The organism is Nonomuraea sp. NPDC049758 (assembly GCF_040674635.1).
Lineage (GTDB): Bacteria > Actinomycetota > Actinomycetes > Streptosporangiales > Streptosporangiaceae > Nonomuraea.
In genome coordinates this window covers 1-56933 of record NZ_JBFAMZ010000034.1, presented here as the reverse complement: position 1 = coordinate 56933, position 56933 = coordinate 1, and the positions used below count along the sequence as shown (strand labels likewise).

Genomic DNA, 56933 nt, shown 5'->3' with positions numbered 1-56933 from the left:
CGGCAAGTCCACGCTGGCCCGGTGCATCGCGGGCCTGCATCCCATCACCTCCGGCAGCGTGCGCTTCGACGGCGCCGACATCACGAACCTGCCGCGGCGCCGGATGCGGCCCTACCGGCGCGACATCCAGGTGATCTTCCAGGACCCGTACGGCTCGCTGAACCCGCGCCGGCGGGTCGGCTCGATCATCGCCGACCCGCTCGTCATCCATCGGGTGCAGAGCGGCCAGGAGCTGCGGCGGACCGTCCAGGAGCTGATGGAACGGGTCGGGCTCAACCCCGAGCACTACAACCGGTTCCCCGCCGAGTTCTCCGGCGGGCAGCGGCAGCGCATCGGGGTCGCGCGGGCGCTCGCGCTGCGGCCCCGGCTGATCATCTGCGACGAGCCGGTGTCGGCGCTCGACGTGTCCATCCAGGCCCAGATCCTCAACCTGCTCAAGGACCTCCAGGACGACTTCGGGCTGACGTACCTGTTCATCGCCCACGACCTGTCGGTGGTGCGGCACGTCAGCGACCGGATCGCGGTCATGTACCTGGGCAAGGTGGCCGAACTGGCCACCGCTGAGGAACTGCACGCCGTGCCCCGCCATCCGTACACGAACGCGCTGCTGTCGGCGACCGCCGTGGCCGACCCCGACGAGGCCGAACGGCGGCACCGCATCATCCTCACCGGCGACGTGCCCTCGCCGATCGACCCGCCCACCGGCTGCCGCTTCCATCCGCGGTGCCCGAAGGCGCGCGAACGCTGCTCGGCCGAGGAACCGCTGCTGGTGCCCCAGGAGCACCTGGTGGCCTGTCACTACCCCGTCGAGGCGGGCGAGGACCTGACCGCCGGGAGGACCGCATGACTCTCACGGAGATCCGTCCGGACGTCGTCACCGACCGCACGATCGCCGGACGCAGCCCCTGGCAGCTCGCCTGGGCGCGGATCAGGTCCGACCGGGTGGCCCTGATCTCGGGCATCGTCGTCGTGCTGCTGTGCCTGCTCGCGCTGGCCGCGCCGCTGATCTCGGCGTGGAACGGCCACGACCCCGACGAGCAGTTCCGCGACACCGGCATCACCGACCAGGGCCTGCCCGTCGGGCCCAACGGCGAGTTCTGGTTCGGCACCGACCGCCTCGGCCGCGACCTGTTCATCAGGGTCCTGTACGGCGCGCGCGTCTCGCTGCTCGTCGGCGTGGTCGCGACCGGCGTGGCGGCGCTGATCGGGGTCGTCATCGGGCTGCTGGCCGGGTACTACGGCGGCGTCATCGACACCATCCTGTCCCGGCTCATGGACGTGGTCCTGTCGTTCCCGTACCTGATCTTCGCGATCGCGGTGGTGTCCATCGCCGGGCCCTCGCTGACCGCGACGATCGGGGTGATCTCGTTCTACTCCTGGGCGGCGATCGCCCGCGTGGTGCGCGGCCAGACGTTGTCGCTCAAGGAACGCGAGTACGTGGAGGCGGCCCGGTCCATGGGGGCCGGCGACGCGCGGATCATGTTCGTGGACATCCTGCCGAACCTGCTGGCCCCCGTCATCGTCCTCACCACGCTGCTGGTGCCGGCCGCGATCGTGTTCGAGTCCACCTTGTCCTATCTGGGGCTCGGGATCGTTCCCCCTACCCCGTCGTGGGGGAACCTGCTGAGCGAGGCCCAGGGGTTCTACCGGGTGGCGTACTGGTATCTGGGCTTCCCGGCGGCCTCACTGCTGATCACGACGCTGGCGTTCAACCTGGTGGGCGACGGGATCAGGGACGCCATCGATCCCCGGATGGAACGGCTGTTCAGCCGCCGGCGACGGCGGAACCGGCGCGCGGCCTCCGCTCCGGCGTCCGCGCCCGCCGCCGGTGGGTCCGATGCCGGTGCTGGGGGGTCCGATGCCGATGCTTCGTGACCGGGGTGGGATGCCGGGGTTGCTTCAGGAGGTGGAGGGCTGATGTTGCGACGGTTCCTGCTGCGGCGGACCCTGCTCGGGGTGCTGGTGTTGTGGCTGGTCTCCCTGGGCACGTTTTTCCTGTTCTTCGTCGCCCCCGGCGACCCCGCCCGTACGCTGGCCGGCCGCCAGGCCACCCCCGAGCAGGTCGACCTGATCCGGCACAACCTCGGCCTCGACCGTCCCACCATCGTCCAGTACTTCGACTACCTGGGCCGGCTCCTGCACGGCGATCTGGGCCAGTCGTACTTCTCGGGCGAATCGGTGGGCAAGCTGCTCGCCCAGGACTTCCCGCCGACGTTCTCGCTGGTGCTCGGCGGCGCCGTCCTGTGGCTCTGCGTCGGCGTCGGCGCCGGCGTGCTCAGCGCCACCCGCGTACGCTCGTTCCTCGACCGCGCCCTGACCACGCTGGCCCTGGCCGGGGTCTCGATGCCGACGTTCGTCGTCGGCCTGCTGCTGCTGTATTTCTTCTTCTTCCAGCTCACCATGGCGGGCGCCCCGATCCTGCCGCCCGACTCCTACGTGCCCTTCTCCGAGAACCCCGGCGAATGGGCCCGGCACCTGATCCTGCCGTGGATCACGTTGGCCATGGTCCAGGCGGCCTCGTACGCCCGGCTCACCCGGGGGTCCATGCTGGACGTCCTGGGCGAGGACTACATCCGTACGGCCCGCGCCAAGGGCGTGCCCGAGGGCCGCGTCATCTACCGGCACGGCCTGCGCGCCGCGCTGACCCCCGTGGTGACCCAGCTCGGCGTGGACATCGGCACGCTGATCGGCGGTCTGGTGGTGACGGAGTCGGTCTTCGGGCTCGGCGGCATCGGGCAGGCGGTGGTTCAGGCGTTCATCAGCGGGGACCTGCCGGTGATCATGGGCGTCGTCATCCTGGCCACCACCGCCGTGGTGGTGGCGAACCTGATCGTGGACATCGCCTACGGGCTCCTGGACCCCCGGATCCGTCTGGCCTGACGATGCGAGCGACGCCTCCCGGCGGGCGCACCACGCGCGCCCGCCGACGCGCCGCCCTCGCAACCATCTCGCCCGTCAGGAGGCTTCGCATCGGCCTGATCTGCGCCTTTGGACGCTCCGCCCCTGCCCCGCGCTCCCAGCCTCCTCGGAAGGGGCTCGGAAGGGGCTCGGAAGGGGCTCGGAATGAGCGGGCCTGCTTGGGACCGGCGGGTGGCGTCCTCGGGATCAGCGGGCGAACTCGGTGGCGCGGGACTCGCGCACCACCGTGATCCGGATCTGCCCCGGGTACGTCAGCTCCTCCTCCACCTGCTTGGCCACGTCCCGGGCGATCACCTGCGCCTGGATGTCGTCGATCGCGTCCGGCTTGACCATGACCCGGATCTCCCGCCCGGCCTGCATGGCGAACACCTTCTCCACGCCCTCGTACGACTGCGCGATCTCCTCCAGCCGCTCCAGCCGCTTGACGTACGCCTCCAGCGACTCCCTGCGCGCCCCCGGACGGCTGCCGCTGATGGCGTCGGCCGCCTGCGTGAGCACCGCCTCGACCGTACGGACCTCGACCTCGTTGTGGTGCGCCTCGATGGCGTGCACCACGTCCTCCTGCTCGCCGTACCGGCGGGCGATCTCGGCGCCGATCAGCGCGTGACTGCCCTCGACCTCGTGCGTGAGAGCCTTGCCGATGTCGTGCAGCAGCGCGCACCGCTTCATGAGCTGCTGGTTCATCTTCAGCTCGGCCGCCATGATCCCGGCGATGTGCGCGGACTCGATGAGGTGCTTGAGCACGTTCTGACCGTAGGAGGTGCGGTACCGAAGCTGCCCGAGCAGCAGTGTCAGCTCGGGATGCATGTCCGTGATGCCCAGCTCGACCAGCGCGTCCTCGCCGGCCCGCGCGCAGAGGTCCTGGACCTCCTGGCGGCTGCGGTCGTGCGCCTCCTCGATGCGCTGCGGATGGATGCGCCCGTCCAGCACCAGCTTCTCCAGCGTGAGCCGCGCCGTTTCCCTGCGAACCGGGTCGAAACACGACAACAACACCGCCTCCGGCGTGTCATCGATGATCAGGTTCACGCCGGTGGTCGACTCGAACGCCCGGATGTTTCGTCCTTCACGCCCGATGATCCGGCCCTTCATCTCGTCACCGGGCAGATGCAGCACGCTGACGACCGACTCCGCCGTCTGCTCGGCCGCCACCCGCTGGACCGCCAGCGTCACGATCTTGGTGGCCCGCTTCTCGCCCTCCTTGCGCGCCTCACCCTCGATCTCCCTGATGATCAGCGCCGCCTCGCGCTTGGCCTGGTTCTCGATCTCCTTGACCAGCTCGGACTTGGCCTGCTCCCCCGTCAGCCCGGCGACCCGTTCCAGGATCACCCGCCGCTCGTCCTCGACCTGGAGCAGTTCCTCGCGCCGGTCGGCCAGCTCGACCTCGGTCTCGGCCAGCTTCCTGTCCCGCTCGGACTGCCGCCTGGCCTCCTCGTCGAGCCGCTGCTCGCGCTCGGCCAGCCTGGCCTCCCTGCGTTCGAGATCGGTCCGGAGCTCCTTGAGCTCGGACTTCAGGATCCGGCTCTCCTCCTCGACCTCCCGCCGCATCTGCGCGGCGCTCTCGACGGCGCTCTCCGACCTGCGCAGGATCTCCTCGGCGTCGCTCTCCGCCTTGGCGCGGATCTCTTTGGCCCGTTCCCGCGCCTCCTCAAGCTCCGCGTGTACGGCTTCCACCTGCTCAGGACTCGGCTCGGACTTCCGGGGCAAACCGCTGGAGGTACGGCGTATGACGACGAGCAGCGCCACGATCATCCCGAACGCGAGCACGAGCACCGCCACCATCAGCACCACGACAAGCGGCTGCATGCGCGCCCCGCCCTCCTCGCGTCGTCAACACCTCATAACGCGGACCCAAAACGGGAGGGGTCACGTGCGCGCCACGGAAAGCCCGGTCGGCGTCGTCTCCAGGGCCGATGTCAGGCCAAGGCGGACCGGGCATCGGCCCCCATAGCCGACACCTCGCCTGCCTCGATCAACCGAGCTCGTTCGTCCGTCGTTCACCGGTATGGCAATCCGCGCTGCGCGGAGTAACTCCTCACTGCCGTCGAGGTTATGCGTCGAACAGGTCACGAGCAAGCAAACGCGTCCTCAAGCGTGTCTTACGGGCCCGCATCTCCCCAATCAACCACATAACCCACGATCACCCCCATTTGTCCCCCACCCGCACCTCTCCAACCCCCATAGCCCAGACAAAGCCCACAATCCGCATCCAGCGATCCATCGGCCATGAAACCGTAGGCCTCCGACGGGCACCCCCAGCCCTACGTCCCCCGTCGCCCGCGAGAAACTCTTCGAACGCCCGACGCCCGGCTCGCCCGCCCCAACAGGAGCACACGGTGAATAACCTCATCGACAAGATCGCCTGGATCCACCTGGACAACAGCAAGATCCTCAGCACCCGCTCACGAGGCAAGAACGCCTACTACCTCCCCGGCGGCAAACGCGAGCCCGGCGAAACCGACCTCGACACCCTGATCCGCGAGATCGACGAGGAACTCTCCATCACCATCATCCCGGCCACCGCCACCCACCTGGGCACCTTCCACGCCCAGGCACACGGCCACGCCGACGGCGTCACCGTACGGATGACCTGCTACACCGCCGAGCACCACGGAGTCCCGACACCCGGCAACGAGATCGAAGAGATCACCTGGCTCACCTACGCCGACCGCGACCGCGTATCCCCCGTCGACCAACTCATCTTCGACCACCTCCACCAGACCAACCAGCTCCCCTGACCCCGCCCCCGCAATCCACGTGGGAAGCTCCGAATCCAACGATCAGACCCGCAAGCCTTTCGGCCCTCCCCAGCCCTTGATCGGGCAGGAGACCTCCAGGCCCTCCCCCGAGCCCCGAGCGCGAGAGGGCTCCGGACCTGGTGGCGGGTCAGGTGGAGGACCTTGGGGATCAGGAGAAGTCGTCCTCCAGGTCGATGCCCTCCTGTTCGAGAGCCTCCCGGATCACCCGGTACGCCAGCCCCGACGAATACCCCTTGCGCGCGAGCATGCCGGCCAGACGCCGCGTACGGGTCTGCGAATCGAGGGATCGGGTGGAGGCGAGCTTACGGTCCACCAGCCGTCGGGCCGTCTCGGCCTCCTGGTCGGAGTCCAGGCGCTCCACGGCTTCCTTCACGGTCTCGGTGTCCACACCTCGATGGCGCAACTCGGCCGCAAGCGCACGCTTCGCGAGGCCCCGACCGTGGTGCCGGGAATCGACCCATGCCTCCGCGAACGCCTCGTCATTGATCAGCCCGAGCTCGACAAACCGATCAAGCACCTTTCCGGCAGCCTCATCCGGTACGTCCCGCTTGCGAAGGGCCTCGGCGAGCTGCGCCCGCGTCTTGGGAGCCATGGTGAGCAGCCGAAGACAGATGGCCCGCGCAACGGACTCCGGATCCGCCGCGGGCGCCGCCGCAGCGGAACTGCCGACGTCCGGCCCATCAGGCAACGGCCCGCCACGCGATGACCCGCCACGCAGTGGCCCGCCACGCATTGGGCCGTCGTGCATTGGGCCGTCGTGCATTGGGCCGTCGTGCATTGGGCCGTCGTGCATTGGGCCGTCGTGCATTGGGCCGTCAGACGGCGACCCGTCGGACGGTGGGTCGCCACGGCCGGTCGCGCCTCTTCCGAAGCGTCCGCTCCCCCTGCCGCTCCCTCGTCCAGTGCTCCGGCCGCCTGTCCGGCGCCCCTTGCCTGAACGCTTCTTCCCACCCGCGTCCTGCTCATCGCCGAACCAGCTGCTTCCGGCCAGCACCTCAGAATGCCATTCATCGGCGCCGCGCTTCTCCTCGGAGGAAGCCTCACTCTCCGGGCTTCCGCCAACACCGCCGGGCTCGTACGGATCTTCCCGTTCCCGCAGGCGCTCCCCAGCGACACCATCGTCATCCTGACCACTCAGCTCAGCCGACCGCGCCCCGGAGCTTTCCTCATTCTCCTGATCTCCGTGCGCGCTCGTACGCCGCGGAGCAACGCCGGCAGCATCCTCGCCATCATGGCCACTCAGCTCATCCGAAGGGCTCCCAGAGAAACCCTCGCCGTCCCGAGCCCTCCGCCTGCTCGTACGCCGCCCAGCATCCCCGGCAGCGTCCTCACCGTCATGATCGCCCAGCTCGTCCAGGGAGCTTCCGGCGAATCCCTCGTCGATCTGGGCCTTCTTCTTACGCCCTCCGGAACTGCCCTTACGGGCCGGTTCGGTGCGGGCGTCTTCGGCAAGCAAGCTCGCAGCGGTGTCCGGGGCGGCAGGAGTCTTACGCTCGCCTGGCCAGACGAAGATCGGCGCGTCGGCGCCCTCGTCCGAGCGCCCTCGGGACGCCCGGCCGCTGGCCCGTCCGCCGGTCCGGCCACTGCCCCGCCCACCAGCTCGGCCACGATCTGACGGGCTGCCGTCGGGGGCGGCTTCGTCGTTCTGAGCGCTGGGGTCGGCCGAGTGGAGCCGGGCGGGAGTGGGCCGGTCAGCCGGATCGCCACGCTCAGCGCCCGGCCACGTCATGAACACCTCACTGCGCGGCTTGAGCCCGAAACCCGCTTCACCGCTCAGCGCAACATCGGCCTCACTGCCCGGCGTGACGCCAGTTCCTTCGCTCAGCCCAACACCGGCGTCACCTTCCGGCGCAACGCCCGCCCTTCTGCGCGGCCCAACGTCAGCCTCATGGCCCGGGGCGACGGGCGCTCCTTCACTGAGCCCGACCGCAGCCTTGTTGCTCAGGCTCCCGTCGGCTTCGCGAGTTGAGCCCGTATCTCTCTCGCCGGCCTGGGGGCGGGGGTCGCCCGGCCAGTGGAAGGTCGGCGCGGCCATCTCCCGGCCGGGGCCCCACGCCGGGGGCACGACAACGGCCTGCCCGCCCGTGCCCCAGCCCGACACACCCTCGCCGTCCACGTGCGCAGAGGCGACCACGTTGTCCACCTGCGCAGGGACGACCTCATCGTCCACGTGCGCAGAGACGACCACGTCGTCCGTATCGTCGCGAACCACCACGTCGTCCGTATCGTCGCGAACCACCACGTCGTCCGTATCGTCGCGAACCACCACGTCGTCCGCTTCGTGGCGAACGACCGCATCGTCCGCCTGATCATGGACGGACATGCCGTCCACGCCAGCGGCCCCAGCGGGATCAGCGGCGGCGGCCAGTCCGTCGTGGGCAGCCGGGTCATCTGCTCTGGTGTGGGCGGTCGGCGAGTGGTCGTCGTCGGGGGTGGTGGGGGGCTCGGAGGCGGCGGCTCGGAGGCGGGCGCGTTGTTCGTGCCATTCGTCTACCGACGGCCAGCCGTCCGCGGCCGACCGGGCCAGGTCGGCGCCGCGTGAGCCCCTGCCCGAGGCCGGACGGCCGGTAGCCCGGGTCACCGGCTCCGGGGTGGTGGCCCCGGACACCGACTCGGCCGGGGTGGCCCAGGTCGGCGGCTCGGGGGTGGTGGATGTGGGCGTTGGGTCGGAGGGGGTGGCCCGGGGGCCGCGGGGTCCGCGCTTTCTGCGCTCCCCCGAGGCGGGGAGGTCGGGCCATGCGCCCCAGTCCTGGGAACGGGGCGCCTGCGACGGATCCCTGTCACTCATGCGCCGACCGATCAGACGTCACCCGGCTTGGGGGTGGACTTCGAGCCACGGCCCGAGGGCGCGGCGGCGGGAGCCGGGACGGCGGCGGCGGGCTCGGCGGGCGTGTCGAGCTTCGGACCGACCCCGAGCTTGTCCTTGATCTTCTTCTCGATCTCGTTGGCCATGTCGGGGTGGTTCTTCAGGAAGTTGCGCGCGTTCTCCTTGCCCTGGCCCAACTGGTCGCCCTCGTAGGTGTACCAGGCGCCCGACTTGCGGACGAAGCCGTGCTCGACGCCCATGTCGATGAGGCCGCCCTCGCGGGAGATGCCCACGCCGTAGAGGATGTCGAAGTCGGCGACGCGGAAGGGCGGGGCCATCTTGTTCTTGACGACCTTGACCCGGGTGCGGTTGCCGACCGCCTCCGTGCCGTCCTTCAGGGTCTCGATGCGGCGGATGTCCATGCGGACGGAGGCGTAGAACTTGAGCGCCTTACCACCGGTCGTGGTCTCGGGGCTGCCGAACATGACGCCGATCTTCTCGCGGAGCTGGTTGATGAAGATCGCGGTGGTGCCGGTGCTGTTGAGCGCGCCGGCGACCTTGCGCAGGGCCTGGGACATGAGGCGGGCCTGGAGGCCGACGTGGCTGTCGCCCATCTCGCCCTCGATCTCGGCCTTGGGCACCAGGGCGGCCACCGAGTCGATGACGATGATGTCGACCGCGCCGGACCTGATCAGCATGTCGGCGATCTCGAGCGCCTGCTCACCGGTGTCGGGCTGGGAGACCAGCAGGGCGTCGGTGTCGACGCCCAGCTTCTTGGCGTATTCGGGGTCAAGGGCGTGTTCGGCGTCGATGAACGCCGCGATGCCGCCGGCCCGCTGGGCGTTGGCCACCGCGTGCAGGGCGACCGTGGTCTTGCCCGAGGACTCGGGGCCGTAGATCTCGACGATGCGCCCACGCGGGAGGCCGCCGATGCCGAGGGCCACGTCAAGGGAGATCGACCCGGTGGGGATCACCTCGATGGGGGCTCGGGCGTCGTCGCCCAGTCGCATGACGGAGCCCTTGCCGAACTGCCGCTCGATCTGAGCGAGCGCGGTCTCGAGGGCCTTCTCGCGGTCGTTGATAGCCATGGGAGCTCCCTCTGGAGGGTCGTGGTCCGATCAGTCGAGTGAAAGCTACGGCCTGCCACCGACATTTTCTGAGACGGTCGGGGAAGGCGTGGCCGGGTTCGGCAGGTTCATCGTAGCCGAACGGCTGTTCGATCACATCACGAACACGCTGCTGGGATGCATGCGACGTGTTCAGAGGAGGGCGAGGCCGATGCTCGGACGTCGCTCGCGTTCATGGTGGTTGCCGGCCGATTGGCCGTGGGGTCTGCCCGGGGGGTCGCGGCCGTGGGATCGGGCGCGGCGGGCGGAGGTGATGGGGTGCCCCCACACGGGCGGCTGCCTGGGTCCGGGTCCGACGAACGCCTGTCCCTCGCGGACGAGCGACATCTGACCCGTCCAGGAAAACGCGGCTCCGGCCCGTCCCAAAGAACACGGCTCTGGTCCGTCCCGGAGAACGCGGACCTGAGCCGTCCCGGAGGATGCGGGTCGCCGCGTGGGGAGACGTCACGGACGCTCTCCCCACCGGCGCGGGGAGCGCGGGCACCGGGGCCCGGGGGACACACGGGGCGCGGGAGGCGAGGGCGTTCGCGATCTCCCGCGCGGGTTGCCGCCGACGTGTTGTCATACGCCGTGAGCTGGGGAGACTCCCATGCAAGGGATTGGCTGGGAGGCGGCGAAGTGGCGAGTGGCTACACCGGGGAACGACGCACCCTTCTGGAGGCGCTCGCCGAGTTGCTGCCCCATCAGGGGCTGGTCAGCCGCATGGTCGGCGGCGACGATCCGGTGCTGTGGGTGTGGCATCCGCGCACGCGCCGCCAGACGATCATCTTCGCCACCCCCTCCAGCGGGGGCTGGACGTTGTTGTGGTCGCCGGGCGGCCAGGGCAGCGCGGACGACCTGGAGGCCACGGCGGACGCACTCCGCCGGACGCTGGGCTCGACGTAGCCCGGATGGGACGTCCCCGACCTGGGTTTTCAGCGCAGCCCGGGCGAGACGTCCTCCACCTGGCACACGGCCCGCCACACGGTCTTGGCGCTCTCGCCGTCGGCCAGCGCCTGGATGACGGTACGGCCGCCCAGCGGGGCGATCACGTAGTCGCGGGCCCACGACTCGGCATAGGTCTCGCCGAAATGGACGTTCATCCGTCTCCAGAACTCGGTCAGGCGCATGGACCAAGTATGGAATCGCGTCAGGTGTGGGTAAGACATCCGCATGCCAAAGACCCCCAAGTCTTCACCCCCGAAGACCGCCAGGACCAAGGCCAACAGGACGCGGCGCCGCCGGCTGTCACTCGCGATGCGGCAGGCCGTCCAGAAGGAGAAGGGACAGCGATCGGAGCGGCACGCGGGAATCAGGCAGGAGCCGCGTGCGGGCAGGCCGCGTACGCGCAGGGCGTCACGGCGCTGAGCCGGGACGAACCGTCACAGAACTCGCGCACCGTACATCTCACCGAGATGGTCGGCGAGCAGCTCCAGGCGGGCGCCGTCGGGGTCCTTGAAGTAAATGGAGGCGCCGCTCTCGATCTGGTGCGGCACGCCGGCCATCTCCAGCTTGCCACGCAGCCGTTCCCAGGTGGCGGGGTCGACGGAGATCGCCACGTGGTGCAACCCGCCGAGCACCTCCTGGTACGGGCCGAGGTCGAGCCCCGGGAAGTCGAAGAACGCGAGCAGGTTGCCGTTGCCGATGTCGAAGAAGAAGTGGCTCGAACCCTTGTAGTCGCGGTTCTCGATGATCTCCGTCAGCGGGAACTCCAGCAGTTCCTGGTAGAACTTGATGGTCCGTTCCACATCGGACGACAACATGGCCACGTGATGCAGGCCACGGGCGCTGCTCGACGGCCGGTGCGGTAAGGCGTACTGGCTTCTCAACTGTGCGCGTCGGGTCTCGACGGCGGCATAATCAATGGTCACGGTCGCTGTATGTCCGCCTTGACCCCCGCTCAATCACCCGGCGCCGCTCGAATGCGTTTTCTGTCGGTGGCGCGAGGCAGTATGTGCTGGTGAGCTCGCTAGACCACTTCACCCAGGTGACCAGGCAATGGTTCGCCGGCGCCTTCCAGGCGCCCACGGCGGCCCAGGAGGGCGCGTGGGAGTCGATCGCGCGCGGCGACAACACGCTGGTCGTCGCCCCCACGGGGTCGGGCAAGACGCTGGCGGCGTTCCTGTGGTCGCTCGACCGGCTCGCGGCGCGGGCGGCCGATCAGGCTCCGGGCGAAGGTGTGGCGAAGGGGCACAAGCCGGGCACGCGCGTGCTCTACGTGTCGCCGCTCAAGGCGCTGGCCGTCGACGTCGAGCGCAACCTGCGCGCGCCGCTGGCCGGGCTCAGGCAGACGGCGCGCCGGCTCGGGCTGCCGGTGCCGGAGATCTCGGTGGCGATCCGCTCCGGCGACACCCCGGCCGAGGAGCGCAGGCGGTTCGCCGCCAAGCCGTCCGACATCCTGATCACCACTCCCGAGTCGCTGTTCCTGCTGCTCACCAGTCAGGCGCGCGACGCCCTGCGCGACGTCGAGACGGTGATCGTCGACGAGGTGCACGCGGTCGCGGCCACCAAGCGCGGCGCCCATCTGGCGCTCAGCCTGGAGCGGCTCGACGCGCTGCTGGAGCGTCCGGCCCAGCGGGTGGGGCTGTCGGCGACCGTGCGGCCGGTGAGCGAGGTGGCGGCCTTCCTCGGCGGCACGCGTCCGGCGACGGTGGTGCAGCCGCCGTCCGACAAGCGCATCGAGATCGAGGTCGTCGTCCCGGTCGAGGACATGACGGAGGTGGCGGGCGCGCCCGATCCCGAGCAGGTCGAGCCGTCGTCCGGCCGGTCGATCTGGCCCCATGTGGAAGACCGCCTGTTCGACCTGATCGAGTCCCACAGCTCGACGATCGTGTTCGCCAACTCCAGGCGGCTGGCCGAGCGGCTGTGCACCCGGCTCAACGAGCTGGCCTACACGCGGCGGCAGGGGCCGGAGGCGATCGACCTGTCGATCTGGGAGACGCCGCCGGACGACCAGGAACCCCCGCCGTCCAGGCGCATGCCCGCCGAGACGATGGCGCAGGCGGGGGCGAGCAAGGGCGTGGTGAGCGAGATCGTCCGGGCCCACCACGGCTCGGTGTCGAAGGAGGAGCGGGCCCAGATCGAGGAGGCGCTCAAGTCGGGGCGGCTGCCCGCCGTGGTCGCCACCTCCAGCCTGGAGCTGGGCATCGACATGGGCGCGGTCGACCTGGTGGCGTGCGTGGAGGCCCCGCCGAGCGTGGCCAGCGGGCTGCAGCGCATCGGCCGGGCCGGCCACCAGGTGGGCGCGGTCTCCCGAGGGGTGATCTTCCCCAAGTACCGGGGCGACCTCGTCCAGACGGCCGTGGTGGCCGAGCGCATGCGCGGCGGGCAGATCGAGGAGCTGCGCTATCCGCGTAACCCGCTCGACGTGCTGGCCCAGCAGATCGTGGCCATGACCGCGCTCGACGAGTGGACCGTCGACGAGCTGGAGACCGTGGTCAAGCGGGCCGCCCCCTACGCCACCCTGCCGCGCAGCGCGCTGGAGGCGACACTCGACATGCTGGCCGGCCGCTACCCGAGCGAGGAGTTCGCCGAGCTGCGGCCGCGTATCGTCTGGGACCGCGTCACCGGCGCCCTCCAGGGGCGGCCCGGCGCGCAGCGGCTGGCCGTGACCAACGGCGGCACGATCCCCGACCGCGGCCTGTTCGGCGTGTTCCTGGTGGGTGAGAAGGCGTCCCGGGTGGGCGAGCTCGACGAGGAGATGGTCTACGAGTCGCGGGTGGGCGACGTGTTCGTGCTGGGCGCGACGTCGTGGCGGATCGAGGACATCACGGCCGACCGGGTGCTGGTCTCGCCCGCTCCCGGCCAGCCGGGGAAGCTGCCGTTCTGGCACGGCGACACGGCCGGGCGTCCGGCCGAGCTGGGCCGGGCGATCGGGCAGTTCCTGCGGGAGCAGGCCAAGCAGGGTTCCACCGACCGCATCAGGGAGGCGGGGCTCGACGAGTTCGCCGCCAGCAACCTGCTGGCCTACCTCGACGAGCAGCGCGAGGCCACGGGCTACGTGCCCGACGACCGTACCCTGCTGGTCGAGCGCTTCCACGACGAGCTGGGCGACTGGCGGGTGGTGATCCACTCCCCCTACGGCGCGCGGGTGCACGCGCCCTGGGCGCTGGCGATCAACCGGCGGCTGCGCGAGCGTTACGGCATCGACGTGCAGGCCGTGCACTCCGACGACGGCATCGTGCTGCGCATCCCCGACACGCTGGCCGAGCCTCCCACCGACGTGGCGGCGTTCGACGCCGAGGAGATCGAGCAGATCGTCACCGAGGAGCTGGGCGGGTCGGCGATGTTCGCCTCCCGGTTCAGGGAGTGCGCGGGGCGGGCGCTGCTGCTGCCGCGCCGCGTGCCGGGCCGGCGCAGCCCGCTGTGGCAGCAGCGCCAGCGGGCCGCCCATCTGCTGGGCGTGGCCTCCCAGTACGCCTCGTTCCCGATCGTGCTGGAGACGATGCGCGAGTGCCTCCAGGACGTGTTCGACGTACCGGGGCTGGTCCAGCTCATGCGCGACATCGCGGCCCGGCGGATCCGGGTGGTGGAGGTCGAGACGTCGCAGGCCTCGCCGTTCGCCGCGTCGCTGCTGTTCCACTACGTCGGCGCGTTCATGTACGAGGGCGACGCGCCGCTGGCCGAACGTCGCGCGCAGGCCCTGGCGCTGGACACCACGCTGCTGGCCGAGCTGCTCGGCCAGGCCGATCTGCGTGAGTTGCTCGACCCCGACGTGATCGTGAGCAGCGAGCGCGAGCTGGCCCGGCTCGACCGGCCGCTGCGCGACGCCGAGGACCTAGCCGACCTGCTGCGTTCGCACGGGCCGCTGCTGACGCCCGACGTGAGCGTGCGCGGCGGCGACCCGTCCTGGCTGGCGGAGCTCGAACGCGCGCGCCGGGCCATCCGTGTGCGCATCGCGGGCGAGGAGCAGTGGGCGGCCGTGGAGGACGCCGCCCGGCTGCGCGACGCGCTCGGCGTGCCGCCGCCCGTGGGGGTGCCGCACGTGTTCCTGGAGCCGGTGCCCGACCCGCTGGCCGACCTGGTGGCCCGGCACGCCCGCACCCGCGGGCCCTTCCACGCCGGCACCGCCGCCGCCAGGTTCGGGCTCGGCGCGGCCGTGGTGACCGACGCGCTGCGGCGGCTGGCCGCGTCGGGGCGCGTGGTGAACGGCGAGTTCCGGCCGGGCGGCCGGGGCGAGGAGTGGTGTGACGCCGGGGTGCTGCGGATGTTGCGCCGCAGGTCGCTGGCCCGGCTGCGCAAGGAGGTCGAGCCGGTCGCGCCCGAGACGCTCGCCCGCTTCCTGCCCGCCTGGCACGGCATCACCGGTTCGGGCACGTCGTCCGACGGCTCGCGGGCCGGGGCGGCCCGGGCCATGGACGCGCTGGTGCGGTCGGTCGAGCAGCTCCAGGGGGCCGCGGTGCCGGCGTCCGCGCTGGAGACGCTGGTGCTGCCCTCGCGGGTGCCCGGCTACCATCCGGCGCTGCTCGACGAGCTGACCTCGTCGGGCGAGGTGATGTGGGTGGGGCAGGGGTCGTTGCCCGGCGGCGACGGATGGGTGTCGCTCTACTTCGCCGACACCGCGCCGCTGCTGCTGCCCGACCCGGCCGAGATCACGATGACCCCGCTGCACGAGCGCGTGCTCGACCTGCTGGGCGGCGGGGGCGCGCTGTTCTTCCGGGGCATCTCCGACCAGCTCGGGGCCCAAGGCGGGGCGCTCGACGACGCGACGCTGGTCTCGGCGTTGTGGGATCTGGTGTGGTCGGGCCGGGTCTCCGGCGACACGCTCGCGCCGCTGCGGGCCACGCTGGGCACCGGGCGTCCCGCGCACCGGCCCGCCACGACGCGGCGGCGCCGGGCCGTGCTGCCGTCGAGGAGCGGGCCGCCGACCGTGGCCGGGCGATGGTGGCTGCTGCCCGGTCCGGCCGACGACGCGACGCAGCGGGCGCACGCGCAGGCCGAGGTGCTGCTCGAACGGCACGGCGTGGTGACGCGCGGGGCGGTGACCTCCGAACGGCTGCCCGGCGGGTTCACGCCTGTCTACCAGGTGCTTCGCGCCTATGAGGAGAGCGGGCGGTGCCGCCGGGGGTACTTCGTCGAGGGGCTGGGGGGCGCGCAGTTCGCGCTGGCGGGTGCGGTCGACCGGATGCGTGCCATGGCCCCGAGCGTCGCACCGACCGGGGGTGGGCCGGGCGAGGGCTTCGGTTCGCCGCCCGAGGTCCCCGCCTGGGAGACCGGCCGGCCCGGGGGCGGGGGGTTCGGTCTCCCAGGCGGGGGGTTCGGCGGTGGAGAGGGCGGCCGGAGCTCGCGGCCCGGAGGCGGCGGGTTCGGCCAGGGCGGCGAGGCCGGGATGCTCGGTCAAGGCGGCCGGGGCGGGTCCGGGCCGCGGGCGGTGGTGCTGGCCGCCGCCGACCCGGCCAGTCCGTACGGGGCCGCGCTGCCCTGGCCGCAACGTCCCGGCGACGTCGGGCACAAGCCGGGCAGGAAGGCGGGCGCGCTGGTCGTGCTCGTGGACGGTCACCTCGTCCTGTACGTGGAGCGGGGCGGCAAGACGTTGCTGTCGTTCGCCGACGACGACCGGCTGCAACCGGCGGTCGACGCGCTGGCCTTGGCCGTACGCGACGGGGCGCTCGGGAAGCTGACGGTGGAGCGGGCCGACGGCGCGTCCATCGTGGAATCGCCGCTGGCGGCCGCCCTGGAGGCGGCCGGGTTCCATCCGACTCCCCGGGGGCTGCGCCTGCGCGCCTGACCAGTCGGTGGTGGCGGGCGATCGGCCGCCCGCGGATTTGTATACGATGGGCGGCCATATGGCTGATGTGATGCGGGGCGCGGGGCGTGCGACGCTGCTGGGCGAGGTCACCGAGGAACTGCGTCGTCGCATCCTGTCCGGTGAGCTGGCGCAGGGAGAGCGGCTGGTCGAGGATCGGCTGGCTGCGCTGCTCGGCGTGTCGCGCAACCCCGTGCGCGAGTCCATCCGGGTGCTGGCCGCCGAGGGGTTCGTCGAGGTCGTCCCGCGGGTCGGCGCGAGGGTCGCGCGGCTGACGGCCGAGGAGGGCGAGGAGCTCTTCGACGTGCGCATGGCGGTCGAGGGCCTGGCCGCCCGGCTGGCGGCGCGCAAGCGCAGCCCCGAGGCCGTCGCGCGGCTGCGCCGGATCCTCGACGCGGCCGGGGAGGCCGTGGCGGCCGGGCGACCGGCTGAGGTGGCCGAGCTCAACACCGCCTTCCACCTGGCCGTGGGCGAGGCGGCGGGCAACTCCTACCTCAATTTGATGATGAAGCCGATGGTGCTGCGGGCGCAGTGGGTCTTCAGCCAGACCGCCGCCGCCCGGGGGCCGCACTCCTGGACGGAACACCTGAGCCTGTGCGAGGCCATCGCGGCGGGCGACGAGGACGAGGCCCAGGCCAGGGCGGTCGCGCACGTCGCCGCCGCCCGCCGGTCGTTCCTCGCGGCCGTGCCCCGTACGGCGAACCAGCCGATCGACTAGACAGGCGGCAACCGGTACCCCGCAGCACGGGTGAGGCGCGGAGATTGTATACAGTCTCCTGAATCGTCCCCCCCGGAGGAGAGACCGTTGTTCACCACCAGACCCGAGCTGACGGGCGACTTCGGCATGGTCGCCAGCACCCACTGGCTGGCCTCGGCGGCCGGGATGGGCGTACTGGAGCGCGGCGGCAACGCCTTCGACGCGGCGGTGACGGCCGGGTTCGTGCTCCAGGTCGCCGAACCGCACCTGAACGGCCCCGGCGGCGAGGTGCCGATCCTGCTGTGGAGCGAGGAGGAGCAGAAGGTCTCGGCGGTGTGCGGCCAGGGCGTGGCCCCCGCCGCCGCGACCGTCGAGCGCTTCGCCGCGATGGGGCTGGACGTCGTCCCCGGCACGGGTCTGCTGGCGGCGACGGTGCCGGGCGCGTTCGGCGGCTGGATGTTGCTGCTGGAGCGCTGGGGCACCTGGTCGCTGGCCGAGGTGCTGGCCCCGGCGATCCACTACGCCGAGCGCGGTGTGCCGGTGCTCGACCGGATCGCCGCCACGATCGGCACGGTCGAGGAGCTGTTCAGGCACGACTGGCCCACGTCGGCGGCCACCTGGCTGCCGGACGGCCGGGTGCCCGCGCCCGGTTCGAGGCTGGCCAACCCGGTGCTCGCGGCGACCTACCGCAGGCTGGTCGCCGAGGCCGAGGCCGCCTCGGCCACCCGCGAAGGTCAGCTCGCCGCCGCCCGGCATGCCTGGTACGAGGGTTTCGTCGCCGAGGCCGTCGCCGGTTTCAGCACCGGCACCGCCTGGCGGGACAGCTCGGGCGAGGTCCACGGCGGCCTGCTCACCGGGGACGACCTGGCCCGCTGGTCCGCCACGGTCGAGGAGCCGGTGAGCTTCGACTACCGCGGGCACACCGTGTACAAGACGGGACCTTGGGGGCAGGGGCCGGTCTTCCTGCAGCAGCTCGCCCTGCTGTCCGGGTTCGACCTCGACGCCACCGGCTTCCTGGACGCCGACTACGTGCACGTGGTCACCGAGGCGGCCAAGCTCGCCTTCGCCGACCGCGAAGCCTGGTACGGCGACGCGGACGTCCCCATGGCCGACCTGCTGAGCGCGGCGTACAACGAAGACCGGCGGCGGCTGATCGGGGCCGAGGCCAGCCTGGAACTGCGGCCGGGCGCGCCCGGCGGCCGGGAGCCGCGGCTGCCGGTCCTCCCGCCCGGCACGGCGGCCGTCTCCCCCGCGATTCCGGCGCCCGTTCGTCCGGGCATCGGCGAGCCGACGGTCGCCCGCCACGACGCGCCGCCGACCGGCCGCCCGCGCACTCTGACCGGCGCCGGTGAGCAGACGGTGACGCCGGACGGCGCGGTACGAGGCGACACCTGTCACGTGGACGTCGTGGACCGGTTCGGGAACATGGTCTCGGCCACGCCCAGCGGCGGCTGGTTGCAGAGCTCCCCCACGATCCCCGAGCTGGGTTTCTGCCTGGGCACCAGGGCGCAGATGTTCTGGCTGCAGGAGGGGCTGCCCGCGTCGCTGCGGCCCGGCGCGCGCCCGCGCACCACGCTGTCGCCGTCGTTCGCCACCAGGGACGGCAGGCCGTGGCTGGCGTTCGGCACGCCGGGCGGCGATCAGCAGGACCAGTGGAGTGTCAACTTCTTCCTGGCCGTCGTGCACGGGCGGCTGAACCTCCAGGAGGCGATCGAGGCGCCCATGTTCCATTCCGCGCACTTCCCCAGCTCGTTCTTCCCGCGTGGCTCGCGTCCCGGGGTGTTGCACGTCGAGGAGCGGCTCGCCCCGGGGGTGGTGGCGGAGCTGCGGCGGCGCGGGCACGAGGTCGAGGTCGAGGGTCCGTGGTCGCTCGGCAGGCTGAGCGCGGTGGCCCGCGACGGCGCCTTCCTGCGGGCCGCCGCCAACCCCCGCGGCGCCCAGGGCTACGCGGCGGGCCGATGACCAGCAACCGCACGTCCCGCCTGAACGCGAGGACGCCCCCCGACCGCACGCCCCGACCCAACGCGAGAACCACCACCGACCGCACGCCCCGACCCAACGCGGGGACCACCACCGAGCACGCGTCCCGGCCCAAGGCGGGGACCACCGCCGACCGCGCGTCGCGGCTGGGGGTGGGGTGGTGACGGTTGGGGAGCTGGTTTTTCTGGTGGGGGCCGGGTTGCTGGCGGGGGTGGTCAACGCGTTGGCCGGGGGCGGCACGCTGATCTCCTTCCCGGCGCTGGTGGCGTTCGGCTACCCGGGCGTCACCGCGTCGGTGACCAACGCGGTGGCCCTGTGGCCCGGCTACCTGGGCGGCGTCGTCGGCTACCGGGCCGAGCTGCGCGGGCAGCGGCGCAGGGTGACGGCGCTGTCGGCCGCCACCGTGGCGGGCTCCGTGGCGGGCTGTTCGCTGCTGCTGCTCACGCCGGGCCGGCTGTTCGACTCGCTGGTGCCGTGGCTGGTGACCTTCGCCAGCCTCGCGCTGCTGGCCCAGCCATGGCTCAAGAACCGCTTCGGCGGCGCGGCCGGGCAGCCTCCGAGCAGGCTGGTGTACGCCGGGGTGTTCCTGGGCGGCTGCTACGGCGCCTACTTCAACGGCGGGATGGGCGTGCTGCTGCTGGCCGTGCTCGGCATGTTCCTGCACGACGACCTGCACCGGGTCAACGCCGTACGGGCCGCGTTGTCGCTGGTCGTCAGTACGGTGTCGGTGGTGGCGTTCGCGCTGTTCGGCCCGGTGGAGTGGCAGGCCGTGGCGGTGGTGGCGCCGGCCAGCCTGGCGGGTGGCTTCCTCGGCACCCGCGTGGCCCGGCTCATGCCGCCGAACGTGCTGCGCGGCGTCGTCGTGACCTTCGGCCTCGGCGTGGCGGCGGTGCTCGCGCTGCGGTGAAGCTGCGTTGAACGGGCGGTTCAGGCGACGGTGGCCTCGATCAGGTCATCGACCACGTCGGTCAGGTCGTTGCCCCGGGCGTGCACGCGCCGCTGGCGCACCGCCCCGGAGCCCTTGCTCAGCAGCCGTTCCAGGCCCTCTTCGATGAAGGTCAGGTCGCCGGCCTCGGCCAGCGCGGCGCTCACGTGGCCGAACAGCCGGCGGGCCATCACCGTGGCGGGCACGAGCGTTCCGTGCCGCACGTCGAGGCTGTCGCCGACCAGGCCGTCCCGGGCGGCCCGCCAGTAGGCGGCCCGCAGCACCTCCGACGGGATCGGCAGCCCGCGGTCGCCGCGCGCCACCTCCCGCAACGCGGTCACGACCAGGGCCCGGATCAGGCCGATGATCGTCAGGCTGTCGCTCACGTCGAGCGGCACGTCGGCCACCCTGATCTCGACCGTCGGCAGCCTCGGCGACGGACGGGTGTCCCAGAAGACCGTCTTGGGGTCCATCAGCGCGCCCGACTCCGACAGCGCACGCAGCGCCAGTTCGTAGTCGCCGAACGTCGGGAAGTACGGCGGCGCCCCGGACACCGGCCACCGCCCCCAGCTGATCACCCGCCAGGACGCGTAGCCGGTGTCGCGGCCCACGAAGAACGGCGAGTTGGCGGCCAGCGCGATCAGCGTCGGCAGCCAGGGTCTGAGATGGTTGCCGACGTAGACGGCGATCTCCTCGTCCGGTACGTCGACGTGCACGTGCAGCGCGCAGATGCTGATCTCGTCCTGCAACGCCCGGTAGAGCTCCTTGCCCTGCTGATAGCGGTGGTCGTCGGTGAGCGGCGGCGGCATGACGTTGCCGAGCACCGGGATGCCGCTGGCCACGACCGCCAGGCCGCAGGACCGGGCCGCCTCGGACACCTCCTTCCGTGCTGCCCGGAGCTGGGAGCCCAGCTCACTGAGGTCGGCGGAGGGCGGCGTACGGGCCTCCACCTGGAAACGGGTGATCTCGTGGGCCACGTCGAGCATGTCCGTCGCGGCGGCCAGGACCTCGGCCGCCCGGGGGGACACGTGGCGGGTGCGGGGATCGACGACGAGGTATTCCTCTTCGATCCCGATCAACGGAACCATGCACACCTCGCTGGGGGAGTCCGAAGAGCCTCCGCCACAGGTTGTGCCCGTGCCGCTGCCGGGGGAAAACCTGGCTAGAAGGGGGCAGGACCGTACAGGGCGGCCGGGGCGCCGGTGGACATGGCCCAGTAGCGGTCGCCGTACGACCAGTGCCACCACTCGGTCGGGTAGTTGACCAGGCCCACGGGCTCCAGGGCGGCGGCCAGGATCTTGCGGTGGGCGCGGGCCTGCGCCGGGATGCCGGCGGCGGCCGTGTAGCAGGCGCCGCCGCTCTCCTCGGGGTTGTCGTTGACCTGGGTGCCCATGTCGTACTCGGTGCCGTCGGGGGCGCACAGGGTCAGGTCGACGGCGGCGCCGGCGGTGTGGGGGGCGACCTCGACAGGGGACACATAACGACTCGCCGCGATATAGGACTCGTCAGGCGTCATATCGGGATAAGTGGTGAGGAGCTCCGCGCGGTACCCCTCGAAGATGCGCCGCTGGGTGGCGATGGGCCGGTATCCCTCGACGATCAGCAGGTGGAAGCCGTCGGGCAGCGAGCTCTCGGCCCGCTCCAGCCGGTCGAGCAGCCCTGCCCGCAGGTGCGCGTACGCGCCGTCGGCGTCGGCCAGCCGCGTGTCGACCCGCAGCCGCCCGCGCACGTCGGCCAGCGGCTCACCGCACTCCTGGACGGGGACCGCCGAGACGCGCGGGTCGGAGATGAGGACTACGTCGGTGTCGAGCTGCCACATGGGCAGAAATTCTCACACAGTGTCGGAGAAAACCTGCTCCCGGGCCTGCTCCAGGGCCGCGACCATGGCCCCGCGCAGCACCGCGTTGCCGGTCACCCTGGTGGTCACCACGGTCGGCTGGCTCGGGCACACGCGGGCCACGGCCTCCTCGACCTTGGCCGCCAGCCGCTCGCCGCCGGCCCGGCCGACGTCGCCGCTGAGCACGATCAGCCCGGGGTCGAGCACGACGGCCACGGCCGCCGCCCCCACGGCCAGGCGGCCCGCCACCTCGTCCAGGTAGTCCTCGTCGCCGTTGCGGACCAGGTCGGGCACGGTGTAGCCGATCACGCCGTGCTCGCCGGCCAGGCCGCGCAGGGCGTCGTGGCCCACCAGGCGCTGGAACGAGCCCGACTGCGGCTGCGAGACGTCGGACGGCAGCGGCTCCCCCGGCACCGGCAGCCAGCCGATCTCGCCCGCGCCGCCGGTGATCCCCCGGTGCAGCCGGCCGCCGAGCATGACGCCGAGGCCCTGGCCGACGCCGGCCCAGATGACCACGAAGTCGTCGTGGCCGACGGCGGCGCCGTAGCGGCTCTCGGCCAGGGCGACCAGGTTGACGTCGTTCTCTATCGTCACCGAGCCGCCGAGGGTCTGGCGCAGGCTGGCCAGCACGCCGACGTGCCAGTCGGGCAGGTCGTAGGACCAGCGCACGTCGCCGCTGCGAGGATCGACGACGCCCCGGGTGCCGATGACGAAGGAGCGGAGCTGGGACAGCTCGACGCTGGCCGTGGCGCAGGCCCGCTGGACGGCCGAGTGGACCGCCTTCACCGGATCGCGGGCGTCGGACGGGTTGACCGTCACTTCGACAACGATTTTACCTGTGATGTCCGCCACACCGACAGTGAGGCTGTCGGGCAGCACCTCCAGCCCGGCGACGTACGCGCTCGACGGAACCACCGCGTACAGGGCGGCGTGCGGGCCCCGGCCGCCGGCGCGCTCGCCCGCCACCTCCACCAGGCCCCGTTCTTCGAGGCGAGCGAGCAGCTGACCTGCGGTTACCTTGGATAGCCCCGTTCGCTCCCCCAGTTCGGCGCGGGTCAGCGGACCGTCCGCGAGGAGGAGTTCAAGTGCCGAGCGGTCGTTCAACCTGCGCAGCAACCGGGGGATCCCCGGGCTTCGACTCATTACCGCACCCCTCTCGTCACGAATGGCTAACGAGCGTTTCTTTTAAGAAAGTTTCTTGTTAGTTTAACAGCGTCGTTCGGCATTTGACGATCAGCCTGGTGCGGACCGTAGGCCAGCACCCGGGAAGGGAGAACCCTGTGAGGATCGCGAAGATCACAGCCACTACGGTCACCACGGCCGCCCTGGCCCTGGGCCTGGCCGCCTGTGGGTCAAGCGAGGAGCCGAAGCCGTCGTCCAGCGCGGCCGCCCCCGCTTCCAGTGGCCCGAAGTTCGCGGGCAAGACGCTCAGCGTGTGGCGTCTGGGCGACAGCAACCCTGCCGCCGCCAAGTACATGGAAGAGCTCAACGCCGAGTTCAAGAAGCAGACCGGCGCCGACGTCAAGCTTGAGTGGATCCCGTGGCCGCAGGTGGCGGACAAGTTCGCCGCCGCCGCGACCGGCACCGGCCCGGACGTGACCGAGATCGGCAACGACCAGGTCCCGATGTGGCAGAGCCAGGACGCGCTCACCCCCATCACCGACATCGCGCGTGAGGGCGACCGGGCCCAGATCCCCGAGAACCTCTATGGCTACGAGACGGTCGACGGCGAGATCTACGGCATCCCGTGGGGCGCCGGCGCCCGCGCGGTGCTCTACCGCAAGGACTGGTTCGCCGACCTGAAGATCGAGGTTCCCAAGACCTGGGACGAGCTCGTCGCCGCGGCCAAGAAGATCCAGAAGGAGAAGGGCGCCGGCGTCGACGGCTTCGCCTTCAACGGCGGCTCCGACGCCAACCACCTGCTGGCCGCGTTCGCCTGGTCCGAGGGCGGCGAGTTCGCCGTCAAGGAGGGCGACAAGTGGGTCGGCAAGCTGACCGACCCCGGCTTCCAGAAGGGCTTCGAGACCTACACCGGTCTGGTCACCGGCGGCCTGTCCAGCAAGGCGAACCTGACGCTGAACACCGTCGACATCCGCAAGCGCTTCGCCAACAACAAGGTGGCGATGTACCTCACCGCCGGCTGGGACCTGCCCGGCATCGAGGAGGACTCGAAGGGCAAGCTGAAGGGCGACAAGCTCGGCTTCTTCCCGCTGCCCGCCAAGACCGGCGGCCTGGCCCCGTCCTTCTTCGGCGGCAACGACATCGCGCTGTGGGGCGGCACCAAGGAGGCCGACCTCGGCAAGGAGTACCTCAAGCTCGCCACCAGCAAGACCTGGGCCGACCGCTACGCCAAGGAAGGCGGCCTGCTGCCGGTCTACCCCGACACCCTGGCGGCGCTGAACGAGGACCCGGCGCAGGGCCCGTTCGCCCAGGCCTTCGCCAAGGCCAAGGCGTTCCCGGCCGACCCGAACTGGGCCGAGGCCGACGCCACCAAGGCCGTGCTGCAGAACGCGGCGCGCGCCGTCATCGAGGGCAAGAAGGACACCACCACGGCTCTCGCTGACGCCAACAAGGAACTCGAAGAGATCCTGAACCAGTAACGATGGCGAACACGACTACGGTCACCCGGGGCAGGGGCTCGTCCCCCGCCCCGGGGCGCCGCCGTAAGAAGGGCGGCGGGCCCGTCAAGGCCACCGGGATGCCCACGTGGAGCATCCCGTACGTGCTGCTCATCCCCGGTCTGCTGGTCATCGCGGGACTGCTGCTGTACCCGATGTTCCAGCTGGGCGTGATGGCCTTCCAGAAGGTCGGGCTCGCGCAGATCAGGGGGAGCAAGCCGGCCGAATGGGTGGGCCTGGACAACTTCGAGAAGGTCCTCTCCAACGACATCTTCTGGTCGGCTCTGCGCAACACCGTGGTGTTCGCCTTCGTCGCCGTCAGCCTCACGTTGATCGTGGGCACCGCGGTCGGCGTGCTGCTGAACAAGCTCGGCAAGAAGATGTCCCTGTTCGTGGTCATCGGGTGCATGTTCGCCTGGGCCGTGCCGCCGGTCGCGCAGGGCGTCATCTGGCGCTCGCTCTTCGACGCCGAGTCCGGCATCGTGAACTGGCTGCTCAACCTGCTGCCCGACTGGCTGGCCGCGCCGCCCGCCGGACAGCAGGACTGGACCGGCACCCCCTGGCTCAACGACACCTTCCCGCTCTACGTCGCGCTGATCGTGTGCGTGGTGTGGGCCGGGTTCCCGTTCATCGCGGTCTCGGTGCTGGCGGGGCTCAAGGGCATCCCGTCCGAGCTGTACGAGGCGGCCAAGGTCGACGGCTCGGGGGCGTGGCGGACGTTCAGGAAGATCACCCTGCCGCTGCTCAAGCCGGTCTTCGCCGTCCTGACGATCCTGTCGATCATCTGGGACTTCAAGGTCTTCAGCCAGCTCTACGTGCTGATGAACGGCCCGACCAACCGCGACGGTTTCAACCTGTCGATGTACGCGGTCGCGGAGGCGTTCAAGCCCCCGCAGAAGCTGGGCACGGGCGCGGCGATCTCCATCGTGCTGACGATCATCCTGCTCATCATCACCGTCGCGTACGTCCGGCAGATCGTGAAGCAGGAGGAGATGTGAACGCGCTGGCCCGCAAGAAGCTCGGGAAGATCCTCCTGAACACGGCCGGTGTGCTGGTCTTCCTCTACGCGGTCTTCCCCGTCTACTGGATGGTCTCCACCGGCTTCAAGGAGAACGACCAGATCTTCACGACGGAGTTCATCCCGTTCCCGACGCACTTCACCTTCGACCACTTCGCGCGGGTGCTGACCGAGGGCGTGGCGAACAACTCCATCTGGCTCTACATGCGCAACAGCGCGATCGTGGCGCTCGGCACCGTGCTCATCGGCTCGGTCTTCGCGCTGCTGTCGGCCACGGCCATCGCGCGCTTCCGCTTCAAGGGGCGTGGCACGTTCCTGGTCATCCTGCTGATCGTGCAGATGTTGCCGGCCGAGGGCCTGCTCATCCCGCTGTACATGATGGTCAAGCGGGTCGGCCTCGGTGACCAGCTCATCGGGCTGATCATCACCCAGGTCGCGCTGACGCTGCCGTTCGGCATCTGGATGTTGCGCACGTTCGTGGCCGCGGTGCCGCGGACGCTGGAGGAGGCGGCCTGGATCGACGGCGCGAGCCGCCTGACCACGTTCTGGAAGGTGCTGTTCCCGCTGGTCGCGCCGGGGTTGGTGGCCACGAGCATCTTCTCGTTCATCACCGCCTGGAACGATCTGGTGTTCGCCCTCTACCTGATGTCGGGTTCCGAGGGCTACACGATGCCGGTCGCCCTGCAGTACTTCTTCGGCCAGAAGGGCGTCGACTGGGGCGCGATCATGGCCGGTTCCACCCTGATGACCCTTCCGGTGGTCGTCTTCTTCCTGCTGGTACAACGCCGCATGGTCGCCGGTCTCACCGCCGGGGCCGTGAAGGGGTAACAGGCACTGATCCTCGTACGGCTCGGCTGGTCCGGGCCGTACCCGATCGTGCCGTCATTCAAGTGATGAGGAGCCATGAGTCAGAGTGATCGGGGGCTGCGTCGCCTCGCGGCCGGCACGCTGCTCGTCGCCTTCCAGGGCACCACGGCGCCCGACTGGGTGCTGCGTGAGCTGGACAACGGCCTGGGCGGCGTGACGCTCTTCGGGTTCAACGTCGCCGGTCCCGACCAGGTCAGGTCGCTCACCACGACGTTGCACGCCTCGGCCGAGCCCGTCATCTCGCTCGACGAGGAGGGCGGGGACGTCACCAGGCTGGCCTACCACGTCGGCAGCCCGTACCCGGGGAACGCGGCGCTGGGGGCGGTCGACGACGTGGACCTGACCTGCCGGGTCTACGCGGCGATCGGGTCCGAGCTGGCCGCGTGCGGCATCAACCTGGACCTCGCGCCGAGCGCGGACGTCAACACCGAGGCCGACAACCCGGTGATCGGGACCAGGTCCTTCGGCGCCGACCCGGCGCTGGTGGCCAGGCACACGGTCGCGGCGGTCAACGGGCTGCAGTCGGTGAACGTGGCCGCCTGCGTCAAGCACTTCCCCGGCCACGGCGCCACCCGGGTGGACTCCCACCTGGCCGTGCCCGTCGTGGACGTCGGCCTGGACGTGCTGCGCGCCCGCGAGCTCGCGCCGTTCCGGGCGGCCATCGAGGCCGGCGCCAAGACCGTGATGACCGCCCACGTGGCGGTTCCGGTGGTGACCGGGGACACTCCGGCCACCCTGTCACCCGCCGCGCTGACCGGGCTCCTCAGGGGCGAGCTCGGCTACGACGGCGTGGTGATCACGGACGCGCTGGACATGCACGCGATCACCAAGAGCGTCGGCCTGGCCAACGGCGCCGTGCTCACGCTCGCGGCCGGGGCGGACCTGATCTGCCTCGGCCCGATCCCCGGCGAGGACGACGTCCAGCGGGTCATCGGGGAGATCGTGGCCGCGGTGACCGAGGGCCGCCTGCCGGCCGCCAGGCTGGAGGAGGCGGCCGACCGCGTGGGGGCGCTGCGGGCCTGGTTCGGCACGCCCGAGGTGATCGCGGCCGAGCAGAACGGGGTCGGCCTGCACGCCGCCCGCCGCGCCGTGCAGCTGACCGGCGAGACGGAACCCCTGGTGGAACCCCTGGTGATCGAGGTGGACACCCCGCCCACGATCGCCGTGGGGAACGTGCCATGGGGTGTGGGCCCGTGGCTGCCGGACGCCGAGATCGTCCGCGTCGAGCCCGCGGCCGCCGACGTCCCCGCCCTGCTGACCAAGGCCGCGAACCGGTCGCTGGTCATCGTGGTGAAGGACGCCCACCGCTACCAGGCGAGCCAGGAACTGGTCTCCGCCCTGGTGGCGGCCCGCCAGGACGCGACGGTGATCGAGATGGGCCTGCCCGTCTGGCGGCCCGACAGCGCCGCCTACATCGCCACGTACGGGGCGGCCAGGGCCAACGCCCAGGCCGCCGTGGAACTGATCACCGCCTGAGGCGAACGGCCCAGGCCCGCCGGATCAGGGCGTGAGGAGCTCTTCGCGCGCCTGGTCCAGGGCGGCCAGCACCGCGCCGCGCAGCACCGGGTTGGCGTGGGCGACCGCCGTGGTGACCACCTGCGGCCGCACCGGGCAGATCCGCGCCACGGCCTCCTCCACCCTGGAGGTCAGCGCGGATCCCCCGGCGTGGCCCACCTCCCCGGCCAGCACGACCAGCCCCGGGTCGAGGATCACGCAGACCGCCGCCACGCCCAGCGCCAGCCGGTGGGCGATCTCGTCGAGCATCGGCTCACCGCGGGACCCGGCCGCCACCGCGACCTCGACGCACTCGCCGGCGCTCTCGGCCGTGAAACCGTAGCCGCGGGCCAGCTCGGCCACCGCCTCGGCGCTCACCAGCGACTGCAGGCCGCCCGCCAGCGACGGCAGCCGGCCCGGCTTGGTGCGGATGTCCTCCGGCAGCGGCACGCCGGGCACCGGCAGGTAGCCGATCTCCCCCGCGCTGCCCGAACGCCCCCGGTGGAGCTTGCCGCCCAGCATGACGGCCATGCCGAGGCCCCGGCTCGCCCACACCAGCACGAAGTCGTCGACGCCCTTGGCCGCGCCGTCGGCGTACTCGGCGATGGCGGCCAGGTTCACGTCGTTCTCGATCGTCACCTCGCGCCGCAGGTCGCCGGCGAGCGCCTCGTGGATGCCCTCGTGCCAGCCCGGCAGGTCGAAGGAGAAGCGCACGTCGCCGCTGCGCGGATCGACCACGCCCGGGGTGCCGATCACCACGCCGCGCAGCTTGGCCAGGCTGACCTTCGCGCTGCGGCACGCCTTGACGATCGCGCCGTGCACGGCGGCCACCGGGTCGTCGTGGCCGCCGGGATCGACGGTGACCTCGGCGATGGTGCGGCCGTGGATGTCGGCGACGGCGGTGGAGATGAGCTCGGGCCCGACCTCCAGACCGGCCACGTACGCGCTGGAGGGGATGACCGAGTAGAGCGCCGCGTTCGGCCCCCTGCCACCCGCCTGCGCGCCCACCACCTCGACCAGGCCGCGCTCCTCCAGCCGCGCGAGCGTCTGGGAGGCGGTGACCTTGGACAGACCGGTCAGGTCGCCGATCTGCCCCCTCGTCATGGGGCCGGTGGCCAGCAACAGCTCCAGCGCGGCCCGATCGTTGATCTCCCGGAGAAGTCTGGGCACACCAGGACGACGCTCCACGCTGATTCCCACCGTCAATTCGAAAAGGTTGTTGGAAGTTTAGCGTCCCAGCTCTTGCATATCATCGGAGCCGAACACGAGGATGCCTCATGACAATCCCCCGCGGCCCGGCGATCATGCTCGCGCTGGGCCTCGTGCTGCTGCTGGACGTGTTGAGAGTCTTCCTCCCGTCGTTGATCACCCTGTTCGGCCGGGCGGGCGAGACGCCGCCGGAGCTGATGGGCCTCTACGCCGCCGCCTGGTTCATCCTGCCTTTCCTGGCGCTGTTAGCCAAGCCGCGCCACGCTCTGCTCGGCGGCGCCGCGGCGCTGGTCCTCACCAGGATCCTGCTGCAGGCGGGCGTGAGCCAGCTCTACGTCGCCTCCGCCGGCGTCACCGCGGGCCTGGTCTTCCTGTACGGCTGCGCCCACACCGTCCCGCGCCGGGCGGTCCCCGTCGGCGTCATGGGCGGACTGAGCCTGTCGCTGATCGTCCACCTGCTGCTGGACGGCGTGGACCTGGTCTGGCGCGACGGCCTGGTCCCGTGGCCGGCGGTGCTCTGCGTCTGCGCCGCCTTCCTGAGCCTCCTCCGCCCGCCGGCCGCCGAGGTGGACCTCGCGCCCGCGCTGACGTGGTTCCTGCTCGGCCCGGCGATGCTGCTGACCGGCGTCGCCGCCACCGGCTGGGCCAAGCCCGAGGACGGGCCGCCCGCTCTGTGGCAGGTCATCATGGGCACCGGCCTGATCGTCCTCGTTCTGGTGGCCGCCGGGGTGCGGGCCGTCAGGCCGCCGTCCTCTCCCGTCTTCGACCTCGGCGCCGGGGTCCTCCTGGTGCTCTGCGCGGTGACCTTCCTGTTCGAGTCGTTCACGTCGGCCGGCGCGCTGCTCATCCTCTGGCTCGCCTTCCTGCTCGCCGGGACCGTCCGGCCGGACCGTCCTGGCGGGCGGCGTCCCGGGGTGGCCGTGCTCGGGGGCGGGCTGGTCTTCTTCGTCGGGCTGTTCGTCTACTACGCGGCCTACGACATGAACCTCGGCTTCCCCAACGGCCTGATCCTCATCGCGGTGGCCGTGCTGGTGGCGGTCCTCACCGTCGTCAAGGCGCTCGCCGGGGGCTCGTCCGCCGTCCAGGAGCGCGCCCCGGGGGGATGGCTGCCGCTGGCGGTCGCCGTCCTGCTGGTGGGGCTCGTCACGCTCGGGACGCCGTCCGCGCCGCCCGTACGGGCCAAGCAGGGCGACACCTTCACCCTGATCGCCTACAACATCCGCATGGGCTACGGCCTGGACGGCCGTCTGTCGCTCGACAGGATCGGGGCATGGGCCGCCGCACAGAAGCCCGACGTCGTGCTGCTCAGCGAGGTGGACCGCGGCTGGCTGCTCAACGGCGGCCACGACGACCTGGCCAGGATCGCCCGCCGCCTCGGCATGCGCTACCACTTCGCGCCCGCCGCCGACCAGGTGTGGGGCGACGCGCTGCTCACCAACCTCCCGGTCAAGCAGGTGCACTCCCACCCGCTGGACGCCCACGACTACCCGACGGGGGCGCAGGCCCAGGCGGTCGTCCTGGAGGTCGGCGGCAGGGAGGTGGGCATCGTCAACACCCATCTGCAGGCTCCCGAGGGCCAGGCGCCCGAGGTCGCCGCCATCGCCCGCGCCCTGGCCGCCGGCCGGGACGCCGACGAGGCCGGGCACCGCGCAGCCGGAGCCGGGGAGCAGGTGAGGCGGCCGGTGATCCTGGCGGGCGACCTCAACACCCGGCCCACCGATCCGGCCATGGAGGTGCTGAAGGCGGCCGGTCTGAGCGACCCGCTGACCGCGTTCGGGGACCCGCCGACCTCGCCCGCCGACGCCCCCAAGGAGCGCATCGACCACGTGCTGCTCACCAAGGGATTGACCGCGATTTCTGCGCAGGCGCCGCGGTTGCCGTATTCGGATCACCTGCCCGTTCTGACGACCTTGCGCCTAACCAGTGTTGACCAGGAGGGATAATCGAGAACATGCGCCTTTCCGCTCGTGTCGACTACGCCCTCCGTGCCGCCGCTGAACTCGCCGCAGCCGGCGCGGGTCCGACTACCGTGGGTGAGCTCGCCAAGGAACAGGACATGCCTCCCAAATACCTGGAGAACATCCTGCTCCAGATGCGCCGCGCCGGCCTGGTGCGCGGCCAGCGGGGTCCCGAGGGCGGCTACGTGCTGGCCCGGCCCGCCGCGAACATCTCGCTCGCCGACGTGATCAGGGCCGTCGACGGGCCGCTGGCCAACGTGCGGGGCGAGCGTCCCGAACACGTCGGCTACCGGGGTCCGGCCGAGTCGTTGCAGCAGGTGTGGATCGCGTTGCGCGCCACCGAGCGGGCCATCCTGGAGGAGGTCACGCTCGAACAGGTCGCCACGGGCAGCCTTCCCGAGCGCGTCCGCCAGCTCGCCGCCGACCCCGCCGCCTGGGACTGACGACCACCGGCCGGGCCCGGCGGCGGGCGCCCTCGGGCCCACGGCCGCCGTCCCGGCCGGAAGGCGGGTACCTAGACTGGAGGGATGCCCGAGGGAGACGCCGTCCACCGCACCGCGGCACGCCTGCGCGGCGCGCTCGACGGCCGCGTGCTGACCAGGTCGGACTTCCGCGTCCCACGGCACGCCACCGCGGACCTGAGGGGCCGTACGGTGCTCACCACCGTCTCCAGGGGCAAACATCTGCTGACCCGGGTCGAGGGCGGCCTGACGGTGCACACCCACCTGCGCATGGACGGAAGCTGGCGGGTCATGCCCGCGGGCCGGCGCACGGCCGGCGGCGACCAGGTGCGGCTGATCCTGGCCAACGAGGAGTGGCAGGCGGTGGGGATCAAGCTCGGCATGGTCGACCTGGTCACGACCGCCGACGAGCAGCGCCTGGTGGGGCACCTGGGGCCGGACCTGCTGGGCGCCGACTGGGATCCGGGCGAGGCCGTGCGAAGGCTACGAGCGGCACCGGACAGGACAATCGGCGAAGCGCTGCTCGATCAGCGCAACCTGGCGGGGATCGGCACGATCTATCGCGCCGAGACCCTGTTCCTGCGCGGGATCTGGCCGTGGCGGAAGGTCGGGGAGATCGAGGATCTCGAAGGGCTCGTCACGCTGGCCCACCGGCTGTTGGAGGCCAACAAGGTGCATGGCGGCACGGTGACGACAGGTGATCGCCGCCCGGCGAACCAGACCTGGGTCTACGACAGGGCAGGGAGACCGTGTCGCCGATGCGGCACGCGCATCAGCCGCGGGGAGATGGGGGCACAGCCACAGGAAAGGCTGATCCTGTGGTGTGGTGGCTGCCAGCCGCGTTAGGCCGCCACCATGTCCTTGACCTCGGGGAACACGGTGTCGCCGATCGAACCGGGAACCGTCTCGGCAAGGGGCAGGCGCTCGTGCTCGGGCATGTCCGCCAGAACAGGCGCAGCCTGGAGCTCCGCCAGCGCGAACTGGTCGGAAACCTCACGCAACACCTGCGAGAGCGGCACACCGAGGGCACCGCAAATGGACGCGAGCAGCTCGGACGAGGCTTCCTTCTGGCCACGCTCGACCTCGGAAAGATAACCGAGCGAGACACGCGCCAGCGTGGACACCTCGCGTAGCGTGCGCCCCTGACGCACCCGCAACCGCCTCAGCACGTCACCGAGCAGCTGACGCAGCAGAATCATCTGTCGCTCCCTCCCCGGCGTGGATGTCTTCACCACGCCCCGCGCGATCGGATCGTGCCGCACATTGGTCTTCTTGGCTTCGTACATACTCCTCGCCGTCATCATGGGGCGTCGCCTCCCCGGGTCTGCCGCTCGTGCCTGGTCGCGCGACTCATCAGGCCCGCCTGCCGGGCGCTCGGTGCTTGCAGTTGGCTCACGGACCTCACTCACAGCTCCACCGTACCCGTATCCACCGACACCGCGTCAGACCGTGCTTCGCATGTTCGCTCGGGACGTAACACGGTAATCATCCGGAATGTTCCCCTTTGTTGGCCTTCAGCACACCTGCGAGGAGATCGACTGCCTCGTGCACCGTCCTTACCCGGATACGTTCACGCGACCCCTCAAGGCTCAACGCACGCACCAGGTTCTCCCCGCCTGGGCCGTGGACCGCGGCGTACACCAGGCCCACGGGCTTTCCGTCCTGTGGTTCGGGGCCGGCCACACCCGTCACGGCCAGCCCGTATGCCGCCCCGCACACCCGGGCCACCCCTTCGGCCATCGCCGCGGCCACCTCGGGATGCACGGCCCCCTCGCGGCTCAGCAGCTCCCCGGGCACGCCCAGCAGATCGTGCTTGAGATCGGTGGCGTAGGAGATCACCCCGCCCCGGAACGCCTTGGACGCCCCCGAGACCGACGTGAACGCGGCCCCGATGAGCCCGCCGGTCAGTGACTCGGCCACCGCCACGGTGGCGTCCTGCCGCACCAGCAGGGCCAGAACCTCGGCCACGTCCGCCATCGCTCAGATCACTCCCCACGCGCCCGTCTGGCCACCTGGCGCAGCTTGACCGCCCGTACGAGATAGTCGACGCCCGTCGCGACGGTCACGACGAGGGCCGCGCCCATCACCACCCATCGCAGCGGGTCGGGCACCCCCGGCAGGATGTAGAGCACGATCGCGGCGATCTGCAGCACGGTCTTGACCTTGCCGCCGTAGCTGGCCGGGATGACCGCGTGCCGCAACAGAACCAGCCGGAGCAGGGTGATGCCCAGCTCGCGGCCCAGGATCACGATCGTGACCCACCACGGCAGCTCGTCGAGGATCGACAGGCACACCAGCGCCGCCCCGGTGAGCGCCTTGTCGGCGATCGGGTCGGCGATCTTGCCGAAATCGGTGATCAGCCCGTAGCGGCGGGCCAGCTCGCCGTCGAGATGGTCGGTGATCGAGGCGACCCCGAACACCCCCAGGGCGGCCAGCCGCCAGCCGGTGCCGGGCAGGAACAGGCATGCGACGAAGAAGGGGACGAGCGCCAACCGGAGGACCGTGAGGACGTTGGCGATGTTCCACGGGCTCACCACGCGGCGCTCGTCCCTGGTCATGGACTGGCCTTGATGCGCGCGATCAGGTCAACCCCCTCGGCGTCGACCACGACTGCGCGCACGATCTGTCCCTTGACCAGGCCGATGCCCTGCACCGTCACCGAGCCGTCGACCTCCGGGCCCTGGTGGGCGGCCCGGCCCTCGTAGCCGCCGTCTCCCAGGTCGTCGTCGATGAGCACGTCGACCTCGGTGCCGATGCGCTCCTCCGCGCGCTGGGCGGTCAGTTCCTCCGCCAGCTCGGTGAGCACGCGCACACGCTCGTCGATGACCTCCTGGTCGAGCTTGCCCGGCAGGCCGGCCGCCTCCGTGCCGTCTTCGTCGGAGTAGCCGAACACGCCGATCACGTCGAGCCTGGCCTGCTCCAGGAAGCCGACCAGCTCGCCGAACTCCTCCTCGGTCTCGCCCGGGAAGCCCACGATGAAGTTGGAGCGCACGCCCGCCTCGGGAGCGCCCTTGCGCACGCTCTCCAGGAGGCCGAGGAACCGCTCGGGGTCGCCGAAGCGGCGCATCCGGCGCAGGACGCCGCCGCTGGCGTGCTGGAAGGACAGGTCGAAGTAGTCGGCCACGCCCTCGGTGGCGGTGATGACGTCGATCAGCCCCGGCCGCAGCTCGGCGGGCTGCAGGTAGCTGACCCGCACCCGGTCGATGCCCGGCACGGCGGCGAGCTGCGGCAGCAGCTTCTCCAGCGCCCGCAGGTCGCCCAGATCCTTGCCGTAGGAGGTGGAGTTCTCCGAGACCAGGACGAGCTCGCGCACGCCGCGATGAGCCAGCCAGTCGGCCTCGGCGAGCAGTTCGTCGGGGTTGCGCGAGACGTAGGCCCCGCGGAAGGCCGGGATGGCGCAGAACGTGCAGCGCCGGTCGCAGCCGGAGGCCAGCTTGAGCGAGGCGACCGGGCTCTCGTCGAGGCGCTTGCGCAGCACGCGCGGGCCGCTGGCGGGCGCGAGCCCGTCGGGCAGCTCCCCGTGGCCCGGGATGCCGGTCTTGGGCGCGCTGCCGCGCTCGACCGGCGAGATGGGCAGCAGGGTGCGGCGGTCGCGCGGCGTGTGCGGCTTGAGCGGACGCCCGGCCAGCACGTCGTCGAGCCGGCCGCCGATCTCGGTGTAGTCGTCGAAGGAGATGACGGCGCTCGCCTCGGGCAGTGCCTCGGCCAGCTCGTTGCCGTAGCGCTCGGCCATGCAACCCGCGGCCACCACCTTCGCCCCGGAGTCGGCGGCGGCGAGCAGCGTGTCGATGGAGTCTTTCTTGGCCGAGTCAATGAAGCCACACGTGTTGACGACGACGACGTCGGGGTCGTCGTCGCCCAGCTGCCAGCCGGCAGCCTCTAGTCGCGCGGCCAGCTCCTCGGAGTCGACCTCGTTGCGCGCGCAGCCCAGGGTGATCAGCGATGCGGTTCGGCGGGATGACATGGTGAACACTACGGTATCGGGAGTTGGCCACCACCTGATGCACGGCCTCCCCGCCGGACTACCTCGGAGGCGACGCGTCGAGGCCGAACGAGCGGGTCACCATCTCGCCCCGGCCTCCGAGTTTGTCCACCTTCTTGCCGTTGACCTGCAAGGACACCGCTCCGGCGTCACCGAGGAGCAGGCTGACCTTCTCGGCGGCCCGCCAGGTCGAGCTGTCTCCGGCCTTCAACATCCCGGCGAAGAGCATCCGGCCCTGACCGTCGCGCACGTTCACGTACGACGTACGCCTGGCCTCGATCTTCAGGGTGACCATGCCTTTGCCCGCTTTGCCCTTGCCCGCCGCGGCCCTGGGCCCCTCGGTGATGGGCGTGTTCGGCGGCACGCTGGGCTTGGGCGTGATGGCGTGCACGTCGGCGGTGCGCACCTGGTCGCTCGCGCCGCCGAGCACGCGCACCGTGCCGAACACCACCACGACGGCCAGCGCCACGCCGAGCGCCATCGTCCAGTTGGGCCCCCGGCGTTCGCGCAGGGCGAGCGTGCGGTCGGCCTGGAACACGGCGGCGGCGCGGACGGGCTGCGGCGCCCCGCCGTGTTGCTGGTCGAACAGGTGGACCGTGGCCTCGGGATCGAGCCCGACGACCTTGGCTATGGCCTTGACGTGACCGCGGGCATAGAACCCGCCCCCGCACTGTTCGTAGTCTTCCTGCTCGATCCGGTTGATGATCGTTTCTCTGATCCGGGTCGCCGCGCTGACCTGCGCGACCGTCATTCCCGCCGCCTGCCTGGCCGCTGCCAGCATGGCCCCGATGCTCTGTTCCTGCACAGCGAACGCCTCCCCACCACGACAGTGCGTAGTGGTTCATATTCAATCAGTTATCGCCGTGGACCCGTGCATTGGGGTCATTCGCCACGCAGGTCGGCCAGCAGGCCGGGCAGATCGTCCGGTTTCACCAGCACTTCTCGGGCCTTGGAGCCTTCGCTGGGGCCCACCACGTTGCGGCTCTCCAGCAGGTCCATCAGCCGTCCGGCCTTGGCGAAGCCGACGCGCAGCTTGCGCTGCAACATCGAGGTCGAGCCGAACTGGGTGGTCACGATCAGCTCGGCGGCCTGGATCAGCAGATCGAGGTCGTCGCCGATCTCCTCGTCGATCTCCCGCTTGACCGGCGCGGCGGCCACGTCGTCGCGGTACTCGACCTGCATCTGCTCCTTGCAGTGCGTGACGATCTCGGCGATCTCCTTCTCCGAGACGTACGCGTTCTGGATCCGGATGGGCTTGCTCGCGCCCATCGGCAGGAACAGCGCGTCACCCTGGCCGACCAGCTTGTCGGCGCCCGGCTGGTCGAGGATGACCCGCGAGTCGGTCAGCGACGACACCGCGAAGGCCAGCCTGGACGGCACGTTGGCCTTGATCAGGCCGGTGACGACGTCGACCGAGGGCCGCTGGGTGGCGATCACCAGGTGGATGCCGGCCGCGCGGGCGAGCTGCGTGATGCGCACGATCGAGTCCTCGACGTCGCGCGGGGCCACCATCATGAGGTCGGCCAGCTCGTCCACGATCACCAGCAGGTACGGGTAGGGCTGGTAGACCCGCTCGCTGCCCGGCGGCGGCACGAGCTTGCCCGCGCGCACGGCCTTGTTGAACTCGTCGACGTGCCGGAACCCGCTGGCGGCCAGGTCGTCGTAGCGGCGGTCCATCTCGCCCACGACCCATTCCAGGGCCTCCGCGGCCTTCTTCGGGTTGGTGATGATGGGCGTGATGAGGTGCGGGATGCCCTCGTAGACGCTGAGCTCGACGCGCTTGGGGTCGACCAGCACCATGCGCACCTCGTCGGGGGTGGAGCGCATGAGGATGCTGGTGATGAGGCCGTTGACGCAGACCGACTTGCCGGCGCCGGTCGCGCCCGCGATGAGCAGGTGGGGCATCTTGGCGAGGTTCGCGACGATGGTCCGTCCCTCGACGTCCTTGCCCAGGCCCACGATCATCGGGTGGTGGTCGGCCTGGGCCACCTGGGAGCGCAGCACGTCGCCGAGCGCGACCAGGTCCTTGTCGGCGTTGGGGATCTCGACGCCGATCGCCGACTTGCCGGGGATCGGGGACAGGATCCGGACGTCGGCCGACTTGACGGCATAGGCGATGTTCTTGGTGAGGGCGGTGACCTTCTCCACCTTGACCGCCGGCCCCAGCTCGATCTCGTAGCGGGTGACCGTCGGGCCGCGGGTGAAGCCGATCACCTGCGCGTCGATGGAGAACTGCTCCAGCACGCTGGTCAGCGCGTTGACCACGGTCGTGTTGGCCTTGGTCTGCGGCTTGGGCGCGGTGCCCGGCTTGAGGAACTGCAGGTCGGGCAGGCTGTACGGCCCCGCCTGCGGCGACAGCACGAGCTGCTCGACCTTGCGCGGCGCGGGCGTGGGCTCCGGCGGCTCCGGCCTGCGCTCGGGCACGGACGGCTCCTCGTCCGTGGGCCCGTCGACGAGCCCCGGCACGATCTCCGGCGAGTGGTCGGCCAGCTTGTCCTTCTCGGCGATGACCGGCGTGTCGTACGGCTTGACCGTCTCGGCCCCCTCGACCTCCGCCTTCTTGGCCCGCGGCCGGCGCTTGGCGGGCTCGCGCGGCGCGAGCGGCTCGGCGTGCCGCTCGAACAACATGTGCCGCAGCTCCGACAGCCGCTCGGGGATGCGGTGGACGGGCGTGGCGGTGATCACCAGCACGCCGAACCCGGACAGGAGCAGCAGCAGCGGGATCGTGATCCAGGACGGCAGGATGCTCATCGGCGGCGCCGACACGATGAACCCGATCATGCCGCCGGCGGCCGACACCTTGTCCATGCCCTGCCCCTGGCCCGCCGGGTAGGGGGTGTCGTTGGCCACGTGGATGACGCCGAGCACGCCGACCATGAGCGCGCTCCACCCGATGACCATGCGGCCGGTGTCGGCGTTCTGGTCGGGGTGGCGCAGGTAGCGCCAGGCCAGCAGGCCGAACAGCAGCGGCAGCGCCCAGGCCAGCGAGCCGAACACGGCGTGCACGACGGTGTTCACGACGCCGGAGACCGTGCCCTCGGGGTTGCGCCAGGTCATCGAGGCCAGCACGATCGCGCCGGCCAGCACCGACAGGCCCACGCCGTCGCGCCGGTGCGCCGGGTCGAGCTCGCGGGCGTTCTTGCCGAGCGCCCGGGCGGTGCTGCCGATGCCGTTGGCGAGCAGCATCCACAGCCCGACGATCAGCTTGCCGATCATCGTGAAGACCCAGCTGATCGGGTCGGGATGGGTCACGGAGGACTTGCGACCGGAGCTCGCGGCCTTCGCCCTCGGTCGCCCCGCCGCCGTGGCCGGCCGCTTCGCGGGGGTCGATCGAGGCGAGGTCGACCGCTTCGCCGGCCCCTTCGATGCGCTTTTCGGCGTACGGGTGGCCATGATGCCAAAGGTACGTCGGAGACGGCGTCGCACGCGCGGAGACGCGCCGTGCGCCCGAAATGTCCTACTGTATTCATATAGATGGCTGATCACGGTCAGTGGCGTCGCGCATCGTCCGCGGTCATGACGTAGACGCTGATCCATCTGGCCGACGTCCATGCCATGCCCGAGGGGCCGCTGCACGGCTCGGCGGCCCGGTGAGCGCCCTGCGGGCCGCGCCGGCCGCCGTCCTGGCCTCAGGGACGGACGTCGCCGCCGCCGTCCTGTCGGGGGACCTGGCCGCGTACCGGCTGCCGGCGGAGGCGGCCGGGGAGGCCGCGCGGGCGCTCGGCGCGGTCGTCGTGACGGCCATGGGCAACCACGACGAGCGCGCGGCCTTCCGCGCGGGCTGCACCACCCGCCGATCCCCAGCGTGCTGCCCCTCATGGACGGCATCGGCCTGCGCGAGCCGGAACGGCTGGCCCGCGCCCTGGCGGGGACGGACGTGCGGCTCGTGCCGCTGTCGGCCGCGCCGCCGGTCTACGAGCTGGACACCGAGGTCCTGCTCAGTCATATCGGGTGACGAACGAGATCATGTCGCCGCGGCAGCGCCGCTCGACGTGACACAGGGGCTGCCCGTCGTGCGTGAGCAGCCCCTCCCGCACCAGCACCGCCTCGCCCGCCTCCATCTCCAGCATGCTCTGGTCGTGCAGGTCGGCGGGCTCGGCCGAGATGGCGTGCCAGGCGTAGCGGTAGGCGTGCCCGCCGGCCTCCAGCGAGGCGAGCACGCCCGCCCTGGCGTCGAGGCGCAGCCCGGCCAGCTCGGGGGCCAGGCGGTAGCGGCTGAGCACGCAGGGCCGCTCGGCGTTGCGGAGCAGGGTGGTGATCTCGTGCACGACACCGCCGGGCAGCCGCAGGTGGCCGGCGGCCACCGGATGCGCCGTCTCCGCGCGCTCCACGACCCGCTCGCCGCCGCCGAACACGCCCGCCATGCCCGCGATGTCCGAAGGGCGGTACCGGCGCGTCTCGGGGTCGACGGAGACCTCGATCCGGCGCGGCGCCCGCCTGACGAAGCTCCCGAGCCCCTGCCGGGTCTCGACCAGGCCGGCCTTGCGCAGCTCCACCATCGCCTGACGGGCGGTCAGCCGGTGGACCCCGTAGCGCTCGGCCAGCGCGTCCTCGGTCGGCAGGCGCTCGCCCGGCGCCAGCTCGCCCGACTCGATGGACCTGCCGAGGACTTGGGCGATCTCCCGGTAGCGGGCTTGTCGTGGCACGTGAACACCTTAAAGGTGCCGCAGGGTTCATCCTCCGGCCACATGCGGGCCGCCTTTCCGCAGACCGCCCACTCATATATGACCCATGGCCCTCCCGAACCTCCGGGACGCCGCCACCGCGACCTCCCTGCGTCCCGGCGTGCTCTACCGCTCGACGCAGCCGCACACCCTCGCCCCCGAGGACGCCCGGCTGGTCGCCGGCCTCCGGCTCATCGCCGACCTGCGCGGCGGCGACGGCGTGTACTACGCGGTGGACCTCGGCATGGTGACGCAGGTGCTGCCCGACGAGCGCGAGGCCGGGCGCTTCCTGGGCGCGGTCGTGGCGGCCGCCGCGGCGCCGTTGGCCGGCCTGTTGCGGGACGTGCGTCAGCCGGGAGCACCTTCTTCACAACCGGAGGTATCAACGGCACCCATCTGACACTCTGACTGTGACCGAACTGCCACAACGAGTGATGTTCTAGGACGCACAGTGGACACGACCAGAGTGTCGAGCACAGCCTTCGACGGCACTCCGCACGCCCCGGCGCACGCGCGCCGCTTCATCCGCCAGGTGCTCGGCGAGTGGCGCCTCAGCCACCTGACGGAGGACGCGGTGCTGCTGACCAGCGAGCTCGTCACCAACGCCGTGCTGCACGCGGGCACCGGCATCGAACTGACCTGCCGCCTCGACGTCGCGGCGAGCCCGGCCAGGCTGGAGATCGAGGTCGACGACCACCGGCCCGGCAGGACGGTCCCGACCCCCGAGGCCATGTCCACCGACCCCGCGCGCACGTCCGGGCGCGGGCTGGCGCTGGCCGCCATGCTGGCCGACGCGTGGGGCGTCACCTACACCAGGACCGCCAAACGGGTGTGGGTCCGGATGGAGCTGACCGACGGGCCCGACCACCAGGAGGTCATGGTCGGCACGCCGGGCCTGGCGCCCGCCACCGTGGCCGCGCCCATCGAGGGGCTGCACGTCGGGGTGCTGCTCGCCGACGGCGACGGGACCGTGCAGTCGTGGAACTCCGAGGCCGAGCACCTGCTGGGCTGGACGTCCGAGCAGGCCGTCGGCAGGCCGCTGGCCGACCTGGTGGCCTGGCGCGGCCACGGCCCGTACGCCATGTCCCTGACCGGCACCCTGTCCCTGGGCCGCTGGCGGGGCGAGGCGCGCATGCGCCACCGCGACGGCCGGCTGATCCCCGTCTACGTCTCCCACGTGCGCAGCCGCGGCGGGCCGGAGGACCGGCGGTCGATCTGGATGATGGTGGCCGGCGACCACCGCTACGTGCTGACGCCGCCGGCCGCGCCGCTGCGCAGAGAGGCCGGGCGGCGGATCAAGGACCTGCTCGACCGGGACATGCCGTTCGCGGAGCTGCTGGACACCATCGCGCGGATCGTCCAGACCAGCAGCGGCGGTGACGCGGCGTACGTGCTGCTGGCCGCCGAGGGCGGCGACCGGTTCGGCGTGGCGGCGGGCGCGGGCGCGACGGCGGGGCTGGTCGGCGTGCTGGCCGCAGGCGTGTTCGGCCCCGACGGCAGGACGCCGTCGATGATCGACGACCTGCTGGCCGGCGACGTCGAGCTGGCCCAGCAGCTGCGGGCCAGGTCGCTGGCGTGCGCGCCGATGAGCGTGGGCGGCGAGGTGACCGGCTACATCGTGGTGACCGCGGCCCAGCCGGGCCGCTTCGACCAGGAGCTCACGGTCAGCCTGCAGCACATCGCCGACCAGGTGGCCGTGCCGGTGCAGCGCGAGCGGCTGGCCGAGCGCGAGCGCGCCCACCGGGGCCGGCTGTCGTTCCTGGCCGAGGCGGGCGAGCTGCTGGCCGGGGTGCACGACGAGGAGCTGATCGCCGCGCTGACCGCGCAGCTCGTCGTGCCCAAGATCGCGACGTGGGCGGCGGTCTACCTGACCGACCTGGCGGGCATGACCAGGCTCGCGCACGTCTGGCACAGCGAGGAGCGCTACAACGCCACCCTGCGCAGGTCGCTGCCGGCGATCCCGCGCACCGCGCTCAACGAGGTGAGCTGGCCGGTCGGCCCCGAGACGGTGTTGTCGTTCCCGCTGCTCACGCAGGGCAGGTCGCACGGCGCGCTGGTGATCGGCCGCGCCGAGCCGACCCTGCCGCTGGAGCTGGCCGACCTGCTGGCCGACCTGTGCCGGCTGGTCGCGCTCAACCTGCACACCGCCATGCTGTACGCCCGCCAGGCGACCACCTCCCGGGTGTTGCAGCGCAGCCTGCTGCCCATGCGCGTGGCCCCCATGCCTGGTCTGGAGTCGGCGGTCGTCTACGAGCCGGCCGAGGAGGGCGCCGACGTGGGCGGCGACTTCTACGACCTGTTCACCGTCTCCGACCACTGGTGCTTCGCCCTCGGCGACGTGTGCGGCAGCGGCCCCGAGGCGGCCGCGGTGACCGGCCTGGCCCGGCACGCCGTCCGGTTGCTGGCCAAGGAGCACTACACGGTGGCCGACATCCTCGACCGGCTCAACCAGGCCCTGCTGGAGGAGGGCGACGACGGCCGTTTCCTGAGCCTGCTGTGCGGGGAGCTGATCCCGCTGCCCCAGGGCGGCGCGCTGTGCACGATCGCGTCCGCCGGGCACCCGCCGCCGCTGCTGCTGCGCGCCGACGGCGCGGTCGACACGGTGGCCGCGCCGCAACTGCTGCTCGGCGTCGAGGCCGGCGCCAGGTTCTACGTCGAGACGTTCGAGCTGGCGCCGGAGGAGGTGCTGCTGTGCGTCACCGACGGCGTGACCGAGCGGCGCGACGGCGACCGGCTGCTCGACGACGACGACGGCCTGTCGGCGCTGCTGTCCACCTGCCGCGGACTGAGCGCCCACGCGGTGGCCGAACGCGTGCGGCACGCGGTCGAGACGTTCGCCCAGGAGCCGTCACACGACGACGTGGCGCTGCTGGTCATCAAGGCCGCGACGGAGCTGCGCGGGGTCAGGCCGTGAAGCGGTAGGTGGTCGAGGAGGTGTGGCGCTCGCCGGGCCGCAGCACGGTGGAGGGGAAGTGCGGCTGGTTCGGCGAGTCGGGGAAGTGCTGGGTCTCCAGGCACAACCCGGCGAAGGGCCCGTACGGCGTGGCCACCCCGTCGAGCATGCCGCCCGTGTAGAACTGCACGCCCGGCTCGGTGGTGGTCACCCGCATGGTCAGGCCGCCCGCGCTGACCTCGATGTCGCCGTCGAGCACGTAGCAGTGGTCGTAGGCGCCGCCCATCCGCTCGCCCACCGCGTGCGGCTCGGTGAAGTCGAAGGGGGTGCCCTTGACCGGCGCGAGCTCCCCGGTGGGGATCTTGCCGTCGTCCACCGGGAGGTAGTGGGCGGCGTCCAGCCTGACCAGGTGGCCGAGCACGTCGCCGCCGCCGGTCAGGTTGAAGTAGGAGTGGTTGGTGAGGTTGAGCACGGTCGGCGCGTCGGTCTCGGCGGTGTAGTCGAGGCGGAGGGCGTCGTCCTCCAGGGTGTAGGTGACCGCGGCGGTGAGCGTGCCGGGGTAGCCCTGGTCGCCGTCGGGGCTGGTCAGTTCGAGGGTGACGGAGGCGGGGGTGCGAGCGGTGATCGTCCAGACCTTGCCGTCGAAGCCCTCGGTGCCGCCGTGCAGGCTGTTGGGGCCGTTGTTGACCGGCAGGCGGTGCTCGCGGCCGTCGAGGGTGAAGCGGCCGCCGGCGATGCGGTTGCCGTAGCGGCCGACCACGGCGCCGAAGTAGCGGCTGCGGGTGCGGTAGTCCTCCAGCGTGTCCAGGCCGAGCACGACGTCGAGGCCGGAGACCGCCAGCGAGCGCAGGACGGCGCCGTAGGTCAGCACCTCGGCGCGCAGCCGTCCGGACGACAGCTCCACGCGCTCGACGGTCTCCCCCGACGGCAGCGTTCCGAAGATCATGAGTTGGCCCTTCCCGTGGACTCGCGGACGATGAGGTCGGTGTCCAGGTTGATCACCGCGCCCTCGCCCTCTGACTGCAGCAGCAGATCGACCGCCATCCGGCCGGCCACCGCGGCGGGCATCGCCACCGTGGTGAGCTTGGGCCGGCCGAGCCGCCCCGGCAGGATGTCGTCGAACCCGATCACGCTGATCCGGCCCGGCACCTCGACGTCCATCGCGGTGAGCCCTTCGATGAGGCCCAGCGCGACGAGGTCGTTGTAGGCCAGCACGCCGGTCGCCCCGCAGGCGGCCACCTCCGGCGCCACCGCCAGGCCGCCGGACTCGGTGGGCTGGTTGGGGCCGAAGAACAGCAGGTCGAGGCCCGGCATCTCGGCCGCGGCGGCCTGCATCTCGTTGCTGGTCCACGAGCCGGGCGGGCCGGACAGCAGGGCGATCCTGCGGTGGCCGAGCCCGGCCAGGTGCTCCAGCGCGAGCCTGGCGCCCTTGCCGACGTCCATCAGCACCGCGGGCATGCCCTTGATCCGCCGGTTGACCAGCACGAACGGCACGTCCTCCGCCAGGCGTTCGATCATCCGGTTGGACAGCCGGGGGCTGCACAGCAGCACGCCGTCCACCTGCTTGGCGAACGTGCGGATCAGCTCCTCCTCGACCCGCGGATCCTCGTCGGTGTCGGCCACGAAGACGTGGTAGTCGCGCCCCCGCGCCTGCGCCTGCGCGGCCTTGATCAGCGGCGGGAAGAAGGGGTTGGCGATGTCGGCGACGATGAGGCCGAGGTTGAACGTGCGGCCGGTCGTCAGCGCCCTGGCCGCCCTGTTGGGCCGGTAGCCGAGGTCGTCGGCGGCGGCCAGCACCCGGTTCCGCGTGGCAGGATTGACCAGGTGCGGCGCCGAGAACGTGCGCGAGACGGTCGACACGTGCACGCCGCAGGCGCGGGCGACGTCTTTGATCGTCACCGTCATGGCCGTCCTCCTTGCAAACGGTTGCCAGAGCCAAGCCTTGACCTTCGGCGGTCCCGGCGTCAAGGTTTCTGCAACCGTTTGCCTACCAGGAGCCGCCGAGTTCGTTGAGCGTGAACATCCCGCCGGCGCGGTCGTGCACCGGGTCCGACAGGTCGGGTTCGCCCTGTTCGGCGACGAGGGCGGCGGCCTGGGGCTCGGAGTCGTCGCGGGGCTCGTAGCCGAGGCGGCGGGCCTCCTCCAGCGACCACCACCGGCGGGCGTTGCCGGAGACGCCCCAGACGACGTGGTAGCCGGGCGCGACCAGCGCGGCCTCCACCAGACGGGCGAGATCGCCCGGCGAGATCCAGGTGGCCAGGCCGCGGGTGTCGGCCGAGCCCTCGTTGCAGGTGCCGAGCCTGATCACGGTCACGTTCATGCCGAACCGGTCGTGGTACAGGCTGCCCAGGGCCTCCATGACGACCTTGCTGACGCCGTAGAAGGTGTCGGGCCGCGGGAAGGCGTAGTCGGGCAGGTCGGAGCCGTCCCGCGGCCTGGTGTGGAAGCCGGCCGCGTGGTGGCTGCCCATGAGCGCCAGGTGCCGCACGCCCTCGTTCCTGGCGGCCTCCATGAGGACCTGGGTGCCGTTGACGTTGGCGTGCACGATGTCCTCCCACGGGTGCTCGCGGCTCTGGCCGCCCAGGTGGAGGACGGCGTCCACGCCCTTCATGGCCTCGGCCATGGCCGCGCGGTCGGCCAGGTCGGCGCCCGCCCATTCCTCGCCCGGGCCCGGCTCGACGGGCCGGAGGTCGCAGAGCCGCAGCGTACGGCCTGGACGGGCGAGCCGCGGACGGAGCAGCGTGCCGACTTTTCCCGCGGCGCCGGTCATCAGAATGCGCATGCCAACCGTTGTACACAATTCTGATTCAAATTCACATACTTGAATATTGACCGCCTTGCCCCGCGATAGTTACCTTCACAGGAACAAGTTCATACACACGACACGTGTCCACGTATGTGAACGGGAGGCGGTCTGATGTCACGCCGTTTGCTGAGGGCCGCGCTCGCCGCGGCCCTGGCCGCAACGCTGACGGGCTGCGGTTCCGGGGGATCGAGCAGGAACGACACGCTGGAGATCTGGATCAGGCAACCGCCCGACTCCGATTCCGCGAAGACGGCGGTGAAACTCGCCGACGCCTTCACCAAGACCGCCGGGGTCAGGACCAAAGTCGTCGCGCTCTTCGACGACTTCGAGACGAAACTCAACCAGCAGGCCGCCCAGAAGGCGCTTCCCGACATCGTCATCAACGACACCGCCCAACTCGGCAACATGCATGCGCAGGGCTGGCTGCAGGAGGTCGACAAGGGCCGGCTGGCCGGCGGCGACCAGCTCTCGGACCTGGCCTGGAAGGCGGCCACCGGCTCCGACGGCAAGTTCTACGGCGCGCCCTTCTCCGCACAGGCCTTCGCCCTGATCGTGCGCAAGGACTGGCGGGAGAAGGTCGGCATGCGACCGCCGGCGACCTGGGCCGACCTGGCCGCGCTGGCCCGCGCCTTCACCGAGAAGGACCCGGACGGCGACGGGCAGCGGAACACCGCGGGCTTCGTGATCCCGGCCGGCACCAAACGCGGCTACGCCTCCTGGTACGCCTCCTCCCTCGTCTACGCCAACGGCGGCGACTTCGTGAAGCCCACCGGACCCGGCAAGTTCGCCGCGATGACGGACGACCCCAGGACCGTCGAGGCCGTCCAGTTCCTCCAGGACCAGTTCTGCAAGAGCAAGACGGTCAATCCGGGCGCGGTGAGCAACGACACCACCGTCACGCACGAGGTGTTCGAGAAGGGGCAGGGCGGCATCTACCTGGTCGGGCCGTACGTGCTGGCCCGGTTCGTCAAGAGCGTCGGGACAGACAGGATCGAGGTGCTGCCGGTGCCCAAGGGCCCGTCCGGCGGCCCCGGCACCCTCGGCGAGGGCGAGAACGTTTACCTCATGGTCGGCTCGGACCTGGCCGACGCCCAGAAGAAGTTCGCCGAGTTCGCGATCTCCCCCGAAGGCCAGCGGATCGGCATGAACAAGGACGCCAACGGCGCCATCGTCCGCCTGCCCGTGAACAAGGGCGTCGACCTGGCCACCGAACGGCAGGACCCGCGCTGGAAGGTGTTCCAGGAGTCCTACGAGCACGCCGTCTACGCGCCGCCGGTGCCCAACTGGGCGCCCATCCGGCAGGACTCGGCCGACGTCATCAACACCGTGTGGGCCGACTGCGGCGCCGACGTCAAGGCCAGGATGGCCGAGCTGACCGCCAGGCTCAACCAGGAACTGCAGAGCCAGAAAGCGTCATGACCGCGACCGCCACGGGGACGCCGGCCACGACGGCCGCCCCGCGCCGCCGCGCCGGGCGGCCGCGGCGGCGCGGGACGCTGGTCGCCTGGCTGTTCCTGGCGCCCGCCCTGCTGCTGTTCCTCTACTTCAAGTTCATCCCGATGGCCCTCGGCCTGTGGAAGAGCTTCAACAAGGTCCAGTACGCCTCCGACGAATGGGTCGGCCTCGGCAACTACCGCACGATCATCGCGGACGACGCGTTCGTCTCGGCCGCCTGGCACAGTCTCGTGCTGGCGCTCGGCACCACGGTCGGCTCGCTCCTGCTCGGGCTCGTGCTCGCGCTGCTCATCGAGGGGCCCGCCCGCTACCTGTGGTTCGTCAGGACCGCGGCCTTCCTCCCGGTCGTCACCACGATGGCGGCGGTCGCCGAGGTGTGGCGGATCATGTTCCATCCGGGCGACACCGGCCTGCTCAACGTCGTCATCGGCTGGGCAGGCGTCGATCCGCAGCCGTGGCTGGGCAGCGAGGACTCCTCGCTCTGGTCGATCATGATGATGAGCGTCTGGCGCGGGACGCCGTACGACATGATGATCTTCCTGGCCGGCCTGGTAGGCGTGGACCGCAGCCTGTACGAGGCCGCCGCCGTCGACGGCGCCGCCACCCGGCACCGGCTGCGGCACATCACGTTGCCGGCGTTGCGGCCGGTGTTCTGGATCCTGTTCACGCTGGCCGCCATCCGCGGGCTGCGGGTGTTCGTCGAGGTCTACGTCCTGACCAACGGCGGCCCCAACGGCTCGTCGGAGGTGCTGATGACGCTGATCTACAAGCTCGGCTTCCAGAAGAACGAGCTGGGGGTGGCCGCCGCGGGCGGGATCGTGCTCTTCCTGGCCACGCTGGCGCTCACCCTCGTCGTGCAGACGCTGCGCAGGAGGCAGGCGACATGAGGTTCGACAGCGCCCTGGGCCTGGAGGCGCGCAAGGGGCCGGCGGCCACCGCCGGGAAGGTCGTGCTCTACTCGGCGATGGTCCTGGTGTTCACCGGGCCGCTGGTGGGGCTGCTGGTCAGCGCGTTCAGCAGGACGCTCGACCCGACGTCCTTCTCGTTGTGGCCGGATGACCTCACGCTGGAGAACTTCGTCCAGGCCGGGGAGAAGAACGTCTACCTGTACCTGGTCAACTCCTTCGTCGTCGTGGGGTTCGGGCTGCTGCTGCAACTGCTGGTGAGCGTGTTCGCGGCGTACTCGCTGGCGCGCAAGCGGTTCCGCGGCATGACCGTCGTGATGCTGCTCATGCTGGCCACGATGATGCTGCCCGAGGAGATCATCGCGATCCCGCTGTCGCTCGTCCTCGCCGACCTGCCCGTCCTGCACCTCAACCTGATCGGCACGTACGCCGGGATGATCCTGCCCGTCGGCGCCTGGGGCTTCTCGATCCTGGTCATGACGGAGTTCATGAAGGAGGTGCCGGTCGAGCTGGAGGAGGCGGCCCGCATCGACGGCGCGGGCGAGCTGCGCGTCTTCGCGACGATCATCGTGCCGCTGTGCCGTCCGGCGCTCGGCGTGATCGGCGTCTTCGGCTTCACCATGATCTGGGACCAGTACCTGCTGCCGCTGATCGTCTCGACGGACTCCAGCACCTGGACCCTGCCCATCGCCCTGCGCTCGCTCCGCTCCGACGAGGAGGTCGGCATCGGCGTGCTGCTCGCGGCCTCGCTGCTGGCGCTGCTGCCGTCGATCATCGCGTTCCTGGCGTTCCAGCGGCAGTTCATGCGGGGCCTGACAAGTGGCGCGATCAAGGGTTGATGTCCATGTATCTGGACGGGATCCCATATCCTGACACCCTGAAGCCGCCGCCGAGATGGGACGAGTATGGAGCCACAGCTGGTCAAGTCCGCCGAGCGGACCGTACGCATCCTGGAGACCCTGGCGGAGTCCGCCGCCCCCATGACGCTGTCGGAGCTCCAGCGGCGCACCGGCTTCCCGCGCAGCAGCCTCCATGCCCTCATGCGCACCCTCGTCGAGCTCAACTGGGTCGAGACCGACACGACCAGGTCGGCGTTCGGCATCGGGCCGCACGCCCTGCTGACCGGCACCGCCTACCTCGACAAGGACCCGGCCCTGCGCTTCGCCCAGGAGACCCTGGAGGACCTGCGCGACGAGATCGGCCAGACCGTGCACTTCGCCCGCAGAGACGAGGCCCACGTCCTCTACCTGGCCACCCGCGAGTCGCGCGAGGCCGGTCACGTGATCCCCAGGGTGGGCCGGCGGCTGCCCGCCCACGTCACCGCGCTCGGCCAGGTGCTGCTCGCCCAGCTCACCGACGACGAGGTCGTGGCCCTGCTGCCCGACCCGCTGCGGGCGCTGACCGAGCACACCATCACCGACCTGACCAAGCTGACCGGCGAGCTCGACCAGGTCCGCACCCGCGGCTGGGCCCTCGAACGCGAGCAGGGCACCCCCGGCGTGGCCTGCGTGGCCGTGGCGGTCGACTACCGCATCCCGGCCACCGACGCGATCAGCTGCTCGATGCCGGCCGCGCTGCCGCCCGCCGGGATCGAGCGCGTCACCGAAGCGGTGATCAAGCACACCCGCAAGCTGGCTGCCACTCTGCGCAGGGAGGGCATCCGCTAGACCCCCTCGTTGGAAGGACTGCCGATGCGGCTGGATGGTGTTCTCTTCTTTCCCGTGACCCCCTTCGACGGCGACGGCGCCGTCTCGGAGCCGGTGCTGGCCGAGCACGTCTCCGCCGGGGTCGCGGCCGGGGCGGGAGCAGTGTTCGCCGCCTGCGGCACCGGTGAGTACAACGCCCTCGACCTCGCCGACTACGCCAAGGTCATGACCACGTCGGTGGCGGCTGCGGGCGGGCGCGTGCCCGTGTTCGGCGGCGCGGGCGGCCCGCTGCCCACCGCCAGGGCCACCGCGCGGGCCGCCGCCGACAGCGGCGCCGACGGGTTGCTGCTGCTGCCGCCGTACCTGGTCAGCGCCCCTCCCGCGGGGCTGGTGCGGTACGTGCGGGAGGTCGCGGCGGCCACCGACCTGCCGGTCGTCATCTACCAGCGGGGGAACGCGCGTTTCTCCCCCGCCGCCGTGGCCGAGCTCGCCGCCCTGCCGAACGTGATCGGCTTCAAGGACGGGCTGGGCGACCTCGACCTGCTCCAGCGCATCATCCTGACCGTCCGGGCGGCCGCGCCCGCCGGGGAGTTCACGTTCTTCAACGGGCTGCCCACCGCCGAGTTGACCGTGCCCGCCTACCGGGGGCTCGGGGTGAGCCTGTACTCCAGCGCCGTGTTCGCCTTCGCGCCCGAGATCGCGCTGGCCTTCCACCAGGCGGTGACCGGCGGGGACGACCTGCTCGTGCGGCGGCTGCTCACCGGGTTCTACCTGCCGCTGGTGGAGCTGCGGGACCTGGTGCCGGGGTACGCGGTCTCGCTGGTCAAGGCAGGCGTGCGGATGCGGGGGCTGGACGTCGGCGGCGTCCGCGCGCCCCTGACGGACCCGGCCCCCGACCACCTGGCCACCCTGCGCCACCTCACCGCAAGGGGCCTCGAACTGGCCACGCCCTGACCCACTGTTGGCTTCGAGAAGCGCCTGGTGGGCCCGCTCTCCCGGACCGTGGGCGGCCTGTCACGCCGTCCGCGGGCGGCCGTCCACCCGGCGCGGGATCCCGAGGGGGTTGGCGTCCTTGAGCTCGTCCGGGAGCAGCGCCTCCGGCCAGTCCTGGTACGCGACCGGCGTCACCCACCGCCCGATCGCCGTCGCCCCCACCGACGTGTACGCCGACGTCGACGCGGGCCACGGCCCACCGTGGTGCATCGCCCAGCAGACCGCCACCCCGGTCGGCCATCCGTTCCAGATCAGCCGCCCGGCCTTCCGGCCGAGCACCTCGACGATCGCCTCGGCCTCGTCCGGATCACCGCCGTGAACGGTCGCCGTGAGCGACCCCTCCAGGCGCTCCAGCACCCTCCTCAGTTCCGACACTTCCCGATAAGTCACCACAACAGCCGCCGGTCCGAAGCACTCCTCCGCGATCCCCGGCAGCCGCTCGCCGAACGACTCCAGATCGGTCGTGAACACCTTGGGCGCCACCGCCCAGGCCCCCTCCCCCGGCTTCCCCTCCGCCAGCAGGGTCAGCTCGCCGAGCCGGCCGAGCCCGCCCAGATACCCGTCCCTGATCCGCTCGGCCAGCATGGGGCCGCCGCTCGTGCCCTCCACCGCCGCGACCAGCGCCTTGCGCAACTCGTCGTCCTCGGGCACGAACACGAGCCCCGGGTTCGTGCAGAACTGGCCGACCCCCAGCGTCAGCGACGCCGCGAACCCGCTCGCCACCTCCTGCGCCGGCGCCGACGGCAGCACCACCACGGGATTGACGCTGCCCAGCTCGCCGTAGAAGGGGATGGGCGTCTCCCGCTCGTCGATCAGCTTCCGGATCGCCTTGCCGCCCGCCACCGACCCGGTGAACCCGGCCGCGACCACCCGCGGGTGGCGTACCAGGTCGGCGCCCGCCTGCATCCCCTGCACCAGCCCGAGCAGGTCCGGATAGGGCAGGGCGTTCCGTACGATCTTCGCCACCCGCTCGGACGTATGCGGATGCCCCGGATGCGCCTTGACCACCACGGCACACCCCGCGGCCAGCGCCGAGGCGGTGTCCCCACCGGCCACCGAGAACGCGAACGGGAAGTTGCTCGCCGCGAACACCGCGACGACCCCGGGCAGCGGATGGTTCATCCGCCGCACGTCCGGCCGCGGCGGCGTGAGCGCCGGGTCCGCGTGGTCGATGACGGCCTCCAGGTAACCGCCGTCCCTGACGACCTGGGCGAAAAGCCGGAACTGGCCGGCCGTACGTGCCACCTCGCCCCGCAGCCGTGCCTCTCCGAGCGCGGTCTCCCGGTCGGCGAGTTGCCACAGTTCGTCCACGTGCGCGGTGAGCGCGTCGGCGACGGCCTCCAGCGCCGCCGCCCGCTCGTCCGCCGGGGTGGCGCGCCACGCGGCGCCGGCCGCCGTCGCCGCGGAGACGATCAAGTCGACCCCGGCGCTGTCGGCCTCGGGCAGGCCGCTGCCCGCGGTCTCACCGGTCCTGGGGTCGTATCCGTAGATCATCGAGTGGCCCTTCGGAGTCTTGACACTGTCTCGGCCCGATTCTTACAGTTGCGGCAACCTGTCCACAAATCTGGCTATTGTTCACATATATGGACGGCGGTTCTGAAATGATTATCCGGCAGATCCACGTCACCCCCGTCGCCTTCCGGGACCCGCCCCTCCTCAACGCCGCCGGCGTGCACGAGCCGTGGGCCCTGCGGACCATCGTCGAGATCGTCACGGACGAGGGCATCTCCGGACTGGGCGAGACCTACGGCGACCTCGGCCACCTCACCAAGGTCCGCGAGTGCGCGCAGGTCCTGCTCGGGCTCGACATCCACGCGACCAACGAGATGTACGCCCGCATCGTGGCCACCGTCGGCGACGTCGTCACCGACCTGCACGGACTGACCGGCGTCGCCACCAAGGAGAAGAGCGTCGACCGGGTCTTCTCCCCCTTCGAGGTGGCCTGCCTGGACATCCGCGGCAAAGCGGCCGGCGTGCCCGTCGTGGACCTGCTCGGCGGGCGCGTCCGCGACGCCGTCCCCTACAGCGCGTACCTCTTCTACAAGTGGGCGGGCCACCCCGGCGCGGACCCCGACCGCTTCGGCCCGGCCCTCGACGAGGCGGCCCTGGTGGCGCAGGCCAGCCTCCTGATCAAGGAGCACGGCTTCTCCTCGATCAAGCTGAAGGGCGGCGTCCTGCCACCCGACCAGGAGATCGCCGGCATCCGCGCCCTGCACGAGGCGTTCCCCGGCGTCCCCCTCCGCCTGGACCCCAACGCCGCCTGGACCGTCGAGACCTCCATCCGCGTCGGCCGCGAACTCGACGGCGTCCTGCAGTACCTGGAGGACCCCACGCCGGGCATCGCGGGCATGGCCGAGGTGGCCAGGGCCGTCCCGATGCCGCTCGCCACGAACATGTGCGTCGTCACCCCCGAACACCTGCCGCCCGCCATCGCCGCCGGTGCGATCGGCGTGCTCCTGCTGGACCACCACTACTGGGGCGGCCTCGTACGATCCGCGCACATCGCCACCCTCTGCGGCACCTTCGGCCTGGACCTGTCGATGCACTCCAACTCCCACCTCGGCATCAGCCTGGCCGCGATGACCCACCTGGCCGCCGCCACCCCGAACCTGACCTTCGCCTGCGACACCCACACCCCCTGGCAGGACGGCCAGGACGTGGTGCTCCCCGGCAGCCTGCGCTTCGTCGACGGATCCGTGCCGGTGCCCACCGGCCCGGGCCTGGGCGTCGAGCTGGACCGCGACGCGCTGGCGGTCATGCACGAGCAGTACGAGACCTGCGGCCTCCGCGCCCGCGACGACACGGCCTACATGCGCCGCGTCGAACCTTCCTTCTCCGCGAAGATCCCGCGCTGGTGAACGTCGCCTACGTCTACCCCTGGGACGTCGTCGGCGACCCGGCCGCCCCCGCCCGTCTGGCCGAGCTGGGCGTCGACACGATCGCCCTGGCCGCCGGCTACCACTCCACCCGCGCCGCCACGCCTTACCACCCGGCACACCGCGTCCTGGACGTCCCCCATCCCGCCTTCTACCTGCCGATCCGCCCCCATGCCTGGTCCCGTCTGGTCCCCGCCGCCCCCACCTGGACCCCGCCGGACGCCTACCTCCAGGCCCAGACGGCCCTGCGGCAGGCCGGCCTGAAGGTCCATGCCTGGGCCGTCCTCACGCACAACTCCTACCTGGGAACCCGGTTCCCCGAGGTGGTCGTGCGCAACGCCTTCGGCGACCCGTACCCGTACGCGCTCTGCCCCGCCCATGAGGACGTCCTGGCGTACTGCGAGACCCTCGTCACGGAGATCCTCACCCTCGCCGAGCCGGACGGCCTGATCCTGGAGGCGTGCGGGCCGATGGGGTTCGGGCATCAGGGCGTGCACGAGAAGACGTCCGGGGCCGACTGGACCCCCACCGACGCCGCCCTCCTCTCGTTGTGCTTCTGCACCACCTGCGCCCCCCAATACCCTCCGGAAACCGCCGCACAAGTCCGCACCACCATCGACACCGCCAAGCCCCCCTCCGCCACCCTCCCCCTCCCAACCAACCCCCCACCCGCCTCAACCAACCCCGCCATTGCCTCCGAAATCCCGACCACCGCCCCTTCGGCTGCCGACACCTCAACCAGCTCCACCGCGACCTCTCCTCCCCCAACCGACACCACCGCGGCCTCCTTGTCCCCAACCGACACCACCGCGGCCACACGCACGAAAGGCGCGCTGCCCACAGCTCCAAGCAGCGCACAGGCCGTCTCCCGAGCCCCCCACCCCCCGAGTCCCCCCTCCCCAGGCCCCGGCACCCCGCTCCTGAGCACCCCGCTCTTAGGCACCCCACCCCCGTGGCCCTCAGCCACGGAGACCCCAACTCCCGGGCTCTCAGCCCCAGAGGCGTCAGCCTCGGAGACGCCAGCCTCCGGTCGGCCAACCTCAGAAACCCCGCCCTCAGAGGCCCCCACTTCAGGGGCCCCCACTTCAGGGGCCCCCACTTCAGGGGCCCAAGCCTCAGAGACCACCACTTCGGGGGCCCAAGCCTCAGAGACCCCACCCTCACGGACCCTCACCTCAGAGGCCCCACCTTCACGGACCCTCACCTCAGAGAACAGAGCCCCAGAAGCACGAGGTTCGGCGCCCCGAGCCTCACGGGACCCCGTGCCAGGCACCCGGGTCGTAGCGACCGAAGGCGCTGCTCCGTCATTTCAGAGCACCACGGTCCGCACCCCCGCCACCTCGGACACCACCGGCCATCCCACCCCCCGCCACCCCATCGACACGATGGACCTCGCCCTCGGCCCCCTCGCCAACGAGGTAAGAGCAACCCGGGTGAGACTGTCAGCCTCCCTCCGCCACCGCCTCATCTCAGCCGCCCGGCGAACAGCGCCGAACATCCCCATCACGCTGCACGCCGACCCGAACCCGTGGGCCACCGGCGCCTTCGCCGCCCTCCCCTCGGGCGACCCGAACCTGAACGTCCTCGTGGGCAACTGCTGGGGCGACACCCGCACCGACGCCGCCCGCCTCACAGCCCTGGCGAACCTGTGCACACCCGGCCAACGAGTAGGCGCCTACGTCCTGACCCTCCCACCCCGCCCCGCCGACGCAGCCGCCCTGGCCGAACAACTGAAGATGTACGCCGATGCCGGCGCCTCAGAATTCCACCTCTACCACGCAGGCCTGGCGTCCCCCCATCGCCTCTCCGCCATCGCAACCGCGCTCCGCCTCTTCAAGTAGCCGCACTCCAACGGCCTGCACCAGCCCCCGAAGCCCCACCACGAACCACTGACCGATCACCGTTCCGAACCAAGCCAACAGCGGGCCCTGAGCTCCCAAGAGACCACCAACGGTGCAGCCCACAGCGAGCCCCACTCCTCACCGCCAACAGGGCAGCCGCCGACAACTCACCGAAACACGGAACCACCTGATCAGTGGCGCCGCCCCGTGGCCCGGCACCTCACCCCCTCAGAGAGACAGACACCAACCCAACGGTGCCTCACTCCTCACCCACCGATGCCTCCGTCACGAAACGAGCCACCATCGCAGAGAACAGCGATGCACCAGACACGCGTCGATCTCCAAGCCCTCGGACTCACACCAGACAGCCCGCACGAGCTCGCTGGCGGCTCGTTGATGGCTCGTTGATGGCTCGTTGATGGCTCGCCCTGCAAGCCGAAGCCCCAAGCGGCGATCGCCCCCCAAGCGTGCTCGGCCACCTGGCGAAGGTCGCAGACCGCCCTGCCACGATCATCGTTTGCCCACCTCGGCGCAGCCACAGGCGGGCAACCACTCACCTATCAGCGTGAGCAAAGGAAGCCGCAAACAGCCGCTCTCCAACAACCGGCCATGACACAGGCAATCCGCCGCACCTCAACGAGCGCAAGATTCACATCACAGCCCAGATGCCCCCCAGCCCCCCATCACCGTCCGGAACCCAAGGTCACCCACCTGACCAACGCCAGCCACCCACCCGACACCCCAACACACCCCGCCGTGTCAGCCGCCGGCGCAGGCCCGAGCCTGCCGCCCACTCCACCCACCATCCGGACCGACGGCGCTCATTCCATCATCGCAAGCCACTTCACGTGCGCTCCCCCGAACGGCCCTCTACGAGCCCCGACCGCGTCCATCAGCCACCGCGCGCTCGCCTCCGCCCCGGCGATCAACTCCGGCGGATACCCCAGCACCACCTGATGCTCGGCGAACTCGTCCTCATCGTCGAGAATGAGCCGCCCATCCCGCTTCCTGATCACGTCGAGATCGAGATCGAACATAGTGACTTCGCCATCTCGCCACTCGGGAACCGTGGTGACATCCACATAGACCTCAGTGCGATGCGGTGCCGCATTGAACGATGCCGTCCACCAGGCATCCCGCGGGAACAGCATGATCGCGTGGTTGTCCCAGGTGATGGCCGGCCCATCCCCCTTGCGGGCAACCGTCCCTCCGGGCACGGCCACCCAAACCCCGTATTGATCGTCTCCGAGCACCGTGCCCGGATGGTTCCAGTGCAACGCCTCGCCGTACTTCCGAAACACTGGGCTTGATCCGGTTTGACGGACATCTGAGATCAGGGGCTCGTCCCCGGAAGGATGTCCATGATGGAGAGCATGGGGAAGAAGAAGCCGCGTCCTCGCCGCTCGTTCACGCCGGAGTTCAAAGCCGAGATCGTCGAGCTGTGCCGGCGCGGTGACCGCTCGGTCGGGCAGGTGG

At 71.2% G+C, this 56933-nt stretch carries 49 protein-coding genes (1 of these 49 running past the window's edge); 27 read left to right on the top strand and 22 right to left on the bottom strand.

Annotated elements, in window-relative coordinates; translation table 11 throughout:
* The 3 genes in view from AB0J46_RS47835 to AB0J46_RS47825 are tightly spaced (at most 42 nt apart) and all read left to right on the top strand, a layout consistent with a single transcriptional unit that may run on beyond the window.
* Positions 1-847, top strand: partial view of a dipeptide ABC transporter ATP-binding protein gene (locus AB0J46_RS47835; protein ID WP_364342795.1) — the 3' portion only. The gene continues 152 nt to the left of window position 1, outside the view; only the last 847 of its 999 coding nucleotides appear in the window; the start codon falls outside the window, past its left edge; it ends in the stop codon at positions 845-847.
* A complete protein-coding gene (locus tag AB0J46_RS47830) occupies positions 844-1875 on the top strand; it encodes an ABC transporter permease (protein ID WP_364342792.1) in 1032 nt (343 codons plus the stop codon). Before AB0J46_RS47835 ends, AB0J46_RS47830 begins: the two co-directional genes overlap by 4 nt.
* Positions 1876-1917: 42 nt before the next feature.
* The gene (locus AB0J46_RS47825; RefSeq protein ID WP_352327360.1) at positions 1918-2880 is read left to right on the top strand and encodes an ABC transporter permease; all 963 of its coding nucleotides are present in this window, start codon (positions 1918-1920) and stop codon (positions 2878-2880) included.
* Between the two features lie 225 nt (positions 2881-3105).
* Here AB0J46_RS47825 and rny read toward each other — a convergent pair whose 3' ends face one another.
* Entirely contained in the window at positions 3106-4722 is a 1617-nt protein-coding gene (gene rny, locus AB0J46_RS47820) for a ribonuclease Y (RefSeq protein ID WP_364342789.1), read from the bottom strand.
* 530 nt (positions 4723-5252) lie between these two features.
* Between rny and AB0J46_RS47815 the strand changes: the two genes are divergently transcribed.
* Positions 5253-5654, top strand: a complete 402-nt coding sequence (locus tag AB0J46_RS47815) for an NUDIX domain-containing protein (protein WP_364342786.1) — start codon at positions 5253-5255, stop codon at positions 5652-5654.
* 169 nt (positions 5655-5823) lie between these two features.
* Here AB0J46_RS47815 and AB0J46_RS47810 read toward each other — a convergent pair whose 3' ends face one another.
* Entirely contained in the window at positions 5824-6267 is a 444-nt protein-coding gene (locus AB0J46_RS47810) for a regulatory protein RecX (RefSeq protein ID WP_364342783.1), read from the bottom strand.
* 1524 nt (positions 6268-7791) lie between these two features.
* Here AB0J46_RS47810 and AB0J46_RS47805 point away from each other — a divergent pair.
* Positions 7792-8217 carry a hypothetical protein gene (locus AB0J46_RS47805; protein ID WP_364342780.1) on the top strand — a complete coding sequence of 142 codons (426 nt, stop codon included), beginning with the start codon at positions 7792-7794 and terminating at the stop codon, positions 8215-8217.
* A 257-nt stretch (positions 8218-8474) separates the two neighbouring features.
* Here AB0J46_RS47805 and recA read toward each other — a convergent pair whose 3' ends face one another.
* A complete protein-coding gene (gene recA, locus AB0J46_RS47800; RefSeq protein ID WP_352323144.1) occupies positions 8475-9569 on the bottom strand; it encodes a recombinase RecA in 1095 nt (364 codons plus the stop codon).
* Positions 9570-10226: 657 nt separating this feature from the next.
* On the opposite strand from recA, the gene AB0J46_RS47795 reads away from it, so the two are divergent.
* Positions 10227-10493, top strand: a complete 267-nt coding sequence (locus tag AB0J46_RS47795) for a hypothetical protein (protein WP_358291898.1) — start codon at positions 10227-10229, stop codon at positions 10491-10493.
* Positions 10494-10522: 29 nt separating this feature from the next.
* On the opposite strand, the gene AB0J46_RS47790 is transcribed toward AB0J46_RS47795, so the two are convergent.
* Entirely contained in the window at positions 10523-10717 is a 195-nt protein-coding gene (locus tag AB0J46_RS47790) for a DUF3046 domain-containing protein (protein WP_352352391.1), read from the bottom strand.
* A 252-nt stretch (positions 10718-10969) separates the two neighbouring features.
* Entirely contained in the window at positions 10970-11356 is a 387-nt protein-coding gene (locus AB0J46_RS47785; RefSeq protein ID WP_352352390.1) for a VOC family protein, read from the bottom strand.
* A gap of 191 nt (positions 11357-11547) precedes the next feature.
* On the opposite strand from AB0J46_RS47785, the gene AB0J46_RS47780 reads away from it, so the two are divergent.
* From AB0J46_RS47780 to AB0J46_RS47765, 4 genes are all read left to right on the top strand, one after another.
* Entirely contained in the window at positions 11548-16314 is a 4767-nt protein-coding gene (locus AB0J46_RS47780; protein WP_364342776.1) for an ATP-dependent helicase, read from the top strand.
* Between the two features lie 58 nt (positions 16315-16372).
* Positions 16373-17050: a GntR family transcriptional regulator gene (locus AB0J46_RS47775; protein WP_364342773.1), complete on the top strand. Its 678-nt coding sequence runs from the start codon at positions 16373-16375 to the stop codon at positions 17048-17050.
* A 126-nt stretch (positions 17051-17176) separates the two neighbouring features.
* Positions 17177-18991, top strand: coding sequence for a gamma-glutamyltransferase family protein (locus AB0J46_RS47770; RefSeq protein ID WP_364342815.1), 1815 nt, complete (start codon positions 17177-17179; stop codon positions 18989-18991).
* Positions 18992-19169: 178 nt separating this feature from the next.
* On the top strand, positions 19170-19916 hold the full coding sequence (locus AB0J46_RS47765; RefSeq protein WP_364342770.1) for a sulfite exporter TauE/SafE family protein: 747 nt from the start codon (positions 19170-19172) through the stop codon (positions 19914-19916).
* A 20-nt stretch (positions 19917-19936) separates the two neighbouring features.
* Here AB0J46_RS47765 and AB0J46_RS47760 read toward each other — a convergent pair whose 3' ends face one another.
* From AB0J46_RS47760 to AB0J46_RS47750, 3 genes are all read right to left on the bottom strand, one after another.
* Positions 19937-21022, bottom strand: coding sequence for a glutamate--cysteine ligase (locus AB0J46_RS47760; protein ID WP_358291891.1), 1086 nt, complete (start codon positions 21020-21022; stop codon positions 19937-19939).
* A 74-nt stretch (positions 21023-21096) separates the two neighbouring features.
* Positions 21097-21753 carry a M15 family metallopeptidase gene (locus AB0J46_RS47755; RefSeq protein ID WP_364342767.1) on the bottom strand — a complete coding sequence of 219 codons (657 nt, stop codon included), beginning with the start codon at positions 21751-21753 and terminating at the stop codon, positions 21097-21099.
* Between the two features lie 12 nt (positions 21754-21765).
* Complete coding sequence (locus AB0J46_RS47750; protein WP_358291887.1) at positions 21766-22914, bottom strand: ROK family transcriptional regulator; 1149 nt, start codon at positions 22912-22914, stop codon at positions 21766-21768.
* Positions 22915-23051: 137 nt separating this feature from the next.
* On the opposite strand from AB0J46_RS47750, the gene AB0J46_RS47745 reads away from it, so the two are divergent.
* The 4 genes from AB0J46_RS47745 (at position 23052) to AB0J46_RS47730 (ending at position 27750) form a co-directional block, all read left to right on the top strand.
* Positions 23052-24371, top strand: a complete 1320-nt coding sequence (locus AB0J46_RS47745; RefSeq protein WP_364342763.1) for an extracellular solute-binding protein — start codon at positions 23052-23054, stop codon at positions 24369-24371.
* Between the two features lie 2 nt (positions 24372-24373).
* Complete coding sequence (locus AB0J46_RS47740; protein WP_364342760.1) at positions 24374-25387, top strand: sugar ABC transporter permease; 1014 nt, start codon at positions 24374-24376, stop codon at positions 25385-25387.
* Positions 25384-26235, top strand: a complete 852-nt coding sequence (locus AB0J46_RS47735) for a carbohydrate ABC transporter permease (RefSeq protein ID WP_352352381.1) — start codon at positions 25384-25386, stop codon at positions 26233-26235. The genes AB0J46_RS47740 and AB0J46_RS47735 overlap by 4 nt, the downstream gene beginning before the upstream one ends.
* A gap of 75 nt (positions 26236-26310) precedes the next feature.
* Positions 26311-27750 (top strand): glycoside hydrolase family 3 protein, encoded by a 1440-nt coding sequence (locus AB0J46_RS47730; RefSeq protein WP_364342757.1) that lies wholly within the window; start codon positions 26311-26313, stop codon positions 27748-27750.
* Between the two features lie 24 nt (positions 27751-27774).
* On the opposite strand, the gene AB0J46_RS47725 is transcribed toward AB0J46_RS47730, so the two are convergent.
* On the bottom strand, positions 27775-28956 hold the full coding sequence (locus AB0J46_RS47725) for an ROK family transcriptional regulator (RefSeq protein ID WP_352352797.1): 1182 nt from the start codon (positions 28954-28956) through the stop codon (positions 27775-27777).
* Positions 28957-29045: 89 nt separating this feature from the next.
* Here AB0J46_RS47725 and AB0J46_RS47720 point away from each other — a divergent pair, with 89 nt between their 5' ends.
* The 3 genes from AB0J46_RS47720 to AB0J46_RS47710 all read left to right on the top strand — a co-directional run bounded on the left by AB0J46_RS47720 (position 29046) and on the right by AB0J46_RS47710 (position 32242).
* The gene (locus AB0J46_RS47720; RefSeq protein ID WP_364342754.1) at positions 29046-30920 is read left to right on the top strand and encodes an endonuclease/exonuclease/phosphatase family protein; all 1875 of its coding nucleotides are present in this window, start codon (positions 29046-29048) and stop codon (positions 30918-30920) included.
* An 8-nt stretch (positions 30921-30928) separates the two neighbouring features.
* Positions 30929-31378: an Rrf2 family transcriptional regulator gene (locus AB0J46_RS47715; RefSeq protein ID WP_352323159.1), complete on the top strand. Its 450-nt coding sequence runs from the start codon at positions 30929-30931 to the stop codon at positions 31376-31378.
* Between the two features lie 84 nt (positions 31379-31462).
* On the top strand, positions 31463-32242 hold the full coding sequence (locus tag AB0J46_RS47710) for a DNA-formamidopyrimidine glycosylase family protein (RefSeq protein WP_364342751.1): 780 nt from the start codon (positions 31463-31465) through the stop codon (positions 32240-32242).
* Here the strand turns inward: AB0J46_RS47710 and AB0J46_RS47705 are convergent.
* The 6 genes from AB0J46_RS47705 to AB0J46_RS47680 all read right to left on the bottom strand — a co-directional run bounded on the left by AB0J46_RS47705 (position 32239) and on the right by AB0J46_RS47680 (position 38771).
* Entirely contained in the window at positions 32239-32595 is a 357-nt protein-coding gene (locus AB0J46_RS47705) for a helix-turn-helix transcriptional regulator (RefSeq protein WP_352323171.1), read from the bottom strand. The genes AB0J46_RS47710 and AB0J46_RS47705 overlap by 4 nt on opposite strands.
* A gap of 286 nt (positions 32596-32881) precedes the next feature.
* The gene (locus tag AB0J46_RS47700) at positions 32882-33373 is read right to left on the bottom strand and encodes a nicotinamide-nucleotide amidohydrolase family protein (RefSeq protein ID WP_364342748.1); all 492 of its coding nucleotides are present in this window, start codon (positions 33371-33373) and stop codon (positions 32882-32884) included.
* Positions 33374-33381: 8 nt separating this feature from the next.
* Complete coding sequence (gene pgsA / locus AB0J46_RS47695) at positions 33382-33954, bottom strand: CDP-diacylglycerol--glycerol-3-phosphate 3-phosphatidyltransferase (protein WP_357985696.1); 573 nt, start codon at positions 33952-33954, stop codon at positions 33382-33384.
* Positions 33951-35360 carry a 30S ribosomal protein S12 methylthiotransferase RimO gene (gene rimO / locus AB0J46_RS47690; protein WP_357985699.1) on the bottom strand — a complete coding sequence of 470 codons (1410 nt, stop codon included), beginning with the start codon at positions 35358-35360 and terminating at the stop codon, positions 33951-33953. The genes pgsA and rimO overlap by 4 nt, the downstream gene beginning before the upstream one ends.
* 58 nt (positions 35361-35418) lie before the next feature.
* Complete coding sequence (locus AB0J46_RS47685; RefSeq protein ID WP_364342744.1) at positions 35419-36183, bottom strand: helix-turn-helix domain-containing protein; 765 nt, start codon at positions 36181-36183, stop codon at positions 35419-35421.
* A 77-nt stretch (positions 36184-36260) separates the two neighbouring features.
* Entirely contained in the window at positions 36261-38771 is a 2511-nt protein-coding gene (locus AB0J46_RS47680; RefSeq protein ID WP_364342741.1) for a DNA translocase FtsK 4TM domain-containing protein, read from the bottom strand.
* Positions 38772-39183: 412 nt separating this feature from the next.
* Here AB0J46_RS47680 and AB0J46_RS47675 point away from each other — a divergent pair, with 412 nt between their 5' ends.
* The gene (locus AB0J46_RS47675) at positions 39184-39333 is read left to right on the top strand and encodes a hypothetical protein (RefSeq protein ID WP_364342738.1); all 150 of its coding nucleotides are present in this window, start codon (positions 39184-39186) and stop codon (positions 39331-39333) included.
* Here AB0J46_RS47675 and AB0J46_RS47670 read toward each other — a convergent pair.
* On the bottom strand, positions 39317-40024 hold the full coding sequence (locus tag AB0J46_RS47670) for a GntR family transcriptional regulator (RefSeq protein WP_364342735.1): 708 nt from the start codon (positions 40022-40024) through the stop codon (positions 39317-39319). The genes AB0J46_RS47675 and AB0J46_RS47670 overlap by 17 nt on opposite strands.
* Positions 40025-40109: 85 nt before the next feature.
* Here AB0J46_RS47670 and AB0J46_RS47665 point away from each other — a divergent pair, with 85 nt between their 5' ends.
* Together AB0J46_RS47665 and AB0J46_RS47660 are read left to right on the top strand one after the other, a co-directional pair.
* Positions 40110-40442: a hypothetical protein gene (locus AB0J46_RS47665; RefSeq protein ID WP_364342732.1), complete on the top strand. Its 333-nt coding sequence runs from the start codon at positions 40110-40112 to the stop codon at positions 40440-40442.
* Between the two features lie 51 nt (positions 40443-40493).
* A complete protein-coding gene (locus AB0J46_RS47660) occupies positions 40494-42956 on the top strand; it encodes a SpoIIE family protein phosphatase (protein ID WP_364342729.1) in 2463 nt (820 codons plus the stop codon).
* On the opposite strand, the gene AB0J46_RS47655 is transcribed toward AB0J46_RS47660, so the two are convergent.
* From AB0J46_RS47655 to AB0J46_RS47645, 3 genes are all read right to left on the bottom strand, one after another.
* Entirely contained in the window at positions 42946-43881 is a 936-nt protein-coding gene (locus AB0J46_RS47655; RefSeq protein WP_364342726.1) for an aldose epimerase family protein, read from the bottom strand. The two genes, AB0J46_RS47660 and AB0J46_RS47655, sit on opposite strands and share 11 nt — an antisense overlap.
* A complete protein-coding gene (locus tag AB0J46_RS47650) occupies positions 43878-44840 on the bottom strand; it encodes a LacI family DNA-binding transcriptional regulator (protein ID WP_364342723.1) in 963 nt (320 codons plus the stop codon). The genes AB0J46_RS47655 and AB0J46_RS47650 overlap by 4 nt, the downstream gene beginning before the upstream one ends.
* Before the next feature lie 82 nt (positions 44841-44922).
* Positions 44923-45717, bottom strand: a complete 795-nt coding sequence (locus AB0J46_RS47645) for an NAD(P)-dependent oxidoreductase (protein ID WP_364342720.1) — start codon at positions 45715-45717, stop codon at positions 44923-44925.
* Between the two features lie 135 nt (positions 45718-45852).
* Between AB0J46_RS47645 and AB0J46_RS47640 the strand changes: the two genes are divergently transcribed.
* The 5 genes from AB0J46_RS47640 to AB0J46_RS47620 all read left to right on the top strand — a co-directional run bounded on the left by AB0J46_RS47640 (position 45853) and on the right by AB0J46_RS47620 (position 50701).
* Complete coding sequence (locus AB0J46_RS47640; RefSeq protein ID WP_364342717.1) at positions 45853-47160, top strand: sugar ABC transporter substrate-binding protein; 1308 nt, start codon at positions 45853-45855, stop codon at positions 47158-47160.
* Complete coding sequence (locus AB0J46_RS47635) at positions 47157-48083, top strand: sugar ABC transporter permease (RefSeq protein WP_364342714.1); 927 nt, start codon at positions 47157-47159, stop codon at positions 48081-48083. Before AB0J46_RS47640 ends, AB0J46_RS47635 begins: the two co-directional genes overlap by 4 nt.
* Positions 48080-48940 (top strand): carbohydrate ABC transporter permease, encoded by an 861-nt coding sequence (locus AB0J46_RS47630; RefSeq protein WP_364342711.1) that lies wholly within the window; start codon positions 48080-48082, stop codon positions 48938-48940. The genes AB0J46_RS47635 and AB0J46_RS47630 overlap by 4 nt, the downstream gene beginning before the upstream one ends.
* Before the next feature lie 66 nt (positions 48941-49006).
* Positions 49007-49768, top strand: a complete 762-nt coding sequence (locus tag AB0J46_RS47625; RefSeq protein WP_364342708.1) for an IclR family transcriptional regulator — start codon at positions 49007-49009, stop codon at positions 49766-49768.
* A 24-nt stretch (positions 49769-49792) separates the two neighbouring features.
* Positions 49793-50701 carry a 5-dehydro-4-deoxyglucarate dehydratase gene (locus AB0J46_RS47620; protein ID WP_364342705.1) on the top strand — a complete coding sequence of 303 codons (909 nt, stop codon included), beginning with the start codon at positions 49793-49795 and terminating at the stop codon, positions 50699-50701.
* A gap of 60 nt (positions 50702-50761) precedes the next feature.
* Here AB0J46_RS47620 and AB0J46_RS47615 read toward each other — a convergent pair whose 3' ends face one another.
* Positions 50762-52234 (bottom strand): aldehyde dehydrogenase (NADP(+)), encoded by a 1473-nt coding sequence (locus AB0J46_RS47615; protein ID WP_364342702.1) that lies wholly within the window; start codon positions 52232-52234, stop codon positions 50762-50764.
* 107 nt (positions 52235-52341) lie between these two features.
* Between AB0J46_RS47615 and AB0J46_RS47610 the strand changes: the two genes are divergently transcribed.
* A complete protein-coding gene (locus tag AB0J46_RS47610; protein WP_364342699.1) occupies positions 52342-53598 on the top strand; it encodes a glucarate dehydratase family protein in 1257 nt (418 codons plus the stop codon).
* Positions 53599-54100: 502 nt separating this feature from the next.
* Here AB0J46_RS47610 and AB0J46_RS47605 read toward each other — a convergent pair.
* The gene (locus tag AB0J46_RS47605) at positions 54101-54790 is read right to left on the bottom strand and encodes a hypothetical protein (RefSeq protein WP_364342696.1); all 690 of its coding nucleotides are present in this window, start codon (positions 54788-54790) and stop codon (positions 54101-54103) included.
* Between the two features lie 211 nt (positions 54791-55001).
* Between AB0J46_RS47605 and AB0J46_RS47600 the strand changes: the two genes are divergently transcribed.
* The gene (locus AB0J46_RS47600; protein WP_364342693.1) at positions 55002-55457 is read left to right on the top strand and encodes a hypothetical protein; all 456 of its coding nucleotides are present in this window, start codon (positions 55002-55004) and stop codon (positions 55455-55457) included.
* 821 nt (positions 55458-56278) lie between these two features.
* Here AB0J46_RS47600 and AB0J46_RS47595 read toward each other — a convergent pair.
* A complete protein-coding gene (locus tag AB0J46_RS47595; protein ID WP_364342690.1) occupies positions 56279-56758 on the bottom strand; it encodes a DUF402 domain-containing protein in 480 nt (159 codons plus the stop codon).
* Positions 56759-56933: the final 175 nt, after the last annotated feature.

What these genes read in the sequence shown, in the direction of transcription:
- AB0J46_RS47610 (WP_364342699.1), top strand. Translation starts at nt 52,342, where the DNA reads ATGATTATCCGGCAGATCCACGTCACCCCCGTCGCCTTCCGGGACCCG.
- AB0J46_RS47750 (WP_358291887.1), bottom strand. Translation starts at nt 22,914, where the DNA reads ATGAGTCGAAGCCCGGGGATCCCCCGGTTGCTGCGCAGGTTGAACGAC.
- pgsA (WP_357985696.1), bottom strand. Translation starts at nt 33,954, where the DNA reads ATGACCAGGGACGAGCGCCGCGTGGTGAGCCCGTGGAACATCGCCAAC.
- rimO (WP_357985699.1), bottom strand. Translation starts at nt 35,360, where the DNA reads ATGTCATCCCGCCGAACCGCATCGCTGATCACCCTGGGCTGCGCGCGC.
- recA (WP_352323144.1), bottom strand. Translation starts at nt 9,569, where the DNA reads ATGGCTATCAACGACCGCGAGAAGGCCCTCGAGACCGCGCTCGCTCAG.
- AB0J46_RS47635 (WP_364342714.1), top strand. Translation starts at nt 47,157, where the DNA reads ATGACCGCGACCGCCACGGGGACGCCGGCCACGACGGCCGCCCCGCGC.
- AB0J46_RS47715 (WP_352323159.1), top strand. Translation starts at nt 30,929, where the DNA reads ATGCGCCTTTCCGCTCGTGTCGACTACGCCCTCCGTGCCGCCGCTGAA.
- AB0J46_RS47700 (WP_364342748.1), bottom strand. Translation starts at nt 33,373, where the DNA reads ATGGCGGACGTGGCCGAGGTTCTGGCCCTGCTGGTGCGGCAGGACGCC.
- AB0J46_RS47775 (WP_364342773.1), top strand. Translation starts at nt 16,373, where the DNA reads ATGGCTGATGTGATGCGGGGCGCGGGGCGTGCGACGCTGCTGGGCGAG.
- rny (WP_364342789.1), bottom strand. Translation starts at nt 4,722, where the DNA reads ATGCAGCCGCTTGTCGTGGTGCTGATGGTGGCGGTGCTCGTGCTCGCG.
- AB0J46_RS47740 (WP_364342760.1), top strand. Translation starts at nt 24,374, where the DNA reads ATGGCGAACACGACTACGGTCACCCGGGGCAGGGGCTCGTCCCCCGCC.
- AB0J46_RS47790 (WP_352352391.1), bottom strand. Translation starts at nt 10,717, where the DNA reads ATGCGCCTGACCGAGTTCTGGAGACGGATGAACGTCCATTTCGGCGAG.
- AB0J46_RS47830 (WP_364342792.1), top strand. Translation starts at nt 844, where the DNA reads ATGACTCTCACGGAGATCCGTCCGGACGTCGTCACCGACCGCACGATC.
- AB0J46_RS47720 (WP_364342754.1), top strand. Translation starts at nt 29,046, where the DNA reads ATGACAATCCCCCGCGGCCCGGCGATCATGCTCGCGCTGGGCCTCGTG.
- AB0J46_RS47825 (WP_352327360.1), top strand. Translation starts at nt 1,918, where the DNA reads ATGTTGCGACGGTTCCTGCTGCGGCGGACCCTGCTCGGGGTGCTGGTG.
- AB0J46_RS47710 (WP_364342751.1), top strand. Translation starts at nt 31,463, where the DNA reads ATGCCCGAGGGAGACGCCGTCCACCGCACCGCGGCACGCCTGCGCGGC.
- AB0J46_RS47640 (WP_364342717.1), top strand. Translation starts at nt 45,853, where the DNA reads ATGTCACGCCGTTTGCTGAGGGCCGCGCTCGCCGCGGCCCTGGCCGCA.
- AB0J46_RS47625 (WP_364342708.1), top strand. Translation starts at nt 49,007, where the DNA reads ATGGAGCCACAGCTGGTCAAGTCCGCCGAGCGGACCGTACGCATCCTG.
- AB0J46_RS47620 (WP_364342705.1), top strand. Translation starts at nt 49,793, where the DNA reads ATGCGGCTGGATGGTGTTCTCTTCTTTCCCGTGACCCCCTTCGACGGC.
- AB0J46_RS47655 (WP_364342726.1), bottom strand. Translation starts at nt 43,881, where the DNA reads ATGATCTTCGGAACGCTGCCGTCGGGGGAGACCGTCGAGCGCGTGGAG.
- AB0J46_RS47810 (WP_364342783.1), bottom strand. Translation starts at nt 6,267, where the DNA reads ATGGCTCCCAAGACGCGGGCGCAGCTCGCCGAGGCCCTTCGCAAGCGG.
- AB0J46_RS47755 (WP_364342767.1), bottom strand. Translation starts at nt 21,753, where the DNA reads ATGTGGCAGCTCGACACCGACGTAGTCCTCATCTCCGACCCGCGCGTC.
- AB0J46_RS47650 (WP_364342723.1), bottom strand. Translation starts at nt 44,840, where the DNA reads ATGACGGTGACGATCAAAGACGTCGCCCGCGCCTGCGGCGTGCACGTG.
- AB0J46_RS47630 (WP_364342711.1), top strand. Translation starts at nt 48,080, where the DNA reads ATGAGGTTCGACAGCGCCCTGGGCCTGGAGGCGCGCAAGGGGCCGGCG.
- AB0J46_RS47665 (WP_364342732.1), top strand. Translation starts at nt 40,110, where the DNA reads ATGGCCCTCCCGAACCTCCGGGACGCCGCCACCGCGACCTCCCTGCGT.
- AB0J46_RS47705 (WP_352323171.1), bottom strand. Translation starts at nt 32,595, where the DNA reads ATGATTCTGCTGCGTCAGCTGCTCGGTGACGTGCTGAGGCGGTTGCGG.
- AB0J46_RS47730 (WP_364342757.1), top strand. Translation starts at nt 26,311, where the DNA reads ATGAGTCAGAGTGATCGGGGGCTGCGTCGCCTCGCGGCCGGCACGCTG.
- AB0J46_RS47680 (WP_364342741.1), bottom strand. Translation starts at nt 38,771, where the DNA reads ATGGCCACCCGTACGCCGAAAAGCGCATCGAAGGGGCCGGCGAAGCGG.
- AB0J46_RS47760 (WP_358291891.1), bottom strand. Translation starts at nt 21,022, where the DNA reads ATGGTTCCGTTGATCGGGATCGAAGAGGAATACCTCGTCGTCGATCCC.
- AB0J46_RS47770 (WP_364342815.1), top strand. Translation starts at nt 17,177, where the DNA reads ATGGTCGCCAGCACCCACTGGCTGGCCTCGGCGGCCGGGATGGGCGTA.
- AB0J46_RS47600 (WP_364342693.1), top strand. Translation starts at nt 55,002, where the DNA reads ATGGACCTCGCCCTCGGCCCCCTCGCCAACGAGGTAAGAGCAACCCGG.
- AB0J46_RS47645 (WP_364342720.1), bottom strand. Translation starts at nt 45,717, where the DNA reads ATGCGCATTCTGATGACCGGCGCCGCGGGAAAAGTCGGCACGCTGCTC.
- AB0J46_RS47615 (WP_364342702.1), bottom strand. Translation starts at nt 52,234, where the DNA reads ATGATCTACGGATACGACCCCAGGACCGGTGAGACCGCGGGCAGCGGC.